The organism is Hydrogenophaga sp. (assembly GCF_025699295.1).
GTDB lineage: Bacteria > Pseudomonadota > Gammaproteobacteria > Burkholderiales > Burkholderiaceae_C > Hydrogenophaga.
The window spans coordinates 1-43594 of the sequence record NZ_JAILWB010000029.1 but is presented as its reverse complement, the minus strand read 5'-3'; the positions used below and the strand labels follow the sequence as shown (position 1 = coordinate 43594).

48 protein-coding genes are annotated in these 43594 nt (G+C 60.7%); 32 read left to right on the top strand and 16 right to left on the bottom strand.

Annotated elements, in window-relative coordinates; genetic code table 11:
• Nucleotides 1-75: 75 nt before the first annotated feature.
• From K5880_RS22290 to K5880_RS22280, 3 genes are all read right to left on the bottom strand, one after another.
• Entirely contained in the window at nucleotides 76-747 is a 672-nt protein-coding gene (locus K5880_RS22290) for a hypothetical protein (RefSeq protein ID WP_297657882.1), read from the bottom strand.
• Nucleotides 711-2249 (bottom strand): hypothetical protein, encoded by a 1539-nt coding sequence (locus tag K5880_RS22285; RefSeq protein WP_297657879.1) that lies wholly within the window; start codon nucleotides 2247-2249, stop codon nucleotides 711-713. The genes K5880_RS22290 and K5880_RS22285 overlap by 37 nt, the downstream gene beginning before the upstream one ends.
• A gap of 731 nt (nucleotides 2250-2980) precedes the next feature.
• A complete protein-coding gene (locus K5880_RS22280) occupies nucleotides 2981-4927 on the bottom strand; it encodes a hypothetical protein (protein ID WP_297657876.1) in 1947 nt (648 codons plus the stop codon).
• Nucleotides 4928-4981: 54 nt separating this feature from the next.
• On the opposite strand from K5880_RS22280, the gene K5880_RS22275 reads away from it, so the two are divergent.
• The 19 genes from K5880_RS22275 (at nucleotide 4982) to K5880_RS22185 (ending at nucleotide 20343) form a co-directional block, all read left to right on the top strand.
• On the top strand, nucleotides 4982-6232 hold the full coding sequence (locus tag K5880_RS22275; protein ID WP_297657873.1) for a hypothetical protein: 1251 nt from the start codon (nucleotides 4982-4984) through the stop codon (nucleotides 6230-6232).
• Nucleotides 6233-6690: 458 nt separating this feature from the next.
• A complete protein-coding gene (locus K5880_RS22270) occupies nucleotides 6691-8463 on the top strand; it encodes a hypothetical protein (protein ID WP_297657870.1) in 1773 nt (590 codons plus the stop codon).
• A gap of 127 nt (nucleotides 8464-8590) precedes the next feature.
• Nucleotides 8591-10135 (top strand): DUF1173 family protein, encoded by a 1545-nt coding sequence (locus K5880_RS22265; protein ID WP_297657867.1) that lies wholly within the window; start codon nucleotides 8591-8593, stop codon nucleotides 10133-10135.
• Between the two features lie 12 nt (nucleotides 10136-10147).
• Complete coding sequence (locus K5880_RS22260; RefSeq protein WP_297657864.1) at nucleotides 10148-10675, top strand: polymer-forming cytoskeletal protein; 528 nt, start codon at nucleotides 10148-10150, stop codon at nucleotides 10673-10675.
• A gap of 26 nt (nucleotides 10676-10701) precedes the next feature.
• Nucleotides 10702-11121: a polymer-forming cytoskeletal protein gene (locus K5880_RS22255; protein ID WP_297657861.1), complete on the top strand. Its 420-nt coding sequence runs from the start codon at nucleotides 10702-10704 to the stop codon at nucleotides 11119-11121.
• A 225-nt stretch (nucleotides 11122-11346) separates the two neighbouring features.
• A complete protein-coding gene (locus tag K5880_RS22250; protein ID WP_297657858.1) occupies nucleotides 11347-11643 on the top strand; it encodes a hypothetical protein in 297 nt (98 codons plus the stop codon).
• A gap of 86 nt (nucleotides 11644-11729) precedes the next feature.
• A complete protein-coding gene (locus K5880_RS22245) occupies nucleotides 11730-11951 on the top strand; it encodes a hypothetical protein (RefSeq protein WP_297657855.1) in 222 nt (73 codons plus the stop codon).
• Nucleotides 11952-12058: 107 nt separating this feature from the next.
• The gene (locus tag K5880_RS22240) at nucleotides 12059-12403 is read left to right on the top strand and encodes a hypothetical protein (protein WP_297657852.1); all 345 of its coding nucleotides are present in this window, start codon (nucleotides 12059-12061) and stop codon (nucleotides 12401-12403) included.
• A gap of 357 nt (nucleotides 12404-12760) precedes the next feature.
• Nucleotides 12761-13225, top strand: coding sequence for a hypothetical protein (locus tag K5880_RS22235; protein ID WP_297657849.1), 465 nt, complete (start codon nucleotides 12761-12763; stop codon nucleotides 13223-13225).
• Nucleotides 13226-13509: 284 nt separating this feature from the next.
• Complete coding sequence (locus tag K5880_RS22230) at nucleotides 13510-14139, top strand: hypothetical protein (RefSeq protein WP_297657846.1); 630 nt, start codon at nucleotides 13510-13512, stop codon at nucleotides 14137-14139.
• Nucleotides 14136-14474: a hypothetical protein gene (locus tag K5880_RS22225; protein ID WP_297657843.1), complete on the top strand. Its 339-nt coding sequence runs from the start codon at nucleotides 14136-14138 to the stop codon at nucleotides 14472-14474. The genes K5880_RS22230 and K5880_RS22225 overlap by 4 nt, the downstream gene beginning before the upstream one ends.
• A 129-nt stretch (nucleotides 14475-14603) precedes the next feature.
• Nucleotides 14604-14936 (top strand): hypothetical protein, encoded by a 333-nt coding sequence (locus K5880_RS22220; RefSeq protein ID WP_297657840.1) that lies wholly within the window; start codon nucleotides 14604-14606, stop codon nucleotides 14934-14936.
• Nucleotides 14937-15228: 292 nt separating this feature from the next.
• Nucleotides 15229-15477, top strand: coding sequence for a hypothetical protein (locus tag K5880_RS22215; protein WP_297657837.1), 249 nt, complete (start codon nucleotides 15229-15231; stop codon nucleotides 15475-15477).
• Nucleotides 15474-16412 carry an NAD(P)/FAD-dependent oxidoreductase gene (locus tag K5880_RS22210; RefSeq protein WP_297657834.1) on the top strand — a complete coding sequence of 313 codons (939 nt, stop codon included), beginning with the start codon at nucleotides 15474-15476 and terminating at the stop codon, nucleotides 16410-16412. Before K5880_RS22215 ends, K5880_RS22210 begins: the two co-directional genes overlap by 4 nt.
• 32 nt (nucleotides 16413-16444) lie before the next feature.
• Nucleotides 16445-17233, top strand: a complete 789-nt coding sequence (locus K5880_RS22205) for an SDR family oxidoreductase (RefSeq protein WP_297657831.1) — start codon at nucleotides 16445-16447, stop codon at nucleotides 17231-17233.
• The gene (locus tag K5880_RS22200; RefSeq protein WP_297657828.1) at nucleotides 17230-17640 is read left to right on the top strand and encodes a dihydroneopterin aldolase; all 411 of its coding nucleotides are present in this window, start codon (nucleotides 17230-17232) and stop codon (nucleotides 17638-17640) included. Before K5880_RS22205 ends, K5880_RS22200 begins: the two co-directional genes overlap by 4 nt.
• A 241-nt stretch (nucleotides 17641-17881) precedes the next feature.
• Nucleotides 17882-18391: a hypothetical protein gene (locus K5880_RS22195; protein WP_297657825.1), complete on the top strand. Its 510-nt coding sequence runs from the start codon at nucleotides 17882-17884 to the stop codon at nucleotides 18389-18391.
• Nucleotides 18388-19473 (top strand): phosphoadenosine phosphosulfate reductase family protein, encoded by a 1086-nt coding sequence (locus tag K5880_RS22190; RefSeq protein WP_297657822.1) that lies wholly within the window; start codon nucleotides 18388-18390, stop codon nucleotides 19471-19473. Before K5880_RS22195 ends, K5880_RS22190 begins: the two co-directional genes overlap by 4 nt.
• A 69-nt stretch (nucleotides 19474-19542) precedes the next feature.
• Nucleotides 19543-20343 (top strand): hypothetical protein, encoded by an 801-nt coding sequence (locus tag K5880_RS22185; RefSeq protein ID WP_297657819.1) that lies wholly within the window; start codon nucleotides 19543-19545, stop codon nucleotides 20341-20343.
• A gap of 224 nt (nucleotides 20344-20567) precedes the next feature.
• Here K5880_RS22185 and K5880_RS22180 read toward each other — a convergent pair whose 3' ends face one another.
• Entirely contained in the window at nucleotides 20568-21506 is a 939-nt protein-coding gene (locus K5880_RS22180) for a hypothetical protein (protein ID WP_297657816.1), read from the bottom strand.
• Nucleotides 21507-21891: 385 nt separating this feature from the next.
• On the opposite strand from K5880_RS22180, the gene K5880_RS22175 reads away from it, so the two are divergent.
• Complete coding sequence (locus tag K5880_RS22175; protein WP_297657813.1) at nucleotides 21892-22578, top strand: hypothetical protein; 687 nt, start codon at nucleotides 21892-21894, stop codon at nucleotides 22576-22578.
• Complete coding sequence (locus K5880_RS22170; RefSeq protein WP_297657810.1) at nucleotides 22559-23296, top strand: Fic family protein; 738 nt, start codon at nucleotides 22559-22561, stop codon at nucleotides 23294-23296. Before K5880_RS22175 ends, K5880_RS22170 begins: the two co-directional genes overlap by 20 nt.
• Nucleotides 23297-23461: 165 nt before the next feature.
• On the opposite strand, the gene K5880_RS22165 is transcribed toward K5880_RS22170, so the two are convergent.
• Nucleotides 23462-23869 carry a hypothetical protein gene (locus tag K5880_RS22165; RefSeq protein WP_297657808.1) on the bottom strand — a complete coding sequence of 136 codons (408 nt, stop codon included), beginning with the start codon at nucleotides 23867-23869 and terminating at the stop codon, nucleotides 23462-23464.
• Nucleotides 23870-24203: 334 nt separating this feature from the next.
• Here K5880_RS22165 and K5880_RS22160 point away from each other — a divergent pair, with 334 nt between their 5' ends.
• The 3 genes from K5880_RS22160 to K5880_RS22150 all read left to right on the top strand — a co-directional run bounded on the left by K5880_RS22160 (nucleotide 24204) and on the right by K5880_RS22150 (nucleotide 25712).
• Nucleotides 24204-24674: a hypothetical protein gene (locus K5880_RS22160; protein WP_297657806.1), complete on the top strand. Its 471-nt coding sequence runs from the start codon at nucleotides 24204-24206 to the stop codon at nucleotides 24672-24674.
• 77 nt (nucleotides 24675-24751) lie between these two features.
• Nucleotides 24752-25171 carry a hypothetical protein gene (locus K5880_RS22155; RefSeq protein ID WP_297657804.1) on the top strand — a complete coding sequence of 140 codons (420 nt, stop codon included), beginning with the start codon at nucleotides 24752-24754 and terminating at the stop codon, nucleotides 25169-25171.
• 1 nt (nucleotide 25172) lies between these two features.
• Nucleotides 25173-25712 carry a hypothetical protein gene (locus K5880_RS22150; RefSeq protein ID WP_297657802.1) on the top strand — a complete coding sequence of 180 codons (540 nt, stop codon included), beginning with the start codon at nucleotides 25173-25175 and terminating at the stop codon, nucleotides 25710-25712.
• A gap of 171 nt (nucleotides 25713-25883) precedes the next feature.
• Here K5880_RS22150 and K5880_RS22145 read toward each other — a convergent pair whose 3' ends face one another.
• Both K5880_RS22145 and K5880_RS22140 read right to left on the bottom strand, forming a co-directional pair.
• On the bottom strand, nucleotides 25884-26315 hold the full coding sequence (locus tag K5880_RS22145) for a hypothetical protein (protein WP_297657799.1): 432 nt from the start codon (nucleotides 26313-26315) through the stop codon (nucleotides 25884-25886).
• A gap of 64 nt (nucleotides 26316-26379) precedes the next feature.
• Entirely contained in the window at nucleotides 26380-26847 is a 468-nt protein-coding gene (locus K5880_RS22140; RefSeq protein ID WP_297657796.1) for a hypothetical protein, read from the bottom strand.
• 254 nt (nucleotides 26848-27101) lie between these two features.
• Here K5880_RS22140 and K5880_RS22135 point away from each other — a divergent pair, with 254 nt between their 5' ends.
• The 5 genes from K5880_RS22135 (at nucleotide 27102) to K5880_RS22115 (ending at nucleotide 32556) form a co-directional block, all read left to right on the top strand.
• Nucleotides 27102-27638 carry a hypothetical protein gene (locus tag K5880_RS22135; protein WP_297657793.1) on the top strand — a complete coding sequence of 179 codons (537 nt, stop codon included), beginning with the start codon at nucleotides 27102-27104 and terminating at the stop codon, nucleotides 27636-27638.
• A 404-nt stretch (nucleotides 27639-28042) separates the two neighbouring features.
• A complete protein-coding gene (locus K5880_RS22130; RefSeq protein WP_297657790.1) occupies nucleotides 28043-29809 on the top strand; it encodes an ATP-dependent endonuclease in 1767 nt (588 codons plus the stop codon).
• On the top strand, nucleotides 29799-31226 hold the full coding sequence (locus K5880_RS22125; protein ID WP_297657787.1) for a UvrD-helicase domain-containing protein: 1428 nt from the start codon (nucleotides 29799-29801) through the stop codon (nucleotides 31224-31226). The genes K5880_RS22130 and K5880_RS22125 overlap by 11 nt, the downstream gene beginning before the upstream one ends.
• 75 nt (nucleotides 31227-31301) lie before the next feature.
• Nucleotides 31302-32156 (top strand): restriction endonuclease, encoded by an 855-nt coding sequence (locus tag K5880_RS22120; RefSeq protein ID WP_297657784.1) that lies wholly within the window; start codon nucleotides 31302-31304, stop codon nucleotides 32154-32156.
• Nucleotides 32157-32178: 22 nt separating this feature from the next.
• Nucleotides 32179-32556, top strand: a complete 378-nt coding sequence (locus tag K5880_RS22115) for a hypothetical protein (protein WP_297657781.1) — start codon at nucleotides 32179-32181, stop codon at nucleotides 32554-32556.
• A gap of 1 nt (nucleotide 32557) precedes the next feature.
• Here the strand turns inward: K5880_RS22115 and K5880_RS22110 are convergent, their stop codons facing one another.
• The 3 genes from K5880_RS22110 to K5880_RS22100 are packed head-to-tail and all read right to left on the bottom strand — an operon-like array spanning nucleotide 32558 to nucleotide 34813.
• Entirely contained in the window at nucleotides 32558-32947 is a 390-nt protein-coding gene (locus tag K5880_RS22110) for a hypothetical protein (protein WP_297657777.1), read from the bottom strand.
• A gap of 28 nt (nucleotides 32948-32975) precedes the next feature.
• On the bottom strand, nucleotides 32976-33692 hold the full coding sequence (locus tag K5880_RS22105) for an SOS response-associated peptidase family protein (RefSeq protein WP_297657774.1): 717 nt from the start codon (nucleotides 33690-33692) through the stop codon (nucleotides 32976-32978).
• Between the two features lie 8 nt (nucleotides 33693-33700).
• Entirely contained in the window at nucleotides 33701-34813 is a 1113-nt protein-coding gene (locus K5880_RS22100; protein WP_297657772.1) for a hypothetical protein, read from the bottom strand.
• 150 nt (nucleotides 34814-34963) lie between these two features.
• Between K5880_RS22100 and K5880_RS22095 the strand changes: the two genes are divergently transcribed.
• Nucleotides 34964-35437, top strand: a complete 474-nt coding sequence (locus tag K5880_RS22095; protein WP_297657885.1) for an HU family DNA-binding protein — start codon at nucleotides 34964-34966, stop codon at nucleotides 35435-35437.
• Between the two features lie 69 nt (nucleotides 35438-35506).
• Here the strand turns inward: K5880_RS22095 and K5880_RS22090 are convergent, their stop codons facing one another.
• From K5880_RS22090 to K5880_RS22075, 4 genes are all read right to left on the bottom strand, one after another.
• The gene (locus K5880_RS22090) at nucleotides 35507-35674 is read right to left on the bottom strand and encodes a hypothetical protein (protein WP_297657769.1); all 168 of its coding nucleotides are present in this window, start codon (nucleotides 35672-35674) and stop codon (nucleotides 35507-35509) included.
• A 61-nt stretch (nucleotides 35675-35735) separates the two neighbouring features.
• Nucleotides 35736-36551 carry an FkbM family methyltransferase gene (locus K5880_RS22085; RefSeq protein ID WP_297657766.1) on the bottom strand — a complete coding sequence of 272 codons (816 nt, stop codon included), beginning with the start codon at nucleotides 36549-36551 and terminating at the stop codon, nucleotides 35736-35738.
• A 178-nt stretch (nucleotides 36552-36729) separates the two neighbouring features.
• A complete protein-coding gene (locus tag K5880_RS22080; RefSeq protein WP_297657763.1) occupies nucleotides 36730-40242 on the bottom strand; it encodes a DNA methyltransferase in 3513 nt (1170 codons plus the stop codon).
• Between the two features lie 273 nt (nucleotides 40243-40515).
• Nucleotides 40516-41031, bottom strand: a complete 516-nt coding sequence (locus K5880_RS22075; RefSeq protein ID WP_297657760.1) for a hypothetical protein — start codon at nucleotides 41029-41031, stop codon at nucleotides 40516-40518.
• Between the two features lie 138 nt (nucleotides 41032-41169).
• On the opposite strand from K5880_RS22075, the gene K5880_RS22070 reads away from it, so the two are divergent.
• Nucleotides 41170-41658 (top strand): hypothetical protein, encoded by a 489-nt coding sequence (locus K5880_RS22070; RefSeq protein WP_297657757.1) that lies wholly within the window; start codon nucleotides 41170-41172, stop codon nucleotides 41656-41658.
• Nucleotides 41659-41803: 145 nt separating this feature from the next.
• A complete protein-coding gene (locus tag K5880_RS22065; protein ID WP_297657754.1) occupies nucleotides 41804-42646 on the top strand; it encodes a hypothetical protein in 843 nt (280 codons plus the stop codon).
• 81 nt (nucleotides 42647-42727) lie between these two features.
• On the opposite strand, the gene K5880_RS22060 is transcribed toward K5880_RS22065, so the two are convergent.
• Nucleotides 42728-42934, bottom strand: a complete 207-nt coding sequence (locus K5880_RS22060) for a hypothetical protein (protein WP_297657751.1) — start codon at nucleotides 42932-42934, stop codon at nucleotides 42728-42730.
• Between the two features lie 14 nt (nucleotides 42935-42948).
• Nucleotides 42949-43527: a hypothetical protein gene (locus K5880_RS22055; protein ID WP_297657748.1), complete on the bottom strand. Its 579-nt coding sequence runs from the start codon at nucleotides 43525-43527 to the stop codon at nucleotides 42949-42951.
• Nucleotides 43528-43594: the final 67 nt, after the last annotated feature.

Genomic DNA, 43594 nt, shown 5'->3' with positions numbered 1-43594 from the left:
CGGGTTAACCCTCAGCTGCTAAACCGGCTTTCTGCACCGGAAACGAGGTCACCCCAACTTGGCGGGCGTCTAAGCTCATCTCTGCACTCGCCTAATCCCGGTCACTTTCTTGAGTGCACCGGCTAGTTCGGCACGCTCCGCCACCAACTGTTGAAGTTGAATGTTCAGCTCGCCAATTTCCTCCTTCGCCTTAGCTACTGCGCTGTTCAACGCAGCGCGCAGCCGCTCAATCTCCTTGTGCCCAAGCCACAGCTGGCTCCTTGATCGCGCGAGCTCAACCTCAGCGATATGTCGTAGATTCTTCTCTATCGACAGTCGCCTTTGCAGACTGATCAACGATTGCGTTTTCTTGCTCGGCTTCGCTTCATCGAGTTTTTTTAGAATATCAAGGTATTCACGCAACCTATCGAAAAGATCTTTGTTCTTTAGCAGAGTGGCATTCCCATTCTTTGTGAATGACCTGCCCTTCTGTTGCACTACGTCAGAGAGCTCACTAGATTGCCAAGAGTTGAAGGCTCGTTGACTTCTCGGCAAAGCGCCTAACCCAATGTCCCATTCATTGTGTTCGGCGGCATCGCCTTCGTTGAAAGCAGTGATGCAAGCGTCCAGAAGGTGGATCTTTATCTCAATGTTTTCGCGCGCCTGCCTTGCATTCTCAAGGCCTACAGGCGGAGCCTGCCCAGGCCCTAGACGAGACTCGCGCCTGGACCCTACTTTGCTTGAGCTAGTCGTCGTTCGTGAAGCCATATGACCTTCCGCAGATTGTCTCTTGTCAACATACGACGTTCCCACAAGAGTGTGTGGGGTGGCGAGTCAGCCACATCGATATTCAACACCTCAAGGTCCGCCTTAAGGCCTGCGATATGTCCCTGTGATGTCCAGCTATATGCACAACCGCTGCAAACAAGCGCAGTGGCATTCTCGTGCGATGGACCCTTGCCTTTTACCGGCGAACATTTCGCCCCGCGAGCAGAAGACGAACCCGCCGCGCAGTCAGCATGCGGAAGGGGTCGAAATGCGTGCCCGCGAGCTTCAACCATTCGATGAAGCTTTTCAGTCTTCCGCTCAATGTCCATTGCAGAGTAGTCGACATTTCTCACCAAATGCCGATGTACGCGCTCCACAAGCCTCGGAAAGCCACCCGAGAAACTCTGGCCGTTCAAAAGTTGAGCGATAGCATGGCAAAGTTTCTCACTGCCAACTCTCTTTAACTCCTCGTCCAATGCACTCCACTCGCTGCTGATTGCGGCCCTTACGGCCTCAGGTGCCCTCCTCAGCTCCGCCGGGATGCGAGCCTCTGCTGCTTGGATCATCGAATCGGTTACATATTGACGGGTAGTCTCGCAATTCCAGTGTGCCAACTGATAACGAATTGCAAGCAATCCTCCATGCTCGAATCGGTAGAAATAGATAATTGCATAAAATCGACGAAAAATATGGGCTCCCCCACCGATAAGCTTCGCGCTATCCTCCAAAGCCTCTAGCGCGAATGCCCGGCCAGCCCCATTGCGATCAAAGGAAAAATCAAACCAAACTCTCGGTGCAATTCTCATTGCGATTGGAGCAAATGTTCTACTCCAAAACATCGAGTGCCGCAAGGACTCCTCGCTTCGAACCTCGCGCGTGATAGCACACTCCATAGCGAGTTGCGCCTCTTCAATTTTTTGAAGAGCAGTATAGGCATCGAAAGTAGTTTGATTTATGAAATATGGCGCGTAAGACTTCAACGTCTTCTCTATGTAGAAGGTGCCTTGATAGATTTGCAGACTTCTGTTGACAATCTGGAAAGAGTCACGACGAAGTCCAACTGTTCTGTGAATAATTTCGTCTTTGCGCCGCGCATTCAGTCCTGCGATTAGAATCACTGCGGAGCTCAAAAGCATGTCAACCAATTTCGGGACGTTCGTCTCTGAGCCGGCACCTTTCGACATCATGGAGATTTCAACGCCGAGTACAACTTCTGCCCGCTCTCGGATCTTTGACTCGCGCCAGAGTTGCGCAACGAGTAAGTTGTGCCGCTTTTGCCTGAGACCAGTCGAAGTGAGTTTTAAACCGATCTCCCCCACTTCGCGTACAAGCTGACAAATAACATCGGCGTAGACATAAACGTACTTGCGCGCATGAAGTAACAGTCCCACCGCTTGCTCTACTGAAAGATTTGGTGTCCGCGCATGCGGTTTGGCTAACCTTTTTGCACGTGATATGGGGTCGGGAAAAGGGGTAACGCTGAACGCGAAAGGCTTAGGCACACGAACAACCAGATTCGCGGCCCAAAGAGCTTGCAAAAGCCAAGTCACAGTGGGTTGCGAAGGTTCAGAGCTAGTTGCCCACCCTTGGGGAGGGCGTTCAGGTTGCACATATTGGTGCACGCTTCGCCTTGCGCACCCCAGTTCCAACGTGCTCAGGTTGGTACCCATGAGCCCACGTATCTCCCCTCGAATTGAGATCCGAGGGTCGGTTCGCCCGATGTAGCAGGGGTTAGGGCGAGTATCGAGAAGAGCCTTGACTCGCGCCCTTGCGCGAAGAGCGAGCGACCATCTACCCTTTCCAAGGTCTCTCTCTAAAAGGCGAAAATGCGCCGAAGTCCAGTCCTCTGGACAGTAAAGCCCGTTCAATCGCCCCCACTCCCAATATTTGGCGATGGAGCTGGCAATCGTTGCTATCGTTCGGTGCGTCCCCTTTGTGCTCGCAGCACCACAGAGATAGGCATCAACTGCCAATATTGTTGCAACGGCAAGTTTGGCGTCATCTGATAGTAGACATTTGGGCATTAAATCGGTTGCTGGTAGCCAATACTCAGCTAGGTCAAGGACCCACCACTCCTTGTCGCCTGGCGCCGTAAAAGCCATTCGAAGTCGACAGGACGTGGATGAAAGATATTCGAGCCTACCGGACTCGCACAAAGAAAGTGCAAACCTCACACAGTCAATCTTTGATGTGCTTTCCTCGCTTTGCCTGCGATATTTACTAGATGGTTGACTCATTTCATTTGAGCCTTGATTTTTCTAACCCGTGCTCCGTAAGCACCGCGCTGCAGGGTAAGCAACAACGCAGCGTTGAACGCGAGGTTTGGGAGTACGTGCTTGACGAATCGCTCTGGGTTGTCCTGCCAGAGTCTCTGCCAGTGGTCCCGATAGTAGATGTCGAGCCGCAGTACTTCTTCCACGCGTGCGTCATCGATAAAAATGCGGCGATTTGGACATCCGCCGTCGGTGTGACAGGCCTCTGCGTCGCAGCCCCCCGTAGCGTTTGCTCGCTCAGGCGGTGGCCTACTTGGATTGATGCAGGAAGCGCCATCTCCGAGAGGGCGAAGCAAAGAAATCCGTGCAGAATCTCGCGCACCGCCATCAAAGAGATAGCAAATTTCCCTCTCAAGCCGCTTTGAGAACTCAAGATTTAGCGCTGAAGAAATTCTCTCTTGGACTATGTTGCCGACGTAGCGCTCCGTCGTCCCGTAGTGGCGGTGGCCACCATGCAGTCGCGCGGATTCGATACCACCTTTCGTCAAGCTGATGTTGAAGAGAACCTGAGTCCTGACCTGATCGAAAGAGTAGTTGGGAAGGCCGTGTCGTGCCTTGAAGTCCTGGAGTCGCGAAGTAGGATGGAAAAAGCCTGGTTCCTGCGCCGTACTACTTGGGCGTGTTGACCAAAGCACCATGCTTGTAGGGTCAAGGAAACCGCATTCCACGAGCTTCCTCCGATTCCACAGAAGGAGGTCGACAGCCATTTTCACGCCTGGCTCGGCGAGGTCTATTGATACAGCGGGTGTGTCATCGTCTGTTTTGGACTTGAAGCTCTGAATCACGACTGCGCCAGGAGCGCTTAAGTCAATCTGGTCCGCTTGCAACGACATGATCGATGACCAATTCCATCCGACATGTGTATGTATCAAATGAAAGGCAGCAAACAGTTCCTCAACACATGCTCGATACTCGATTTCAAAAATTTTTCTAGACCTGAACTGCGCTGAAGTGTCGCGAAAGAAGTGCTCCTTCAAAGCGGCAGCGAACGGAACGCTATAACTTTCACACAGTGACCCTATTGTTGCCACCTTGCCTTCGTGAATCACCTTGAGGACACCTATCAACAATTCTTCAGTGGAAACATCTTTTTTTTTCAATGAATAGGTTGCGTTTTTTTGGTTGGCGAGAATGCTCTCTTGCATGAGAACCTTCACATCGCTGCGTAACGGCCGTCGGCGTAGCAAAATTGCTCGTTCTCTGAGCGATGCTGCAGTAGTCATCTCTGCAATACACGCCTCTCGTACTCTAAGCAGGTCGTACTGTGTGCGCGCCTTCACTGCGTCGACAAGTTCACGAGCAGAACTTGCAGAGAGGGCGCCGATTGGCGCGCTTGCATCGGGATTTGAAATGTCACTAAGGTCACTAATGAGTGCCCGTGGAGTTCCACGAGGGAACGGGATCTTCGGCTTGAATCGAACTCGGTGAGGGTCGATTTCCTCCGAAAATGGAAGCGTGTGCGATCGGGAAAAAATAAAGGACCGAAGAGCAGACCTACCGCGGCCACGCGTTGCCGTGTCCTTCGCTTTTGCTAGCTCCTCGGCACGCCCGAATAGGCGTCGGATGTCCCCGGCGTCCGTCTGCTGCGGTGTCTGAGCCAGTATCTTGTGGGCGACCGGATCCTGCGCTAGCGATTCAAGCACTGTTCGCATCGGCAGCAGCGACTCACCATGCACCCGCACCAGCGCAGCCTCAGCGGTCAAATCCTCAAGCAATAGCCACACCCAAGAAGATCGACCGACGCCCAAGGCACTCGCGTCAAAAACGACGTCGTAGTAGTACAGCGATTGGTAGCGCTTTGTGACCGCGGCGATCGCAAGCTTCCCCGTCGCCCCTACTGGAGACGTATCAGGTTGCACACTCGTTCGGTTTTTGGCCATAGCGTAGACAGCAAGTAGCGCTTTCATACCTTACTCTTCACGCTAGTCAAGAGTACATCGCGCATCGATTGGAAGGTGTCCGTGAACACACGACTGATCGACCAGGCCTACAAGGACCTGTCCCAGCGCGCCGAAGTGAACGGCGTCGTTGTGATGACGGGTGTGCGCCAGGACGAATCGATTGCGCGCGATCAGCGCATCAAGAAGCGAGGTGAGGTCGCCGAAGGCGTGTGGGAGAACGATGCGGGCAAGCTGCGCGCATCGCCCATCCTCGACTTCAGCGTCGATGACGTTTGGGAGTACCTCGGCTACTGCGCAGCAGGCGTCGAGGAGAGCTACTCGGACTTTTCCGACGTGATGCGCATCTACGCGGCAGCGGGGGGAAATTCCTGTGTCGTAGTCGCCGACATGCAGTCGGCCAACAGCAAGTCGGCGTGCGGCGCGCGCTTTGGCTGCTGGGCGTGTTCGCGCGTGGCCACCGATCACTCGATGGACAACCTGATCCAATCAGACCAGGAACGCTACAGCTACCTCAAGCCGTTGGCCGCACTGCGCAACTTCATCAGCAACACGCAGTACGACTGGGGCAGACGCCAGTTTGTGGGGCGCACGGTGGACGCCGAAGGCTTCATTGCCATTGGTGCGGACACTTACTCGCCGCAGATGTTGATCGAGTTGCTGCGCTACACGCTCACCGCCCAGATCGAATCTGGCGTTGAGATCGTCAACTACCAGCACCTTGTCGGCATCGACGCGCGCTGGTCCCTCTACGGCATGCATCCGCCGTTTACGGCCTTGAAGATCTTCTTCGAGATCGAGGACGGCGCGCGCTACTACCCTCCTGAGCAAGGGCGATTTCCGAAGACACCCACCCCCAAGATCGGCAAGCTCTTTGTCGGCAAGCAGTGGGAGGAGGTCACCGGGCCCAACAGCTTGAGCGGATTGCGCGATGTGAGTCGAGAACTCCACGGTGAGGCCTGCGGCCTGAACCTCAAGACGCTGGCCAACGGCAACCTCGTCATCGATGACGAGGGGGAAGAAGGCATGGAAGTCGACGAGGAGGGGGCTATGGACTTCATCGAGTTCTTCGGCCGCGAGAAGGTCGAGGAGGAATGTCGCGAGAACCACCCGGACTGGGCGGCGGGGTATCTGACCTACCTCTGCTACGGCACCTTGCAGATTGCAAAGGGACGCTCCAACCAAACCGATGGCATCTTGCGTCGCACGCGCTGGAGGCAGGCCAACAACCTGCATGGCCAGCGCGATGTCAACGAGTTGCGCCAGCGCTGCGCCACTCTCAACACAGAGCAACTGGAATTGCTCGCAGCCTGAGGCTGCAATCCTTTGATAGCCCCGCCGGTCAACGGTGGGGCTTCTTTTTTGGGCCCCGGACAGTGGGTTCGCAGTGCATAGCGACACACCTGAAAACCTAGTTTCACCCCCCCGGATCGTCCGGCCCGAAACGAAGTTCTCGCGGCGGCCTGCGGCACAGCGGAGGCTACCGTCCTGGCGCACGGCAGTAGTTCGAACGTATGCAGGAAAGTGGTGCTGTGGCACTCAACAAGCACAAATGCCACCGTAGCCTTCGGCCCGTACCAGCGGTTTCGCCCCAAAAATTCACGCATGCCGCCAGAAGCTAAGGCTTCGGCCCCAAGGGGACCAGCGGTTTTGCCTCGGAATCTCAAATGTCGGCACTCAATCCAACCCCGCAGATATCGCCTCTCGACCACGCACAGGCGCTCGCCAAGAGCCCTGACCTCGTCTTGGTCAGCGGGTCGGTCAAAGGTGCCATGAAGGTGGCAGGCGCAACTGCACGCGACCTCTGGTACGTGCCAGTGGAGCAGATCCGAGTCATCCCTGGCTTCAACGTTCGTTTCGACGGCGAGGCCCTGCAGGCTCACGTGCGCTGGCTGGCCGACAGCATGAAGCTCGACGGCTTCAAGCCTGAGCATCCGCTCTCAGGCTATGTGGCTCGCTCGGGCGCCGACAGCGTCATCTACCTCACCGATGGACACTGCCGCCTGAACGCGTTGAAGATCGCAATCAGCGAGGGCGCCGAGATCGCACAGGTGCCGATGGTGGTCAGCGACCGCTCCATGTCCGTCGAGGACATCACGGTCGGTCTGGTGAGCTCAGCAACCGGCAAACCCCTGGAGCCGCTGGAAAAGGCAGTGGTCTGCAAGCGTCTCGCTTCGTTTGGGTGGGATGACAACGAGATTGCCCGCCGCCTGGGCATGAGCGCGCTCTACGTGCGTGAGCTGCGCACGCTGCTAAGCGCCCCACCCATGGTGCGCAACCTGATCACGCAAGGAAAGCTCTCGGCGACCGCAGCCAGGGATGCGATAGCGCAGCATGGTGACGCCGTGGTGCAAAAGCTCACCGAAGGCATGGCCAAAGCCAGTGCGACAGGTCGAAGCCGCCTGACCGCCCGCTTTCTCGAAGACAAGGCCCCGAAGGTGACCACCAAGCAGGGCGTGCGCCTGTACGACTTGGTCAAGCAGATTCACTCAAACCCAATGTTCGCAAGGCTCTCCAGCGACTTGAGGGGCCAGATCGAAGCGGTCCTCAACGGCATCGAAAAGAAGCGCGCGCCGGCGGCAGAGCCGGCGCCTGAGCAGGACCAGGGCGTCGAGCAGCAGCGCAAGGAAAGCGCGCCTGCGGAGAGCGCCGCTGCGCAAGGCAGCAAGAAGCCGCGGGCACCCGCTCAAGTGACCAAGGACAAGGCGCCGAGAACGGCCAAGGCGGAAGTCGCCCCTACCGCCCCTTCTACCCCGAAGGACCCGAAAGCGCCGACATCCAACAGGCGTTCGGACAAGCCGGCGCAGGCGGACAAGACCACTGCGAAGGCTGCCTCAAAAGCGTCCCCCAAGGCATCCCCGCAACCCCCGCTCAGCGCGGCATCGTCAGATGGGAAACTAAGTTTCGAAGACACCAACGCCGCGTCAACTCCCGCAGACCCAGCCCTGGACCTGGACGGCATGGACCTCGACGACTTTCTCCACCACCCCCACTGGGAGGCCCTCGAGCCCAAACTGCACGAAATGGTGGAGCAGTTGCCTGAAACCGCGGAGCGCTGCGAGCGCACCACGTTGCTGTCGTGGATCTACCTGAACCAGGGCGTGAGTACCTTCATTGACCTGGCCAACCGCATCAGCGGCCCCGAGAGCCTCACCAGCCGCAAGCGCACATTGCGTCGCATGCTGCGCGGCATGGAGCAATACAAGCTGCTGAGCATCGTGAACTTCCCCGACGAAGAGGGCGAGGTCGTCGAGGACGGCGAAGACCTGATCGGGCGCAACAGCATGATCAGCATCACATGGACCGGTATGGTGTGGATGCGCCGCGCCTGGACAGCCCGCGCCAAGCTTGCCGGATCTAGCAGCGTTCTCATTGCGCACCGCACCCTCAGCGAAGAAGAGGACGAAGGCAAAGCGCACGGCCCAGTCTGGGTCGAAGGGCTTGCCAGCGCGGAACCCGACGTCGTCAAGAAGAGCATCCGCGCCATCACCAGCACTCGCGGGCACGTGACCTCGGTTTTCGATCTGGGCCTTTCCCGGCAATAGTTGCGCAAAAACCTGGGTACGCCCGGTCTACGGCGTGGTTTAGGGCCGTAGACCCAGCCTGAGAACTGAACTCAAGGCCGAACAATTTGGGTTCTGACAAAGACCGCCGTGGCCGGAGCCACACACTATGTCCAAGAACCCCAGTTCCATCCCCCAGGCCATCCGGCTCATGATCGGTGGGCGGGTGTTCGCCCAAGGCGAATTGAACAGCCCGGCCAGCGCCGCTGAAGTGCAGCAAGCCCTGGATGCAGCCCGTCAGAAGTTCGGCCACGCACTGTGCCTTTGCCGCCGGCAGCCACTAAAGCTTCAGGTGCGCTTGCGCGAAGCGACGTACCACCTGGCGGTCTGGCCCAACGAAGGGCCGATGCACGACAGCGAGTGCGCATTCTTCCGCGATGAGCTGCTGGGCACGAGCAACGACGTTACCCAAGCGCGCCGGCCGGCCGACCAGAACGCGAATACTCCGCACGCCCTGGTCACTCAGCCCGAGCACCGCCCATACCGTGCGCTGATGGGCCAGCCGAAAGCCCAGGCTGCTCCTATATCGCCCGCACGCCAGCCGACGACACAAGATGCGCCAAGCACCGAGACGGCTCAGGCAGCGCGGCGCAGTATCAGCCTGAGCGTGCCCGGCCAGCGCGCCTTTGAAGACACCAAGCATCGCCCCCTGAACCTGCAAAAGCTCGCAATGGGCCTGTGGGAAGAGGCCGAGCTCTGCCGCTGGCACCCCGCATGGCGTCGTGACTGGGGTCGTGCTCGCTACCAACTGCAGCAAGTGGCCAAGACGCTGCTGGTCAATGACGCGCCACTCGACGAATTCATGTTCGTCCCTCGCCCGTACCGCGAAAGCGCACAAGAGCAGATCAACGCCGAGTGGGCAGGCTTCACAGGTAGCCTTCAGCGCCGCGGCGCGGGGGCCCCGGGCCTGCGCATGTTGATCGCTCCTGTCAGGAGCCTGAGCGTTCCGCCAAACCGGCCCCCGGTCATGCACCTGCGCCACTTGCGCAACCCGATCGGCGTCTCAGATGCCGCTATGGAGTTTCTGCATATCGCCTGTCGTGCGCCGCTGCGCCAGCTGCAAGCCAACGACAACCTTGATCGCGCACAACGCGCCAGCGCGACGAAGCTCAATGTCGAGGGCTACAACAAGAACAACCCCGAGGTAATGGGCTTCTTCCTAGTTGAGGGCGGCACCCGCGGCGCCGTCTACGCGCGCGCGGCGTGGCTCATGAACGTCCACCCGCGCAGCTTCATTCCAGCCAACAGCCCGAACACGGTCATGCTCGTTGATGCGTTGCTCGACAGAGGACACGCGTTCGATCGATTGCTGGCCGATGTGCCACCGATGAAGAAGACGGCGCCGGATTGGCTGGTGCGCCACGTGATCGGTCCCGATGGCAAACCCGTGGCGCGCGCCGCGCTGGATGTGCTCGACCGTGGCGCGACGCCAGAGTACCTGCAGGCGCGCCAGGCAATGGCAAAGGCCTTGGCCGACAAAGGCGTGCCCACGTGGTACTGGGTGCCCCAGGGTTCATGGAGGGAGCGCCGTGTGCCGCCCCTGCCGCCCACTGATGAGCAACCAAGCGCCGAAGCGGCGCAGATCCTCAAGGACATCGGCGAGGCTGCCGATTGTGATTTCCAGTTTGGGCACAGCCCGCGTTTTGCAACTTAACAGGAGAGTCCCATGGACATGACCATCGATCCCGCCCTCACTTCGGCCGCTGACGAACACGATGCCTTGGCCGCGGTCCCGAGCTTCCTGCAGAAGACCGCCGCCATGGATGTCACCGAGATCTTCGGTGGCATCGGCGCTTCCGTCGCGCAGGAACCCGCCCCAGTGAGCACGCTCACGATGCCCGCTGGACACGCCAGCGACGCCGCGCAGGTCGTACCGGCGTGCACCTTCCCCGCAGGCCTGGAGTTCTCCGGCAATGCCACCTTCCCATGTGACTTCGCGGTGCAGGGCGTCATTGACGGAAAGATCGAACTGACCGGCCAGTCCAAGCTCGTCATCGCACGCGGCGGCAAGGTCAACGGAGAGATCGTGTCCAAGTGCATCCGAATCGACGGCGAAGCACACGGCACCATCAACGCCGCCGGCGGTGTGGTCAGCTTCGGCGAGCACGCACGCGGCAGCGGCACCATCCAGTACGCCCGTATGGCGATGGCTGAGGGTGCAGAAGTCGAAGCCACCATGAAGAAGGTCGCCTAAGGCGCGAGCAGCAACGGAGAGAACAGATGACCACCAACCCCACCATCACCGCCAACGCCGCAACCGTGATCGCCAACATGCGCACCATAGAGGCGAGCGCCTTCGCCGGCGCAACCAACGTCGTGCCCCTTGGAGCGACCCTCGACGGCGCGATGTCCTCGGCCGAAGACCTCGCCCTGCGCATTGACGGCGAATTCAAAGGAACACTGGTCCTCGCCAAGGGCGGCGCGATTCACATCGGCCCCGACGCCGTCCTGGATTGCAAGCTGCTCCAGGCAGACATCATCTTCGTGCAGGGCCGCGTCAAAGGCGAGATCCAGGCGCGCAAGGCACTTGAGCTCGCCCCCACCGCACGCGTGAGCGGCAAGCTGTGCTACGAAGGGCGCTTGGATGTGCACAGCGGTGCGCGCATCAACGGCAGCATCGACGGCCCCGAGCAGGAATAAGCAGTCCTCGCGCAGAAGCAGAAACACACTGTTGCACATGCGCGCGGCAAAACTGGACACGCACGCCTGACAGAACCAGGCGGGCCTGTTCAAATCCTCTCACCTTTGGAGTTAGCTCCAATTCGTCGGCCCAGCGCCGGCATTCACCCACCCGGACGGGAACCACGGTTCCCATCTGGGACGTATGTGGAACCTGTCTTCTTTCCCTTTAATGGAGATTGAGACATGATGAACGCCGCATACGACACGGACTACGCTTCCGCCCTTGACCACATGGACTTCATCGTGAAGTCCCTGGCCGAAAAACCGGGTCGCGCCATCGACCTCGCCATCCAACACGGTGGTGAGGACGCAGTGCAAGCCCTGTTCGACGCCGTGATGGACAAAGGCCACCGCATGGTGCTGGTCCAAGCGCTCGATGCTCCCTCCCTGCCGGGCTGGGTGCGTGAGAAGCTCGAAGTCTTCCTGTACGGTCAGCGCCGCCAAGTTGCCGCGCTGTTCAGCAAGAAGGTCGTCCACTGAGACGCACGAATGCAAAAGGCCACCCTCGGGTGGCCTTTTGCTTTTGTGGGAGGCAGTTTGGCATGGCGCGGCGATACCATGAGCTGATGGTCAAGCGCTACCGCCCCCCAAACTACGACATATTCATGCTCCTGATGTTGCTGCTGATCCCCCTGACCTGGCCCATTTTCGCGGTGCCATGGCTGATGGGTAGACCGGGCATCAGGACCTGGACGGATCAGCTGCCAGAGTGGGTAGAGATCGTCGTAGTACTGGGCGTCCTCTACCTGAACTACCAGCTCGTTGAGCACTTGCGCCACCTTTGGTGAAAGCACGTCACCACAAAGCAGCGCCTTGAATGTAGCCAAAGCCGCTATAGGATGACCGCAGGGTCGGGAGGAAGCCTCCCTGCCATCCCGAGCAACAGGAGATTGACATGATCGTGTCCGAAGGGGCGCTCAGCATGAGCCAGGTCGAATGGCTGCAGTTTCAGCGCATCACCCGAGCGCCATGGCAGCCGCGCACGCCGCGTGAGTTCGACGCCATGTGCGAGTTGGGCGCTGCTCACCACCAGGCTGAGAACACTGATGGTGTGGGCTGGATGCACGCTATGGCCTGCGAAGACATCAAGTTCGGCCCCGATGGGCAACTCAACTTCCCAGCCGACCAACGCCGGCTGGCCTATGTCAAGGTGCACGGCGAGTGGCCCACCGATGAACAACTGCAGGATTTCGAAGGCAAGCCACCCCAGAACGCGCCGGGCCTGAAGCTTGTACGCTGAACGTGGCAGCGAACATCGACCCGAAAAAGAAGCTCGACCGCGCTGCCCTAGCCACAAGCCAGCACCGAAGGCGTCCCGCGCCCGCAAAGCCACCAACTGAGCAATCTAGCGGAGCGCACTGCGCCCGCGGCTCGCAAGTCGACAAGCAAAGCGGATCTAGGCCATTGCCAAAGCCGCCGCCTCCGGGCCGCGGCTTTTTTTCTTGCTAGACCGATTCGTTGGACGAAGCCGCACACGCTCCAGACAATCGCGTCACCACTGCACACCGCAGTCGCATGGGTCCACCATGCCTTCCTCTTCCCACAACTGGGCCACCTTCCGGTTGGGGAGGCATGGCCCGATCTTTTGGAACGTACCATGACCGAAATCAACAACGCTCCCGCGCACACGCTCTACAAGCTGGCCAACGGGGCTCTCTTCACCGTCATCGAACGCACCGCCGAACACGTCCGCTTCACCGCACAGGGTGGAGGCATCGTGCGCATGCTCAGTGTCTCCGAGTTCGACGACCAATTCACCCAGACTGAGCTGCCCCCGTACGCACCAGGCATCGCGACCGGTGACTGGCTGCCTGATGGCACGATCTTCCCGTGCTTCTACAACGGTACTCACTGGAACAGCTGGCGGATGCCGCAGTTCGAGCTCGATGTCGGCCTGCAGCTTTGCGAACACATGCCCGATCTGCGCTACGACGAGCACCTGGATGCCTTCTTCATTGGTGATGAGGACGGTGAATGCGAGTTCCGATCCGAGCAAATCTCGGTCGACGGACGAACCATCACTGTCTACCCAATCGGGGCAGGCTTCTGGTGCTGGTTCTGACTGCGCCGAGTCGTTGGGCGTCACATCGCCGAACCAAGTCAATTCCATCCGTAGTCTTCGACTGACTGCAAGTCCATGATCTTCAGGCCGCGTCCTCCGGGAAGCGGCCTTTTTCTTGCCCAACTGGACCGCATCGATTGCCGACAGACCCTCTCCTGGCTATCTTCAAGAGGTCTTGGCACATGCCAGTACGTCGGTCCAGTACCGACCCTCATCTACCCCTCCGGGATGCATCCATCCCGCTTGGGATGCTTGCATCACGGGGCCATTCAACAGAAGACCTCATGACCAAAGTTTTCAAGAAGGCAGCGTGCGACATCATGGTCGGCGAGCTCGTCGACCTACAGAGTTGCCCATACCTAGTGGGCAGCCCTATTGCAAGAAGCGAGTACGCCGTTGTTGCGCACATCGAGCGCGAGACGCCCACGACGGTAGTCATCGGCTACGAAGGCATCGACCATGTCGGCTACCCAGCGGACAGGGTGCTCACCGTAAAGCCCGCGCGGATCTACCTGATACCCAAGACGCTGACCGTCTGCGACACCCCGGATGGCGAGCCCGTGATCGGCTTTGTCGATCCGGCCTCAGGCGTTGCAATCGTCGATGCGAACCTGAGCTCCTGTAGTCACTTCCAGGTGGAGCCGCAGAGCTACGGGATCAGCCTCGAAGACGTCCTCGCACTGAAGGAACTGAACGAGGCGGCGCAAGCCGCTGCTGAGGCAGCGTTGGACGCCATGTGCGCACCGCTGCAGGAGCACCTGCAGGTCGCCACCGGCGACTTTGCGGGCTTGTACTTCTCGGCATCGCAACGCCGCAGAGATGTACTTCGCACAGCCATGGAATACGCTGTCGACCAGATCGAGCGCTCCAAGACCGATCTCGTGGACAGCGAAGAGGGCGAGGGCCGAGCATGATCAAGGCAGGCCTGCCCCTTCGCACCAGCTGGCGCTATGCGTCGGGCTGGACCCATCTGGATGCCAATCGCTACCTGGGCCTGATGAAGCTGACCAAGCCTCGCGTGATCGAGCCTGGCAACGGGTATGACCGCGGTCCGGTGTTCATTCAGCGCGCGCGCGTCGCGCCCGGCCTGAGCCGCGCGATGGTCAAGCAAGCACTGGTGGACACGCTTGGTGGCTCGCGCTGCCGCCATGAGCACGACTGCTGCGGCTGCGCCTATCGCAACGTGCAGGTGCGCGCTCTTGGCAATCGCGACTTTGCGGTGCGAACCAGCATGACCTTCAACTACTGAGCACGGCAGCCGCCGTCTCGGAGCGCTCAGAAGCGCCAACCATCAACGGGCCGGCTCCTCACAGGCCCGCCCTTTCCAACTGAGGCGCTGCCTTTCCAACCAGCCTCTCCCAGAGACCGGAAACCAACGATGAACCCCAAACACGAAGACGATGTGCCAGCCAGTGGCGCGCTCATCTCCTTGGTGCAAGTGCTGCGCAATGCTGCCGTGCTGTACCGATCCGAGTCGATCATGGCCCGAGAGATGGCCATGCCGGCGCCACTCGACTACTTCGCTCGCTGCGAGGATCTGTTCTACACGACCTACGCGCACGTGGCTCAGCGGGCTGGCATCGCGCTCAACCGAGTCACCTTTGAGGCGATGCTGAGCGCAGAAATGCCCGACGCGGTCCTGCACGTGGCCTACAAGGATCTTCCCAAGCAGTGGGTCTTCAACCCCTATCGCGGCTGGCGCCACGCCTGAGCAGCCCGACCTGTCGCACAACACTCAATGCCCGCACGCTGACTTTGGTCAGCGGCGGGCCTTTTTCTTGGTGCCTCGCACGAAAGAATGGCGCAGAAACAGGTTGATTTACGCAAAAGCACTCACTCCGCGCCGCCTCAAAACGTGCATCCACATCCAACACGGAGAAACCACCTCATAGATCACCCCGCCACTTAGTGCGCCAGGGAAAACAATCCCATGTGCACATGGTCAGCGGCGTTGGCGCAGGTGAGCGCAAGCCGGGCAGACAGATCAGGAATTGAGAGCCGAAATGAGTGAAAGACCGAACAACATCGCACTGCAAGTTGAAGCCCAGGGCGCCTATATCCATGTCGAAGACGCGCTTGGTAAAGCGTCCGAACATCGCAAGGCCACGAGTGCAGACGTCTGCGACGGATTTCTGGTGCTGAAGACTTGCGGCAAGCCCATCGAGGTGTATGGCGCGGGCCGTTGGAATCGTGTCTGGATCGCGCCCAGTCCCGCCGATGCTTCCGGCCAGCCCAGCGAGGGCACGAAGTGACCAAGCCGGCAAAGTTTGATGTCGCCATTGTCGGCGGCGGACCCGCGGGCGTGTCATGTGCCATTTGGCTCAAACAGCTCGGCTTCAACCCGGTTCTGATAGAGAAGAACGAGATTTGCGGGGGGTTGCAGCTGCTCAACGCATATACCAACACTTGGATCGCGACATCGGCCAACGCCCACGGCAAAGACGTTGCTGCAGCGCTGCAGGCGAACATTGAACGCCACGAAGTGCAGACCCGGATGTCGACCACGGCCGCAGAAGCCACACTCAACCATGACGGCATCACCATCAGGACAGATGCCGACGAGGTGATCAAGGCATCATTCCTCGTTCTGGCGGGCGGTGTGAAACCCAAAGGCGCGGGCTTTGCCGCCCGCATCGGACTCTTGGTGGGGCCTGGCCCTGCCGTCGCCAGTTCGGACTTCACGGGGCAAAGGGTTGCCATTCTCGGCGGTGGAGACAGTGCGCTTGAGAACTACCGCTTCATCAAGAATCGCGGGGCGTCGCTGGTGCATGTCTACGCAAGAAGCCTCCGCGCGCGCGCCGAGATGCTGGAAGGTGCAAGCCCTGACGACATCCACGTTGGTTCGTACACCACCGATGCGGACCGCAATCTGGTCAATGGCGAGCACTACGATGTGGTCGTGGTGCTCTACGGCTATGAGGCGCACAAGTCTGCGCTGATGGGTCTGGAGCCACTCATGCGTTCTGACGGCTTCGTGTTCACCGATAAGGATTGCATGACCAGCATCGATCGTGTGTACGCCATTGGCGAGATTGCCCAGCGCGCTCACCCTTGCTGCGTCACCTCGATGGCTGACGGCGTGGTGGCGGCCAAGGCCATCCAGCGGCGCATGGAAGCCAGCAAAGCCTCCCAGTTTCTTGGTGCAGTCAAACGCCTGGGGCGAGTTGCCGCAATGGCTGCGACCTGAAACCCAGGTATGGCTCGAATGCGGGAAACCCAGTGAAACCGAGAGTGCTTGTGACCGGAGGTGCCCATCGCTTGGGTGCTCAGTTGGTGAGGTGTTTCGCAGAGGCTGGCTGGCAGGTGTGGTGTCACCACGGCAAGTCGGGCGCAGCTGCGAATGCGCTGGCCGAAGAACTCAATGGCAAGGAGTTCGACGTAGAAACTGTCCAGGCCGACCTCAGCAACCAGGCACAGGTCGTTGCCATGGTCTCTCGGATCGAAGCGCAGGCAGGGCCACTACGTGCCATCGTCAACAACGCTTCGAGCTTTGAGCCCGATAGTGGCGTTGACTTCGATCCCGACTTGGCGCGCGCCCAGCTAGAGGTCAACCTCATCGCTCCCCTGTTGCTGGGGCGCGAACTCGCGCGGCACCGGCGGGAAAACCCGCTCCCAGACTCCTGCGTTCTGCACGTGCTGGACCAGAAGGTGCACAACCTCAATCCGGACTACTTCTCCTACACGGTGTCCAAGCTGGCTCTGGAGCGCTCGGTTGCCCTGCAGGCTCAGGCGCTGGCGCCCGCGGTGCGCGTCTGCGGCGTGTCGCCAGGGTTGATGTACCTCAGCGGCCCTCAGGAGCCTGGGAATTTTGAGCGCGCCGGGCGCGTGAACCTGCTGCGCCGCGTGACCGATCCACAAGACGTTGCGCGCACATGCCGATTCCTGGCGGAAACGACAGGAATCACCGGGACCGTCGTCAACGTCGACAACGGCCAGCATCTGGTGCCCCTGCCTCGCGATGTCATGTTCGTCGTCGATGAGTTGTTGCAAAGCAGATTGCCTGCATGAGCTACGTGTTACCCAACCCTCAGCTGAGCGATTGCCGCCGCCTCTTTCTACGCCGCCATGAGGTGCTGGTCGATATTGGAATTCACGATTTCGAGAAAGCAGCACCTCAGCGCATCTGGATCGATGTCGACCTGTACGTCCCCCTGGTGGCCTCCACTCCGAAGCATGACCAGATCACCGAAGTGGTGGACTACGACTTCGTGCGCGACGTGGTTGCTGCTCGGATCGCGCGCGGGCACATCGGCCTGCAGGAAACCCTGTGCGATGACATCGCCAGCAAGCTGCTCGCGAACGACGGCGTGCGTGCGGTGCGAGTGCAGACGAGCAAGCCAGACGTGTACCCTGACTGCGCCGAGGTGGGCGTGGAGGTGTTCCGTGTGAGGGAACACGTACTAGGGCCCACATAGGTCAAAAGGCACGCAAGCTCACCCGTAGCTGTCGCGGCCGGGCGGCATGCAGATTGCCGCGAAGGCCCGACCGAAACTGGACCGATTCACTCGCGGGCGGCGTCCACACCCGGCAGAATCCCCTCAATACCGCCAACTGGCGCTATGTGCTGGGCCAACTTCGGCCTGCAGCACCTTCAACCACCCGGACGGGCCCCAACAGCCCGCGCGGGCCATGGGTTCGTCCACACCGGAGACACCCATGAACGAAACCGAACGCGCCAAGCGCGAGCCCCTGGTTTCAGCCAAGGACTCGGGCTTCACGCGCCACCCCTACATCCACACGGATCTGCACAGGGCGCCCATCACGTTCCTGTGGTGGGCGAGCACCCCAACGGGGCGCGAGTCGAAGTTCTTCCACACGAAGACCTTCTACCGCTTGCGCTCTTCGGGCAAGCTCGGGCGAGACGACCAGGGCAACCTGGTGCCGGTCTTCGTGCCCACCGAGTACTACGGCCGATCGGACCTGGAGTTGCGCGACCTGCTTGTGGAGCGCGGCCCCTTCAACCGTCGAAAGTTGCCCTCGGGCTACAACTGGCACGGCCCGTATCTTTGGAGCGTGCTGCGCCCGCCCCAGAGCCCCCAAGCGGGATTCGCCTTCAAGGCGCCCGAGCAATCCGAAGGCATCGCCATCGGCTACCTCAGCCCGGCCCTGGACGCCGCCACGCGTCTGGCAAGAGCCGTCCTGGCCAACAGGGCAGTGACAGCATGAGCCAGGAACCTCGAGAGACCACTTCCGAAGAGGACTGGCTGGCAGAGCAGGGCTTTGACCTGAGCATCCTGAACGAGTCTGCAGCCAGCGCGCCGGCGGATTCAACGCAAGAAGGCATCACGGTCGATCCGAACGCATATGACAGAGTGTGCATCGCAATGTCTGGGGGCAAGGACTCACTGGCGCTTTTGCTGCATGTTCTCGAGCTCGGCGTGCCGCGCGAGAAGATCGAGTTGCATCACCACCTGGTCGACGGCCGCGAGGGCTCCACCCTCATGGACTGGCCGATCACGGAGAGCTACTGCGAGGCGATCGCTCGGGCTTTCGGCGTGCAGCTGACCTACAGCTGGCGCGAAGGAGGCATCGAACGCGAAATGCTGCGCGACGAGAGAGCCACGGCGCCGGTGTACATCCCTGATGGGGAAGGGTACCGGCGTCTGGGCGGAGAGGGGCCTGCAGGCACCAGGCGGAAGTTTCCCCAGGTGTCAGCCGACCTGAGTGTGCGTTGGTGCTCTGGCGTTGCCAAGATCGACTGCTTTTCCCGCTACCTCAACAACCATCCCAAGTTCACAGAGGGTAAGACACTGGTTCTCACCGGCGAGCGAGCCCAAGAGAGCAGCGCACGGTCCAAATACAAGGTGTTTGAACCGCATCGCTGCGATCTGCGCAACGGCCGCAAAGTCAAACGGCACATCGACGTCTGGCGCGCGGTCCACGCATGGAGCGAACAAGAGGTCTGGAACATCATCGAGCGCTGGCGCGTCGTCGCCCATCCCTGCTACTGGCTAGGGTGGAGCAGGGCATCGTGCAGGGCCTGCATATTCGGAGGCAAGGACGAGTGGGCGACCATTCGCAAGATTGCACCGCAGCAGTTCACCCAGATCGTCAACTACGAGCGCGAGTTCAAGGTGACGATCCACCGCAAAGACTCTGTCGAGGTGCGAGCCGAGCAGGGGACGCCATTCAACACCGACCCGTACTGGGTCGAGCTGGCCAACAGCCAGCACTTCAACCGCTCTGTGTTCATGGAGCCTTGGACGCTGCCACCGGGTGCCTACGGCAACGGCTGCGGTCCGAGCTAACCCACATCAACCTGCCCCGGACCGTCACTGCGACGGCCCGGGGGCCTTCCCATCGAAACGGAAAACACAATGGCGAAAATCGTCAACATTCAACTGCTGGTCAACGCGAACAACGAGGCTCAGATCGTCGATGGCCTGAACGACGCATTGCGCAGCATCGTGCACCCCATGGGCAGCGGCTACGCGCAAGACTCGTTCATCCTGGACTACAACCTGAGTGCCTCCCTGCCGGCAACCACCGAAGTCGAGCAGGACATCGCGAATGGCTCCTACGAGGAGTGCGCAGCGTTTCAGGAAGTCGGAAACAACAAAGCGGCCGTTGAACACTTCCTGCTGCACATCGAGGAAGACGTTGAACCGAAACTGATCGGACCGTTTGAAAACGAAGCCGCACTTCTGGCCAAGGCCATCGAAGTCAACAGGCACTCTCCGGACGATGGCCTATTTCGTGTTACCGCCGACAGGGCCGGCAAGATCGAGGTCGACTCCTTCACGGGCGACGATCTCATCGGTCACCCTGCAGCCGTTGAGATCTGCGCGGCATTCTTTCGGGGCGAGACGCCACTGGAGCGGATGGCAACGTCCCGGCACTTCAGCTGCGCGCACGAAGGAGATGAAGTGCTGGTCGACGTGAACCTCATCGATGCGCTTGAGAAGTACACCGGAGATGATCTGGTCATCGACCATGGCGAAGTCAACGAGATCATGATCCCCGCGATGACCGCACGTGCGCGTGTGAGAAAGGAGCAGTGGGAGCAAAGCGTGGCCGACGGAAGCACTGAACTGGGCTTCACGGAGTGGCGCGAAATGATCGTGCAGGACTTGCCGCGGGCACGAACCGCGCTCAACAAGAACGGCACCCAGCGCTAAGCTGGACTGGCCACGGACCAAGCCCCTCAGCGAACAGCTGGGGGGCTTTTTCATTTGGAGATCACCCCTTTTGGCGCATGCAAGCGAATGAGAAAAACCAGTCTGCCTCAGAGCGCTTGGTGAACAGTCGCAGTACCCGCAAGCACACTTGATTTCAAGAGCCTGTCAGAGCAACTACTTTAGCTCTACGACTGTGGAGATGACCACCTTCAGGGCTGAAACGGCTACCTGGCGGTCTCCCAAGTCCCCTTGCGGCTCTGAGGGTCCGAGAGGATCTTTCGAGCGATCTTCGCGCTCGACTTGAGGCCAGTAGGAAATGCAACGACGAAGTCGTCACGAGGATAGATCGACATGAAGTTGAGGACCCACGCCCTGAATAACTCCTCTGTACGGAATTCGGGATCCTCGCGGAAAAGGATTGAAGAAGCGTACTGCTCAGCTAGCAGGTACGAAGTCCCTGGACCCAAGTCGAAATCGATCACATCTGAAAAGACAACGCCCAAAGTGCCCCAGTATTCTGCAAACCGCAGGATGCTCGTCGTGCGGTCCTTGTCCCAGGAGAAGCTTTCGAGCGCCTGGCCGACCTCTGGCTGATACGGGATGTTGACCCGCCACCACTGTGCAATCCTCTTGTGAAAGTTGGCCATGAAATCTTGAGAACCCATGGTCCATGGGAGTGGTTCGACAGTTTGTGGGCTTAGCCGCGCATCGTCGGTGGGCTCTTGTTCGACGATGAGCATGGCGACAAGGTGCTTTGTTAGTCGATTGCGCGCTTGGCTCATGCGAAGCATGGCATGTTGAGGTGAGGTGCCCGGAGCTAGCGGGTTGACCTCCTCATCTGGCGGGGGCTCGTAGGGGTCGTTTGGGTCGAGCCCTGTGATCTCAATGTTGAGGATTGCTCCCTGGGCAATCTGGCGATCCACGATCTCGTCTACGCTGAGCTCGCAATCGGGTTTGCGGCCCGGGCCTCCCAAATCGACAGCACGATGTAGCTGGTGCCAATCCTGGTGACCAAACACATGAGCTGTTGCCTCTTGGCAGAGAGAAAGCGAGCAGTTGGGAAAGAGCTTCTGCAGCTCTTTGGCGAAGCGCTTGGGGCGCTCCATGGACAGCGGGGTTGCGCAGCCAACAGCTGCGATTAGGCGCGCGAGTTCAGGGGACATGGGACATCCTTGTGGTGAAGTGCACGGCTATCCCGCTTCACCGTGCAAACCATAGGATGGAAGGCACTAAGTGCTGAATCTATTCGCGACCGATGCTTGGGGCTTCACCACGCGGGAGGTACGGCGTCGGTGCGCCGTGACCTCATTCTTTCGTAAGACGGCTACCGCTGCAACAGGGGGGCTGGATGGGGTCGTTTTTAGGCATCGGGTCGGGAGCCTGGTGGTCGGCACGTTCAACCAGAAGGCTGGAACAGCTGCATGATCTGACGCGCATCCACACGTCGGATATGTTTGCAATTCTTGCCGGCTCGCTGCATACTACCAGAACGCAACTCATTGATTTACATATTGAAATCAGCAGCAGGCGTACTGACTTGGGTTGCCCATGAAAACCCTTGAAAAACTCCAGCACTCGATCCGCAGCCGGGACGGTGCTGTCGTCTTGCGCAGGGATCTTTCCCATCTTGGCGGAGCATCGCAGCTCACCGCTGCGCTTGCGATGCTCGTGGACCGAGGCGATCTTGTGCGTGTCTCGCCAGGTGTTTACGCCAAGACGAAGGCTGGCGCCGCAGGCCGCCGGGAGCTTGCGGCCGAGCCTGCGAATGTCGTGGCAGAGGCGCTGAAAAAGTTGGGAAAAGTCAAGGGAGTGAACGTCGTGCCGAGATCAGACAAAGAGGTGCAGGTGATCGTCAATCCATCTGGCAGCAGGATCTTCAGGCAATGGAGTCTCGGCGGAACTCAGGTGGGCCTGCGCAGAGCTGAGCCTTCGAGTTCCGAGAAGCTGAGGGACCTCGCCAAGCAAAGCCTGGTTCTACCCAAGGTGCTGCCCACGACCAACGTTGCTGCCTTCGTCGCCGATCTTGCAAACAAGGCGGGAGTGAAGGCCGCTCGAACGAAGCTCGATGAGTTCGCTGAGGCAGTGACCAGGATGGCCGGCGATGATGTAAGGCTTGATGACGTGGAGCAAACGCTGGTGGCCTTGAAGGAGCGCAACGTCGTCAATGGCAGGCAGATGGGCACCCTGATGCTCAACCACATGCGAGAAATGCGCAGTGTTCGACCCGTTCGGTGACTTCGATGAACGTGGGTACCTGCGCAATCACCACGCAAGCAAAAACCTCAACGAAGTCAAGCGACTGGAGCACGGGATCTTCAGGGCGAACCTTCCCACGGCTCTTGGTCATCTGCGGTCGATCAAGGGCCCCATCGGCTACGGTCATTTCCTGAAGGTTCATGAAGTCCTGTTCGAAGATCTGTACCCCTGGGCGGGGAAGGATCGCAAGCACCTGGGACTGAAGACCTTCATCAACAAGGGTCCAGTCCAGTTTGAGTCGACCGATCAGATTGAGCGCGCGGTGCAGGAAGCCTTGCGTACGGGTAACGACGCGGGTGCCATGCGCAAGAAGCCCGGCTACGTCATGGGAATGCTCGCCTGGGCGCACCCAATGCTGGACGGCAACGGCCGCACGATGCTGCTGGTGCACATGGAGTTGTGCCATCGAGCGGGCTTCGCGATCGACTGGACTCGCTCGAGCAAGGATGAGTACCTGGCAGCGCTCACCATGGAACTCCAGGACCCGCATCAGGGGGTGCTTGATGCCTTCATGTTGGCTCGAAAGCGCGATCGGATCGATACCCAGGAGTGGCACCAGCAGCTCATCGACTTGCCAGGCCTTGATGGCCTGGACAGCATGGGTGAGTCGGAGATGTACTCCAACGAGGATCAGGACGCTGCGGCGCGATACAAGGAAGTCCTGGCGCGCCGCACTGCGCCTCGTCCAGGTGGGTAGTCGGCTGCACGGAAACAAGCTGCCACGCGCCACACCGATTGAGGGGCTGTCTTCGGCGTCGAAAAGCCCTTGTGCAGGCGCGCCGGCCTGGAGCGGCGCGCGCAAACGAAAAAAGGGGGTGCCCATTTGACTGAGCACCCCCTTCTGGGATGTGAAGACTGCACCTTATGCAACGGCCAGCTCCGCATTGGCGATCTGGACCTGACGCTGCAGGAAGGCCGAAACCTTCTTGCGGATCGCGACCAGGCGCGCATCGTCGACAGAAGCCGCCGAACCACCGGTTGCACGCTGAGCGTACAGCCACTGGGCTTCGGAAAAGGTGACGCCAGCTTTCGCCAAGAGGGCAGGGCCCTTCAGCGCATTCACACAGTTGGCACTCATGGGACTCTCCATTCTGAAATCCGGGCACGTCGCCCCTTCTGCGTTCTCGTAGGAAAACACACAAGGAACGACGCGCACCGGCTCGCCTGGAGAGGCCATGGTGCACGGGCCAGAAAGCGCGGCAGGAGAGTCCCAGCCGAAGCCAAGAAGTTGAAGCGCTTTCTGACCACTGATCGCCAGCGCAGTGCGCATGCGATCTTTTGAAGGCTGTCAGCAGCACGCGAAGTTGCTACTGGCAGCTCACGACAGTGGATGCCGTGAAGTGGAGGGCAGTCACAAGAACTGCGAATGGTGCGAGCACCAAGGTAGGGCCAAGGATACCACGCCAGCATCGCAGACCGGACCGATTCGGTGGCGCCGGGGCGAGGCGTTCTTCACAATCGGGACGTTTTCGCGCTTTGCGATCTCGCGAGTGCCCGATCCCGGGCGACTCGCATGACCAGCGGACGGCCAGCCCGTCCTGAACATCCACCCTTGCGGGCTCACAACCCGCTCAGGGAGTGGGCTCGCTCATTGCATCCAATCCATGAGCAAGTCCAAAGAACTCACCCTTGGGGGCGTCTACTGCGGTCGCAGGATCGCCCCGGGCGTCTACGCCGAGAAGATCGAGAGCGGACGCTACCTGATCCGTCGCGCAATCGGCTCCAGCCACGCTGAACGGCGCGGCGAGGTCGTCGGCTCCAGTGGCACCTACCAGGCGCTGACCATGACCGGGGAGTGCGTCGCGCGCGAGCAGTCTCTGTGCGCAGCTGCCCTGGCCTTGAAGCCGGCATACAGCGACCGCGACTACGTCGTGAGCGCCTGGTTCGAACGGGATCGCAAGAGCCTGAGACTGAGCACACCAGCAGGATTCGAGGTCCTGGATCTGTGGGACGAAGACATCGATGACCTCATCACGAGCGGCTTCCTCACACACCCACGGCGTCCGCGCCCCACCGACGAAGACTGGCGACCGCACCTGATCGCCTACGCGCGCGAGAACGGGCTCATCAGCTGACGCTGCGTGCCCGCCCAAGCGATCTCAATCATCAACGAGCTGCCGGCCCACGCCGGCAAGCAAGACAAGGAATCACCATGACTGAAGAACAGTCGGTGCCTCAGGACACCGCGTCCGAGAGCGCCAACCAACCAGCCCTCGATATCGTCGCCGTCCACCACTGGGATTCGCCCATCTACAACGGCGAGGACACCGCAGGAACCGACCCCACGAACTTCCTCATGGAGGTCACCGACCAGCGCCATGGCAACGGCCAACTTTTCGTTGACGTGGCCTCGGAAGACGGCGACGACGTGATGAGCGCAGCCTTCGAGATCGGCAACCTGCCGCAGAGCCGCACCCAGTGCCAGGTGGTCCACCTGCACTTTGGCAACGAAGAACTGGCCATCAGCCTCTACAAGCAAGGCGATGCCTACATCCTGCGCCCCGAGCACGGCGTGAGCGTTCTGCCCACGACCCTTCCCAACGGGGAGCGCGCCTTCATCGTGAGGCAATGACATGAACATCGCAACGACAAAGGTCACCGTGACCCGCACGGTCTGCCGCATGAGCTACAGCTTCGCGGATGTCAGTGTGCAGGTCGATTCCGGCGCCGATGAAGCAGCCATTGAAGCGGCCCTGCTCGATGTGGCTGGCGACCACAGCTACAGCGAGAAAGACGCCGAGTACTTGATTGAGGGAAAGGAGCCGGCAAACGATGCCGCGCACCTGGCCAAGACATTGGGGACCTTGCTCGGATCCATTGCGCAAGCTGGCTTCGACGCTGACGCACCCATCAACGGTGGCGACGCCGTCGAGGCCGTTGCCGCGGCCTACAACCTCGCAATCGAGCAGATCAAGGGCACCGACAGCGAGCCGTACGTGATTTATTCGGAGAGCGAGGAGGGCGGCTGGAGCAACGGGGACGGATGGGGCGACTCACCGACCCATTTCTTCCACAAGCCACAGCGACTGCCGACGAGTGGCGCAAACGACGCCAAGGTGATTCGCCTGAGTGAATGGCAAGCCATCGAAGCGGCCTGTGCAAGCGAAACCTGAGTGCCCACGCCCGCCCAAGCGGACTGGGCGACACACCATGCAGAAGAAGCCACCTGCTCACGCGGGTGGCTTTTTCGTTTTGCACGCTACCCAGGCGATTGGCGGCGCGGTGGCCAAAAACGCGGGAAAAGAGGACCTCAAGGTGTGTGAGATGCCAGCGATTCGCTGGCTTCAATCGCAAGCGATTCTGGCCGCGATCTTCATCTGCGCTGGCGTTGCGCGACGCCATCCCTGCGCAGTCGGCTGCCAGACCTCACCCGACTCCATATCGATCGCCAGCCATTTTTGTGGGCATCGCGTGTGCAAACTCAGCTGCTGAAGCTCGTTGAGCTCGGGCACAAGCGATCCGTCGCGCAAGGTGCGGCCGCGCGCCGAGGCGACCCAGTGCTGATGCCCATCGCGGCGAATGCGCCCTTGGGCGGCTGCCTCCTTGATCAGCACCGTCGCAAGTGCGTCCGCTCGCGCTCGACTCCGAGGCGAGGTCAGCGCTAGCAAACGTTCCGAGAGATCGGATCGCCGAAACCGCATGTTGCCGACGTGATCAAGCAACTGGGACAGCGCGCCGCGTTGCTGCGATGAAGGGACCAGTTTCTGATTGGGCATGTGCTGGGCTCGTAGGGTGAAGGCACGATGGGCGATCGGCGACCGCAACGGTATCGTGCCAGATTCAGGACTTGGGATACGCGCGCGCGACCACCTCATCCAGGCGCTCAGCAGGAAACTCCAAGTAGGCGCGACGTTCAAGCCACGCCCTGATAGAGGCGGTGATCCGGTCATAGTCCACCGCGCCCAACCCCTCGTAGTCCCGTACGAAGCGCACGTCATCGTCTTCCACAAAGTCCTTGTACAGGCTGGACGAGGTCAAGTTCACCGTGTGGCGGCTCGTCTTCTCGTCGCGGTACACGGCAAGCCAGTACGCGACGCCCTCAATCGAGGCTACCGTACCTGGCGGGTGGTTCATGAGGACTCGCCGGACGTCCTCCATCGCATCGACGAACAGTGCGTGCGAAGCAACCTCCTCGTCGTGCGCCTTCTCCGCAAGCACTGGCGCGAGGTCTTCATGGCTCCAGCCCTTCGCCTTTGCCAGTTGAAACATGGTGGCGATGTGAGGGCGGGTTGCGTACTTGTTGGGCATCGGAGGGATTCCTTTCTGTGCTCTCAAGCTACAGGAGGAACCCCCTCAGTCAAGGCGATGAAAACTAACTTTTCATGCGTGCACATCAGCGTGACATACCCGTTCCGATCCACATTGCGACACCTCGTCCAACAGGGGCCACGCCACGGGAAAACCGCACACAAATCCAGCACGCCCCGGGTCTCACCCAAGGGTGAAAACACCGCGTATGCGGGACAATCTGCAAACTGATCCAATGAGCCCACAAAGTCGAGATGTCAGCCGTTCACACACAGCCCCATCAAAAGCAGCAACTGAGCCTCGCATTGGACTTTGACGACACGTTGCCCCCACAGGCGTATAACGAGCCGATCGATCAAGGACCTGTCCTCTGCGAGATCGAAGCCGCAGAAGCCCATGCAGAGAAACGGCGCCGGCAAAGCCTTGGTGACGTGCTCACGAAGGTTGCGGTCATCGAGGTCATCCTGCAGGGAGGCTTTGCGGGCAAGGGCAGGGGCATCAACAGCAAGCTCGACTCCAGCCGATACAAGATCCCGAGCGACCTCGACAAGCGTCTGCGCTACATCGACGCGGTGCGCAACATGGCCATCTACGAGCCAGCCTACGAGATCCCCAATCGCGAGCAGTTCCTGATCATGTGCGAGCAGGCAGCAACAGAACTTGTCCTGCTGGCCAGGAAGGGTCGGATGCAAATGCCGGCCGTTGGCTCCGTCTGGACACGCCTGGCAGGCTCCTTCGAATGTCTCTGGCAAGGTGCTCGCCTCGGCCGTCCCAATGCGCTGGCCCGCTGAGGCACAAACCGGCAAGCCAACTGGCAGAGCCTGGTCAATTCGATTTGGACAGACCCAAGAGGGGTTAGAGCTGGTCTGCGGCCGCCGGCAACTGGGTTAACTAGGTCTGGGTGCGCTACGCCTAGCGCTGGTCAATTTGGTTCGGGCGGCCCAAGCAGGCGTCAAAACGGGTTGGAGCTTGCCGGCGACAGGGTCAACTGGCGCTGGGAACTGCCGGGAGCTTGAAAACCAGGTGTCCGAGCCGTTCCGGGTCCGCCCGCTCGCAAGTTGAGGGGTCTGCCAGTTGACTCGAAGGTGGCCTTGAGCTACGATGATCTTGTGTAATACTAAAGTTTACATAAGACAGATCGTAGACTATCGAGCGTCTAGCGCCGATAGCTCTCAGGCACCAAGGCTTTGGCTGGATGCTGTGCAAAAACGTTCTGGCTCTGGGAGGAAAAATGACGCGCATACGTCGGCTGGAGATCTGCAACTTTCGCTCGATAAAGGCGATGGATTGGATGCCCTCGGCGGGTATCAATTGCCTGGTCGGTCCCGGAGACAGTGGCAAGTCAACCATCGTGGACGCCATCGATCTATGCCTCGGCGCACGACGCAGCGTCGGCTTTGCCGACACGGACTTCCATGGGCTTGATGTCACACAGCCCATCGTTATCGCAGTCACCTTGGGTGAGTTGCCAGATGAGTTGTTGAGCCTGGAGGCTTACGGCGATTTTTTGCGGGGGCACGATGCGGCCGCTGCACAGATTGAACCTGAGCCCAGGGCCGATATCGAGACCGCGATAACAGTGCTCCTCGAGGTTGGCGCAGACCTGGAGCCATCTTGGCTGCTCTACTCGGATAGAGCGCAAGAGCAAGGCCTGGAACGTGGTCTTGCTTGGAAGCATCGCACCGCCCTCGCCCCTGCACGCATTGGCAACTATGCGAGCGCCCATCTGTCCTGGAGCCGGAATTCCGTGCTCAACAGGCTGACTGGCGAACGCCCCGATCTCGGCGCAGAGTTGGCTCGTGCTGCACGAGACGCGAGGACTGGATTCGGCAACCAAGCTGGCGCTCAACTGGCTGAGACGCTTCAGGTGGTGACGCGTACCGCCACGGCACTGGGTGTACCTGTGGGCCAGGCTCAGGCCATGCTCGACGCGCATGCTGTGTCCATTGGCGATGGTGCGATTGCTCTGCACAGTCAGACAGGCATTCCGCTGAGCTCGCTGGGGACGGGATCGGCGCGCCTCCTCATGGCCGGCCTGCAGCGCGAGGCCGCTCAAGCGGCCACCATCGCACTTGTGGACGAAGTCGAGTTCGGCCTGGAGCCCCACCGGCTCAAGCGCCTCCTGGATTCCTTGGGGGCAAAGGACGTGAACTCGCCCCTTCAGGTATTCATGACCACACACTCGCCCGTTGCGCTACGCGAGCTGTCTGGGAATCAGCTGTGCATCGTCAGGAGCGAAGGCGCTCGCCACGTTGTTCGGCCCGCGGGCGCGACCGATCAGGTGCAAAGCATCCTGCGCGCGGACCCCGAAGCCTTCCTGGCGAAGTCCATCCTGGTCTGCGAGGGGAACAGTGAAATCGGATTGGCACGGGGCATCGACCAGTATGGCGTGGAAGATCTCAACCAGACCTCGTTTTTCGCGCTCGGAGGCGCGTACGTCAACGCCGGCGGCAGCACGCCGGACCTGTGCCTGGAGAAGGCGCTCGTCTTGCGCAGGCTGGGTTACAACGTAGCTGCGTTCATCGATGCAGACAAGGCGCCCACGCCTGAACTCCTTGCGATGCTTGCCGCCGAGGGTGTTGACTTGCTCACGTGGCGAGCGGGGCGTGCCTTGGAAGACGAGTTGTTCATCAGCATGTCGGACGCTGCGATCGATTCTCTGCTGCAATACGCCGTCGAACGCATCGGCCGCAACGACGTGGCCGAGCACATTCGGTCCAAGTCCGAGGGACAGCGGACCCTCGAAGCCATTGAGGCCGAAAGAGCGGCGCAGGGCGTCTACACGGCAGCAACGCGTGAGCTTCTGGGCCGCGCTGCCCGCGTCAGCAAGAACGGCTGGTTCAAGACCGTGACCGCTTATCAACATGTCGGCCGCCGGATCGTCGGACCACAACTGCAGAACGCGGAACCTGGATTCGTCGCGGTGATGAATCGGCTGTGGACATGGACCCATGCCGCCTGAACTCGATCTGTTCGAGGTCGCCCGCGGGTCGGTCACTGCGCCGGCGGGTTGCGGCAAGACGCAGCTGATCGCCGACACGCTGGCGGTGCATACGGGCAGCAAGCCCATTCTGGTCTTGACCCACACCAATGCCGGTGTCGCGGCATTGCGGGCGCGTATGGCCAAGCGGGCAATCCCCAGCTCGGCCTACCGCATCTCAACGATCGACGGGTTTGCGATGCGTCTTGCGGGCAAGTTTCCGCTGCGCAGTGGCCTTCCTGCTCAGACGCTGGAACTCGCCAATCCAGGCCAGGACTATCCGGCGATTCGAGAGGCGGCGGCCAACCTGCTGCAGACCGGACACATCAACGCACCCCTGCGAGCCACATATGCAAGGCTTTTGGTTGATGAATACCAGGACTGCAATGCCGCGCAGCACCGCCTGGTGGCCTGGGCTGCGCAGACCCTGCCGACCTGCGTGCTCGGCGACCCTATGCAGGCGATTTTCGGGTTCGGCGGCAACCGCCTGGTCAGCTGGCAAGCCGACGTAGAGACGCAGTTTCCTCCGGTTGGCATGCTGCAGACGCCGTGGCGGTGGCGGCTGGCCGGCACCGAGGATCTGGGGCAATGGCTATTGAACGCTCGCGCGCAGCTTCAAGCCGGACAGGCTGTGGACCTGCAGGGAGCGCCACCTGAGGTGCAATGGGTGCAGTTGAACGCTGCGACGGCCGAAGAGCAGCGCCGGGCCGCAGCGAGGACGCGTGGCCGAAACGCGCAGGACAGCGTGGTGATCGTTGGCGACGCGACCAACCCTCGAGGCCGCTACCAGTTGAGCAGCCAAACACCAGGGGCGACCGTTGTCGAGCGCGTCGACCTCGTCGAGCTCATCCAGTTCGCACGGACGTTCGACCCCGCTCGCGATGATCCGTTGGGGCAACTGGTCGAGTTCGCCGCGAGCCTTATGACCGGCGTCGGTGCGGCCGCGCTGCTGCAACGTGTGCAGGTTCTGCTGCATGGCAGGCCGCGCAATCCCCCGACACCGATCGAAGCCGCAGCCGTGGTGTTTGCGCGAAGCCCCAGTCTTGCCGAGGCCTCGCGTCTGTTGCAGGCCTTTGCGCGGCAACCTGGAACCCATGTCTACCGCCCCGAAGTCCTGCGCTGCTGCCAGGCGGCGATGCAGGCAGCCAGTCGAGGCGCATGCACCTTTTACGCTGCCGCCCTTCAGGCGCGCGAGCGGCAGCGTCATATGTGCCGGCCGGTGGGGCGACGGGCTGTTGGCAGCACGTTGTTGCTCAAAGGTTTGGAGGCTGATGTAGCGGTAGTTCTTGAGCCCCAGGCCATGACCGCCCAACACCTCTATGTTGCGTTGACGAGAGGCGCACGCAAGGTCGTGGTGTGTTCGCCCACCAGCATCCTGACGCCTCGCGCAGGTGGTTGAGCCCCGACCCGAGCCGCGCGCACCAGCTTCATTTCGGACACACCTCTAGATTGGCAAGTGCACACGGAGAAATGCATGGGAAGGCGAAATCAAAAGGAAGTCGGCGAATTGGTTCAACTGATCTCGCGCATCCCCTGGTGGGTGTCGCTGCTCTGTTCCGTGATCGCCTATCTGGTGCTGCACTCGTTCGCCACCTCCCCTATCCCGCCAGTCACACAGCCGGGCAAGGTGGGGCCAGCAATCACAGGCTCGATCTGGCGCGGGCTCGCAATGGCTGGCCAGTACCTCGTCCCCCTACTCTTTGTCGCCGGCGCGCTGCTCTCCGTATTGAGGCGCCGCGAAGGCAACGCGCTGGTCCAGCACGTCGCCAAATCGCCTGACGCCTCAGGCCTGAACACGATGACCTGGCTGCAGTTTGAGCGCATGGTGGGTGAGACCCTACGCCGCATGGGCTACCAGGTTGTCGAGAACGGCGGAGGTGGAGCCGATGGCGGCATCGATCTGCACGCGACCAAGGGTGGCCAGCGCTTCGTCGTGCAGTGCAAGCAGTGGCGAACCTATCGGGTCGGCGTGAACGTGGTGCGCGAGCACTTCGGCGTGATCACAGCTGAGGGGGTGGCGGGCGGCTTCATCATGACGTCGGGAAAGTTCACCCAGGAGGCGATCGACTTCGCAGCTGGAAAACCCATCACGCTCGTCGATGGCGAGCAACTGAGCAGGGCCGTGATCGCGGTCAGCAAGTCAGCGCAGCCCCAACCGAATCGCTCGTTTGAAGCGGCGCCTCGCGCGCAGGCGAAAGTGCCATCACCCGACTGCCCGGTCTGCAAGGGTGAGATGGTGATGCGCCAAGCCAAACAAGGCAGCAAGATCGGGGAATCCTTTTGGGGCTGCAGGCAATTCCCGAAATGCCGGGGCACTAGGCCAGCCTGAACCAGGCACGAAGGCATCTGCCATGCAGCGGACAGTCCTCCTGTGGGTGTTCATTGGGGTCACCATCGCGATCCTGGCGGCCATCAAAGCAGCTGGCGCGGCGTACCCCGTCGCGGCTTCCTACGCTCAAGACTCGATGGGTCTGCTTCTCGGCAGCGCGACGGCAATCATGCTGGTCTGGGGCGTGCTTCGGCGCCGCGCATTGAAAGAGCACTTTCCAGAGGTGCTGCGCGCTACGGGATGGCTCCTCCTGGCATGGAGCGCCATCGGGTGGTGGAACGTCGCGGCCGAGGCGGGTGCGCTTGGCGCATCGCTTTTCTTCTTCCCCGTGGCGATGCTGGCGGGCCTCGTTATCGCGATGAACCAGGAGGAGCGCAAGCCCCCCTCTTCCCTGCCCTAGCCTAGCTTGGAGCCTTCCCCATGGCGCGCCGCCCGCGAGCCTCATCTGCCAGTGTGTCCAGCGGATCGAAGCCTTCGAACCTGTCCACCGCGGCTTCGGTGAGGATAAAGGCCCACCACGTTTGGGCCGTATAGCGCACGCGCGACTTCTGCTGCCCGCGCGAATGGGGCTCGACGCCACGAATGACCATCCCGTGCTCGGTCACCGATCGGACCTCGGCGCGCAGCAACGCCGGCAAAACTTCGTGCGCGGGGCCACCCATGAGGCGCGCCACCAGCATGTCCACATCGCCGCGCTGCTCACGGCACAGGAGCAGGTTGCCCTGCACGGGCTCAGACGGCCGTGGCAACGGCGCGCCAGCGGCGCGTAAACGGTAGACGGAGGCGTGCATAGACTGTATAAATATACAGCCATAATCCTCAAAGCGGCAGGCGAACGTCGGAGCTGGGGTCGGCCGGGCCATGACGAAAAAGCTCGACCTCCGGCACGCGGATCAGCGCAGCAGCCTCACTCGAAGACCCCGCCAGCCAGGTCAGCCAGTCAGCGCGCTCAATAGGCACCACGCTGCGCTTGTCCTGCTGCTCTGCTGGCAACACCGCGCCAGCTCGATCAACCTCTGGCTTGTGCATCAGTGCAAGCAGTGGATGACCATCGCAGTTCTGCGTGACCATGGTGTAGTTGGGAACGATCTCGCCAGTCACAGGGTCGGTCCAGGTGTCGTAGAGCCCGGCCAACATCCACGGCTCGCCGTCGGCACGCGAGAAGCGCCATGCAACGTGCACCCCTCCTCCCCAATACGGCTCCTGGTACCACCTGGCAGGGATGAGGCATCGGCGACCGCTCAACCAGGCACGCCGGAACGTGAATGCGGTTGCCATGCGCTCGCGCCGCGCGTTGTTGGTGCTGAGGCGCGCGCCCTTGGTCTGCTTGCCCTTGGGCTTGGCGCGCGGGATGCGCTCGGGCGAGTTGGGGGGAATCATCCCCCATTGACCGAGCACCGGCAGCATGTCGGCGCCCACATACGCGCCCATGGCAAACGGCCCCATCACCGGCTGCGGCTCCCAAGGAAGACGGTCATCCAACTCCAGAAGAGCTTCAAGCTCTTCGTTGCTGAGGGAGCCGTAGACGTTGCACATGGAGACCGCTAGAACCCGTACGGGTGCTCAGACCATGCCTTGAGAACGCGGTAGTCGTGCTCAGGCAGCACGATCAAGCCAGCCTCGGCATCCGCCAGGACACGCTGGCCAGAACCATCGTGCACCCGGTTGCCGTGCAGCATGTAGAAGTACCAAGCGAAGGGCACCTTCACGCGACGGTCAAGCGTCTGCAGCTTGCTGAAATGGCCGTAGCAGTCGCCCTTGCGGCTCTCAATCTCGGCCAGCTTTTTGTCGAAGGTCCACAGCGGGACGTAGCTCAAATGCCGCACCCCGGTGTTCGGGTCGGTCCAATCTGAGAACGTCAACGCCCAGTGATCGCAGAAGCGCTCGCCGCTTCTGCCCGCGCTTGAAGCCTGCCAGTCCAAGAAGATGCGCCGCAACTTTGCCGGCACCTTGTCCCAGCCAGGGAACATCTCGTCGTGCGTGCGCACGTCAGACTCGTCGCTCCTGCCATCCCGATAGCTCCCTGTAAGGTTGTAGCGTCGCGCGCGCAGTCGCTCGCGCAAGTGCGCATCCTGCCGCTCGGCCAGCACGACAAACGCCTCCACATCGACAACCTCATCCAGCCGGTATCGAGGCGAGCCCACGGGCCGCTTCATGGTTTCATCCACCGGGTCGCCCTGGATCTCCAGCAAATCTGCGAGCGTGCGCGGCTTGTCCCAGACGTAGCCAGAAAGGGCAACTCGGTCGATGCGCTCGTCTTCCAGGTAAACGGTGGCCTGCGCGAAATCAGCAGGGTTCGCCCCGCCTCGGTCGCTAACCAGGTAGAGCTTCGTGAGGGAACACCGAGAGAACAGATAGCCCTCCGCGCGCACGCGCTCAAGCGTGGCGTTTGCGTCGCCTCCATCGGCCTGCAGCTGCTCACGCAGCCAAACCTCATGGTCATCGTGAAGCACTACACCTGTGTGCGACAGAACTTTGCAGCGCGAAAGGTAGTAGCTGCCATCGCCGCCGCGGGTGGTGGCCACCCTCGCCTCGCTCATCTTGTCGAAGGCACGCATCGTTTTGACCAAGGCCGCGTGTTTGGCATCGGGAACACATGCAGCTACAGCCTCAGCCAAGCCGGGCAGATCTAGGTGGTAAGGATGCGGTGCAGTCATTGCACAGCATGCTACTTGAGCCGAGCCCAGAATCAAACACGCGCGCCACGTCGCCGGCCTTGCGCGAGACCGTTGAGAGAGCGCAATACACTTAGGATGACGCGCAAGCCGCGCGTCGAGTTCGCAACGACAAAATGGAGCGTTTCAAGAATGGCAACTGCAAAGAAGGCAGCCGCGAAGGCTGCACCCAAGAACTCTGCACCCAAGGCCGCCAAGAGCGCGGCGAAAGCAGCGCCAAAGGCAACGGCAACGGCAACGGCAACGGCAAAGCCTACCGCTAAACCGGTCGTTCAGGCGCCCACCGCGCTCAAGCCGATCAAGGAAACCTTCAACAAGACAAGCCTGGTCAACCACCTGGTGCAAACCTCCGGAGCCGATGCAAAGACCGTCAAGGCAGTGCTCGGCTCGCTGGAAGCGACCATCCTTGCCTCGATCGCCAAGAAGGGCGCTGGCACCTTCACCTGGCCAGGCGTGCTCAAGGTCACGGCTCTGCAGGTGCCGGCCAAGAAGGCTCGCAAAGGCATTGACCCGTTCACCAAGGTGGAGCGCATGTTCGCCGCCAAGCCAGCTTCCGTGAAGGTCAAGGCCCGCTTCTTCAAGAAGGTCAAGGACGCCGCGCTGTAAGCAACAAACGCGAAATGACATAGGGCTCCCTCACGGAGCCCTTTTTCATTTCCGATGACCTGAGGCGTTCTACTCGAAGCCCCGCAAGGTCGCGAGCATCACCTCCAACTCGTCGGCGGCCTCTGCGTGTAGCGCGGCAGTCCGCGCATCCACAACAACACCGCTGGGCATGCGGTTCGATTCAGCGCAGTCCCTCAGCGCATTGATTGCAAGGCGCAACGCGTCAGTCGTGGTCATTGCGAGCACCTTTCAGCAACTGCGAGGCGGCGAGTTTGGCAAGGGGCAGAGTGGCAATTGCCTACCCCCGCGCCAACACTGAGCGAAGGTGGGCATCGTCCTTGCGGATGGCAACGTAGTTCGGCCCAGAGCGGAAGTCGTTGTGCTTGTAGGTCCACTCATCGAAGGCTATGCCACCCTTCTGCACACGACCAACAATGTAGCCATGCTGCTCAAACAGCTTGTAGAAGTCGCGCATGAGGAATTTCGCGTCGCCATGCGTGTAGCCATACTCGAACTGCACCACACGAATCGCTTGCCGCCGCAGCATCGCGGCAAAGCCCTCCAGGACCAAGTGATCGGCGCCCTCAACATCAATCTTGAGGAAATCAATCTGCTCAATGCCTTTTTCGGCGCAGTAGCTATCGCCTGCGCGAATCGTGGCAGTCTTGATTAAAGACTCGAGTTTCCGATCGTGATAGGTGGCGTCCACCAGCAGGGTGTTGACCTTTGAGTCCTCACCGTAGTCCTTGTACTGCACTTGAGCGTCGCGATCCCCCATGCCCATGTTGTTGAGGACGAAGTTCGGCCCCTTCAGATTCGCACTCAGGGTCCGGAACGTGCTGGCGGACAGTTCAAAGCAATGAATGCGCGCTTGAGCAAAGTACTTGACTGCGGTCAGCGACCACTCGCCCACGTTGCACCCAACGTCGAAAACTTCCCTGAACCCCTCGCCGGATAGCTTCTCGAGCAGCTCCCGCTCCCCGTTCTTGTTGAAGTCATAGGAGTAACCACGCAAGGAGTCGATTGCACCTTGGAGGATCTTGACCAGCACTGTGCTGGGGTCGCGGTAAGCCTTGCGGAGGCGGGCTTTTAGGGATTTCGATTGGTTCGACATCGGCCTATTTTAAGGACGGGAGGGCCGCGTCTCACGTCAAGGCCAGGCAGGCGTAGCCCGGCCATGCATGCAGCTACGTCATCGTGGTGGTCATTTGAGAGGTACGGGCCTAGGTGGGCGCGGCCGTCAGGCTTGGCCTTGTCATCAATGCCTCACGCATCACGAGAATCGGCTCGCGCTATCGACGCGCGTCAACCCACTTCCCATCCACCTCCCTGGCGAGACCAATAGAGACAAGCGTGTCAAGCAGCGTTGGGAGCCGATCTCTCCACCTGCCGCGTCCGCTAAAGTGACCAGCGACCTCTTCCAGATCGAGGCTACGACCAGACGTAGAGAGGACCGCCGCAACGGATTTGATCTGCTCCGATATGCCCGACGCCCAGGGCCGCTGAGAGATCGGCTTGGAGACAACGATCTGCTCAGGCTCCACAGCCATTTCCTCCGAAGGCGTTGCACTCTCGATGGCCGCTTGGACACCCGCCCCGGCGTTCTGGAACTCCGGTCGGAGCCAACGGATGGTGCCTGTCGCCTCCTCGGCGGCTCGGCGAGCGTTCAACTCGACCAATCTACCAAGGAGTTCATCGGTATCGGCTGGCATGGTCAAGTCTTTCCAGTCGTAGGCTTCAAGCACTGCCGCGTCCAGTTCGTCATGCAGGCTCTTGAGAACGCCCACCAGGCCATGTTCGTAGATGACCTTCTCCTTGCTGGTCAGCGCCTCTCCGCTGCGTAGCTTCGCCAGCACGTTGTAGAGGCCGGTCAGTGTTACCTCGGCATGTGCGGCCTGGCGGGCCTTGCGGTGGGCATCGATCTGCTCAGCAAGCGCACAGATTCGGTCTACGAGTGCGGGAGTGAGGCCGGTATCGCCTGAGGGGAAAGGGAACGTCTCGAAGCAGACGGACTTGTTATAGACCGGTCGATCTTCCAGCGTGCCGCCTGTAGCAAGCGACCAGGCAATGTGTACCGAACTGGATAGCACGCCGAGTGACAACCCGTCGCCTAGAGCGATGGCTATGAGCTTGTGATCGGGCAGAACCTTCGCATCAAGGAACTGAAAAGTCCGGTGCTTTGCCGTCTCGACCGTGGCGATGTACCTATGCAGCCCCGTCAAGGCGCCCCTGAGTTCAGCTCTGGCCCGTCCATGAAGCCACCAGCGTTCTCGGAATGCCTTGTCTCGCTTGGCGTCGCGTTCAGGTTTCACGTGATCAAACAAGTGCTGGTAGACAGCTGGTGCCTCAGATCTGAGCTGGTCTATATCCCAGCCATAGGTGTCGATAACCGATACGCCTCGGGGCTTGTCCGTGAGGTCCCGTCCATTGCGATAGTCGCGAATAAGGCGACCTGCGAGGGGTGATGGCAAGGTCTGGATCAACTTGCCTGCTGCATGGGGGTCAATGATGAAACCGGCTCCTGCGAGCATCACACCCATGCTGGTTATGCCTCGTGCCGCCATCAGTGAGCGAACCGATGTGAGGGCTGCGCCAACTTTGAGGTTGGCATGGATCAAGCCGGCCTTCTCATGGAAGGTCACGGCCATCTCGCCGTCCTCTCCAACTTCCTCCGTCTTGATCGTCAGAAGGCGACCTGGTTGGGATGCTGCCGCGAGCACAGTCATGGCAATACGAACGGCTGCCCCGTCTGCACTATCGACCCACGGGTGGTCGGGTATAGCGAACGCGAGGTGAACCGCTGGCAGACCCTCCAGCACGGCCTCGACCACTCTACGATTGAAGATCATCGTCAAGCTATTCGTCGTGATCAGGCCCATTCGATGTGCCGCGCGACTACGGACAGCATTCCCTGCGTTATGCCACCAGTACATCACGAAGTCGGCACTCTCTGGCACGGCTGGCCACGCGCTGCGCAAAGCGTCAACGTAGCCGTCTCCCAATGCCTCGCGCATCTTCAGCTTGCCAATGAACGGAGGGTTGCCCACTATGAAGTCCGCCTGCGGCCACGCTGCTGGGCGCGGGTTGACGTAGCGCCATTGCGCCACTTGCGCGGTTTCGTCGGGCACCGGCTTGCCGGTTACGGGGTGAGGCCTGGTGCTGCTACCGTCCCAACGGGTGACAGGGCGCCCGAAGGCATCCGTCATCGGTTCCTTGCGGTCATAGGCGAGCACGGCGTCGCGATGCTCGATATTGCCGTAGTCATGAACCACGGGCTCAGCCACACTTGCGTGTCCATTGGTGCGGATGTGCCACTGCAGGAAGCCAATCCACAGCACCAACTCGGCGAGTGCTGCCGCGCGCTCGTTCAACTCTATGCCGCGCAATTGCTGGAGGGTCACGGTCTCTCGGCCCAAGTCCAGGGCTTCCTGGGTGTCGCCCAGGGCATCGAGTTGGTTCAACACCTCGCCCTCAAGGCGCTTGAGGTGCTCCAGCGTCACGTACAGGAAGTTTCCGCTACCGCAAGCTGGATCGAGGACGCCCAAGGTGCATAGGCGATGCAGAAAGTCTCGAACCTGTTTGCGCGCGTCAGCCCACTTGGCACGCACTGCCGCATGGTGTCGATCAAGTGCGCTGAAGTCCTTCTTCGATTTCACCTTTGGTGGGTTGGCCTCAAGTTCGGAGGCCTCTCGCGCCAACGCCAGCGCAGCAGCTTGCGCGTTCGTCCAATCTTCACGCAGAGGATCGATCACTGTTGGCAACACAAGGCGCTCGACGTACGCGCGAGGCGTGTAGTGCGCCCCCAACGCGTGGCGCTCATTTGGATCGAGGGCCCTCTCGAGCAACGTTCCGAAGATTGCAGGCTCCACATCACGCCAGTTCGCCCTCGCTGCCTTGGCGAGAAGATCAATCTGATCTGTAGAAAGCAGGAGGCTGTAGCCAGGTGCGTCGGCGCCCTTGAAAAGCTTTCCGTTGAATCGGAGAACAGGCTTGACCAGCGCGGTCGAGAAGCCGCCTCGGTCCATGTCAATCCAAAGGCTACGCAGCATTTGCTGCACCGCCTCCGGGTTCTCCCGGTGTTGCTGTAGGAGCTTGAGAAACGAGCCTTTTGGGAGTAGTTCAACGTCCTCCGCGAACATGCTGAACAGGCATCGGCACAGGTACGCGGCAACCACTTCAGGCGTGTGCCCCGCGCCCTCTAGGGAGCGGGCCAACTGTGCGAGCTGCGTTGACACTTCGCGCGTGACCTTGGCAGTGACCTTGGCTGGGTTGAGCTCGTCAGGCTGAGTCCAGATCAGTCGCAGGCGTTCGAGCACTCCGGGCTTGATGAGGTCGCTCAGCAGGATGCGATGGCTGCGCGGGTCGGGAAATGGGGTGTACGTGCCTCCGGTGCGGCTGAACTCCGCGTAGACCTCGATCACCGTTCCCACATCGACCACGAGCACGAAGGGGGGCCTGCCCTCCTCCGCCGGCAGGGCCCGCGCATAGTTCTCGCCCTGGCTTCGAGCGCGAAGGAGCCCGTCGTCAAAGCCCTTGGTGTGGGACCCAGCCTTGAGCTTCTTGGCCTCCAGGACGAAGTGACCCCTCTTGTAGCAGTCGATCCGCCCTGCACTGCTTGTGCCGTCGCCGTGGGTGAAGGTGACTGGGCGCTCGAACATGTAGTCTTGCGCCTGGCTGGCGTGTGGCTTTGGCACGCCAAGCAGGTCGCACAGCTCGATCACGAACGACTGCGCGGTTGCCAGCTCACTCGCTGTCACCCCCTGCCAACGCTCCACAAATGCCTGGATACGAGCCTCTGTACTCATCAGACAATCATACGGGTGGGCAATGCTGATCCGCGTACTCGTCCGGTGAACCAACCATTGAAGCGTTAATGCCGGTGCACGTAGACAGCGACCAGCCTGCGGTCGCCGCAACCAACGACCCGGTGCTTGCTGTTGGCCGGGTCGAGGCTGAGGGTGTCATGACCTGGGCGGGCAAGTCGCTGGAAGGGTGTGCCAACAACACGACGCCAGGATGGCGCCGCGGTGCCAGCGGCGCACGTAGCCACAGGGGAGATCACCTGGTAGCTTTCGGCGTCAGATCTTCGGGAAGTCGTGATCGGGGACTGCAGGGGTTGCCTTCTCGGCCGTGAATACGGCCTCCAAGACTGGAAGCAGCTTGAAGGCCTCGGTGCGCAGTAGCGTCTCCGGCTGGTCCTGCCTCTTCTTGCCGTCAACATCGAGCAGAACATCGAAGGACGAACCAAGAAGAACAGCGCTCTGCAGCTGTTCGAACTGAGCGGGCGCCATCATGACGGATGCGGTGGGGGCCTTGATGCAGATGAGGCGGCCGATCGCGCCCTCTGGGGGAGTTAGGTCCTCATCACCCTGGGCGTAGATCCAGACGTAGAAGGGGACCGTCCTCACGTCTAGCCCGCCGTCAGTAAAGACCTTGCGAGGCTCCACCACCCTGGCGCGCATCTTGACGATCGTCTGGGATCCGGTCACTCGGGTCGAGATCTCGACTGCGGCATCGGTTGATTCGAGGACCAGGCTTACCGGAAACATCTCTTGCGTGGGATCTGTGCCAGGGGTTGTGTCTTTGAAATCCATGTTGGCAGCTTACAGGTGAAGTGGCGACCAGACCAATCGGCAAAAAGCGCAGGACTGGCGCGGCACTATGGCAAGCGGGGGAAGGGGTGCTGCCTGCGCCCATTAAGATGCTCCTGCTCCAACTGATTGAGGGTGACTATGAAGCTACGAACGCTTGCGGTGTGGTCGGTGTCCGGTCTTCTCGCTCTGTCGGCCCAGGCCTTTGATCTCAAGGGAATCGCGCCGGGGATGAGTAAGGCAGACTTCGTGGCCAAGTTCGGTGAGTCGCCCGTGCGCGGACTCACGATCGCAGACATCCCGTCGCGACACAAGACCACCACCGTGATCTTCGACGACAACGATCGACTGTCATCGCTGTACTTCTTCTTCGAGGCCGATCACTTCGACGACATGAGGGACGCGGTCAAGGCGAAGTACCCCGCCTTGCGGTGCACGAACTCTACGGTCTCCAACCGGCTCGGCGCAAAGTTCACGCAGACGAACTGCACGCTAAACGACAGCACTGGAAGACTGTCGCTCACCAGGTACAACGACACCCTAGACGGCTCGGCGCTGACCATCTACTCGAGAGAGGAGCTGGAAGCGATCCGGCAGCACTACAAGAACCGCAAGAGCAAGGACATCTGATCGAGTCGCCGACCTGGTGCTGGGAGATCGCAGACCACGGCCAAGTCATAGCGGACGATCGCGCTTGTAGACGTGTTCAGTGGGCGCACTGGCAACAGTCGACGTTGTTCTATTAGAGTGCTCCCAAAGACTCCGCTCAATCCCGATGTCCATTTCTCCCAGGCTACTCAGTGCCGTGGCAAGCGAGCGGCCGCCCGCACCAGTGCACGTGTGGGATCTTGATCGACATGCAAGTTGGCACCAGGCCATCTGGCGCTTGATGTCGGACTTCATCGGACCTGACGTCAAGAAGACATTCCTCAGCAACCCACCCGAGTACCTGGTCTCCGATGACTTAGGGTGGCTGGATGACCTTGTGCTGCAGGTCCGCGGCATCCAAGTCGATTCGAAGGCCGAACTGGCAATTCGGCTGCTGGGGCGCTACCGCGCGATTCGCTCCTGCCACGGTACTTCCGCGCCATCACTCGATCCGTTCTACGAGCATGGAATTCGCCCCCTGGTGATTGCGCAGGTCTATGAACAGGCGCGCCAGATTTTTCTCGGGGGCAACTACCCGGAATTGTCGGAGGACAACCTGATACGTGCTTCGGATCACGTGGGCCCTCTCACAAGGGAGGGACGTGTCTACTTCGAGGCAAATGAGTGGTTCCTGAAGGAAATGTGCGGGCACTACATGCTCTATGGAAGCGAATACTTGGTCGCACTTGCCGCAAACCTCGGGGGTACGCGTGACTACCGGCGCGTCCTGAAAGGGCGCTTCGCTCCTACACTTTTTGTGTGCGACGTACCGCTGCTGCACATTCATCCCGGCACGATGGCGGAGTTCGCTGGCATTGCGCTTCAGTCGATTTTCCAGGAACTACTGGATGGTCCTGACTATGCGCCTGACAAGTGGAGTGGCTGTGGCTTCAGCATTCGGGTGCCGCTGGAGGCGTCCTGCATTGTTGGACACTACCACCCCGACATCACACGCGACCCGCTTCGGTAGGTTCAGGACCCTCACCTCGACCGATGCTTCTGCGAGGCAATGTGGCATGTTGAGATGTGAGTAGAAGGAAGCGCAGTCCCCTCATGACGCGCGCAGCAACTCGTTGAGCCGGCTCAGCAGTTTCGCGGGTACGTCCAGCCTCCTCGCGTTGGCGCGCACCGGCCGGCAAAACCGCTCGTGGATATAGAAAACCTCCCCCGTGCGGCGCACCGGCACGATGCGCCCGCCCAGTGAGCGCCACAGGCGATTGAACAGACGGGGGTTGGATGTGTGGATGGGGTGTGGCATGACGCGGCTCCTGTTCAGGTTCGGGGACGAATCGGCGTCAGGCCGTCCGTGAAGCGCTCAGCGTCGGCCAACATGTTCAACTCCGCTGCCCAGGCCTCGCGCAGCGCGCTCGCATCCGTTCCGGGTACATCCTCGTCCTCCAGGTAGAGACTCAGCCCAACCAGCTCAGGAGGAAGGTCCAGGGCGTGCAGGCCGCAGCCGTGCACCCGTTGGCACTCGACGCGCAGGTTGTAGAGCGGATCCGAGAGCACTTCCAGCAGGTTGGGCAGCGGGCCCACGTGCAGCGTGCTGCCGTAGTCACTGCTCCAGCGAACGGCGTCCGGCAAGTCCAGCGCCCGCAGCAGGCCGCGGCGCCCTCTCATGAGCACGATCAGCCTGTTGACCAGGGCATCGCGCACCAGGTTGTGCTCGTGCTCGATCTCTCGCAGTGCATCGGCCGTGCCCTTGCTGATCTTGAAGCTGCGCGGCTTGATGGCCAGCGTTCGGGCTCCTCCCAGGCGGCGCAGGGCCTGGGAGATGTAGGCCTTGGCCTGATCGCTGTTGCGCTTGCCGGCCAAATCTTCCCGCAGATGCTCCATCTCGCAGCACAGCACGTGCTCCAGGAAGGGGTCTCCTCGTTTTCAGTGCAATAAGTGACGGTACGCAAAGCTAGCACTGGCG

Bases quoted from the DNA above. Each gene is read 5' to 3' on its own strand.
- K5880_RS22160 (WP_297657806.1), top strand. From the start codon at position 24,204: ATGAGCAAGTCCAAAGAACTCACCCTTGGGGGCGTCTACTGCGGTCGC.
- K5880_RS22150 (WP_297657802.1), top strand. From the start codon at position 25,173: ATGAACATCGCAACGACAAAGGTCACCGTGACCCGCACGGTCTGCCGC.
- K5880_RS22235 (WP_297657849.1), top strand. From the start codon at position 12,761: ATGACCGAAATCAACAACGCTCCCGCGCACACGCTCTACAAGCTGGCC.
- K5880_RS22130 (WP_297657790.1), top strand. From the start codon at position 28,043: ATGCTGTGCAAAAACGTTCTGGCTCTGGGAGGAAAAATGACGCGCATA.
- K5880_RS22120 (WP_297657784.1), top strand. From the start codon at position 31,302: ATGGGAAGGCGAAATCAAAAGGAAGTCGGCGAATTGGTTCAACTGATC.
- K5880_RS22190 (WP_297657822.1), top strand. From the start codon at position 18,388: ATGAGCCAGGAACCTCGAGAGACCACTTCCGAAGAGGACTGGCTGGCA.
- K5880_RS22220 (WP_297657840.1), top strand. From the start codon at position 14,604: ATGAACCCCAAACACGAAGACGATGTGCCAGCCAGTGGCGCGCTCATC.
- K5880_RS22175 (WP_297657813.1), top strand. From the start codon at position 21,892: ATGAAAACCCTTGAAAAACTCCAGCACTCGATCCGCAGCCGGGACGGT.
- K5880_RS22270 (WP_297657870.1), top strand. From the start codon at position 6,691: ATGAAGGTGGCAGGCGCAACTGCACGCGACCTCTGGTACGTGCCAGTG.
- K5880_RS22065 (WP_297657754.1), top strand. From the start codon at position 41,804: ATGTCCATTTCTCCCAGGCTACTCAGTGCCGTGGCAAGCGAGCGGCCG.
- K5880_RS22115 (WP_297657781.1), top strand. From the start codon at position 32,179: ATGCAGCGGACAGTCCTCCTGTGGGTGTTCATTGGGGTCACCATCGCG.
- K5880_RS22140 (WP_297657796.1), bottom strand. From the start codon at position 26,847: ATGCCCAACAAGTACGCAACCCGCCCTCACATCGCCACCATGTTTCAA.
- K5880_RS22095 (WP_297657885.1), top strand. From the start codon at position 34,964: ATGGCAACTGCAAAGAAGGCAGCCGCGAAGGCTGCACCCAAGAACTCT.
- K5880_RS22215 (WP_297657837.1), top strand. From the start codon at position 15,229: ATGAGTGAAAGACCGAACAACATCGCACTGCAAGTTGAAGCCCAGGGC.
- K5880_RS22250 (WP_297657858.1), top strand. From the start codon at position 11,347: ATGATGAACGCCGCATACGACACGGACTACGCTTCCGCCCTTGACCAC.
- K5880_RS22165 (WP_297657808.1), bottom strand. From the start codon at position 23,869: ATGCGCACTGCGCTGGCGATCAGTGGTCAGAAAGCGCTTCAACTTCTT.
- K5880_RS22075 (WP_297657760.1), bottom strand. From the start codon at position 41,031: ATGGATTTCAAAGACACAACCCCTGGCACAGATCCCACGCAAGAGATG.
- K5880_RS22155 (WP_297657804.1), top strand. From the start codon at position 24,752: ATGACTGAAGAACAGTCGGTGCCTCAGGACACCGCGTCCGAGAGCGCC.
- K5880_RS22195 (WP_297657825.1), top strand. From the start codon at position 17,882: ATGAACGAAACCGAACGCGCCAAGCGCGAGCCCCTGGTTTCAGCCAAG.
- K5880_RS22070 (WP_297657757.1), top strand. From the start codon at position 41,170: ATGAAGCTACGAACGCTTGCGGTGTGGTCGGTGTCCGGTCTTCTCGCT.
- K5880_RS22090 (WP_297657769.1), bottom strand. From the start codon at position 35,674: ATGACCACGACTGACGCGTTGCGCCTTGCAATCAATGCGCTGAGGGAC.
- K5880_RS22240 (WP_297657852.1), top strand. From the start codon at position 12,059: ATGATCGTGTCCGAAGGGGCGCTCAGCATGAGCCAGGTCGAATGGCTG.
- K5880_RS22180 (WP_297657816.1), bottom strand. From the start codon at position 21,506: ATGTCCCCTGAACTCGCGCGCCTAATCGCAGCTGTTGGCTGCGCAACC.
- K5880_RS22100 (WP_297657772.1), bottom strand. From the start codon at position 34,813: ATGACTGCACCGCATCCTTACCACCTAGATCTGCCCGGCTTGGCTGAG.
- K5880_RS22105 (WP_297657774.1), bottom strand. From the start codon at position 33,692: ATGTGCAACGTCTACGGCTCCCTCAGCAACGAAGAGCTTGAAGCTCTT.
- K5880_RS22280 (WP_297657876.1), bottom strand. From the start codon at position 4,927: ATGAAAGCGCTACTTGCTGTCTACGCTATGGCCAAAAACCGAACGAGT.
- K5880_RS22260 (WP_297657864.1), top strand. From the start codon at position 10,148: ATGGACATGACCATCGATCCCGCCCTCACTTCGGCCGCTGACGAACAC.
- K5880_RS22290 (WP_297657882.1), bottom strand. From the start codon at position 747: ATGGCTTCACGAACGACGACTAGCTCAAGCAAAGTAGGGTCCAGGCGC.
- K5880_RS22110 (WP_297657777.1), bottom strand. From the start codon at position 32,947: ATGCACGCCTCCGTCTACCGTTTACGCGCCGCTGGCGCGCCGTTGCCA.
- K5880_RS22135 (WP_297657793.1), top strand. From the start codon at position 27,102: ATGTCAGCCGTTCACACACAGCCCCATCAAAAGCAGCAACTGAGCCTC.
- K5880_RS22265 (WP_297657867.1), top strand. From the start codon at position 8,591: ATGTCCAAGAACCCCAGTTCCATCCCCCAGGCCATCCGGCTCATGATC.
- K5880_RS22185 (WP_297657819.1), top strand. From the start codon at position 19,543: ATGGCGAAAATCGTCAACATTCAACTGCTGGTCAACGCGAACAACGAG.
- K5880_RS22085 (WP_297657766.1), bottom strand. From the start codon at position 36,551: ATGTCGAACCAATCGAAATCCCTAAAAGCCCGCCTCCGCAAGGCTTAC.
- K5880_RS22225 (WP_297657843.1), top strand. From the start codon at position 14,136: ATGATCAAGGCAGGCCTGCCCCTTCGCACCAGCTGGCGCTATGCGTCG.
- K5880_RS22200 (WP_297657828.1), top strand. From the start codon at position 17,230: ATGAGCTACGTGTTACCCAACCCTCAGCTGAGCGATTGCCGCCGCCTC.
- K5880_RS22060 (WP_297657751.1), bottom strand. From the start codon at position 42,934: ATGCCACACCCCATCCACACATCCAACCCCCGTCTGTTCAATCGCCTG.
- K5880_RS22230 (WP_297657846.1), top strand. From the start codon at position 13,510: ATGACCAAAGTTTTCAAGAAGGCAGCGTGCGACATCATGGTCGGCGAG.
- K5880_RS22255 (WP_297657861.1), top strand. From the start codon at position 10,702: ATGACCACCAACCCCACCATCACCGCCAACGCCGCAACCGTGATCGCC.
- K5880_RS22245 (WP_297657855.1), top strand. From the start codon at position 11,730: ATGGTCAAGCGCTACCGCCCCCCAAACTACGACATATTCATGCTCCTG.
- K5880_RS22080 (WP_297657763.1), bottom strand. From the start codon at position 40,242: ATGAGTACAGAGGCTCGTATCCAGGCATTTGTGGAGCGTTGGCAGGGG.
- K5880_RS22125 (WP_297657787.1), top strand. From the start codon at position 29,799: ATGCCGCCTGAACTCGATCTGTTCGAGGTCGCCCGCGGGTCGGTCACT.
- K5880_RS22145 (WP_297657799.1), bottom strand. From the start codon at position 26,315: ATGCCCAATCAGAAACTGGTCCCTTCATCGCAGCAACGCGGCGCGCTG.